The following is a 57671-nucleotide window of genomic DNA, read 5'->3' on the forward strand; positions in this document are numbered from 1 at the left end:
AAGTTTTCAAAGTTTCCTTATCAACTTCAACCACTTGCGCTTCGTTCGACTTGGCGTCTCACGTCAGCGGGAGGCGAATTCTACAGCGTTACAACCTGCTGTCAACTGCCTTTTTCACCGCTGTCGATTCAAGCATCTGAACCGAAGCATTCCTCGCTGCTTACTTCGTCCAACTCTTTGATTATCAAGGAGTTTTCCGTTTCGTCTGCGCCGGAAGTGGGGCGAATTATAAACAGATCCAGAGGGGCGTCAACACCTTTTTTAATGAAACTGTCATATCGGTCAAAAATAGCTTAAACGGCGAGCAGTTTGGCCAATTGCCCGCCGAAACCCCTAAAGACTAGGGAAGGCGAACTGCGACGCCTCGTGACTGGCGCGCTGTGGCCAGCGCTGGGTAATTGCCTTGCGACGTGTATAGAACCGAACGCCATCGGGACCGTAGGCATGCAGATCGCCAAACAGTGAATGCTTCCAACCACCAAAGCTGTGATAGGCCACAGGCACTGGCAGCGGAACGTTCACACCCACCATACCGACTTCAATCTCGTCACAGAACAAGCGCGCCGCTTCGCCGTCGCGGGTAAAGATGCACGTACCGTTGCCATATTCATGATCGTTTATCAGTTGCATGGCGTGTTCGAGACTCTCTACACGCACGATGCAAAGCACCGGACCGAATATCTCTTCTCTATAGATACGCATTTCAGGGGTCACATGGTCGAAAAGGCAGCCTCCCAAAAAGAAGCCTTCCTCATGCCCAGGTACCGTCAGGCCTCGACCGTCAACGACCAACTTCGCACCCGCCCCGACGCCGCCTTCTATATAGCTGCTGACTTTATCCCTATGCTGCCCGGTCACCAGAGGGCCCATATCAAGACCGTTTGACGTCCCGGCGCCGATTTTCAGCCCGTTGATTTGCGGCACCAACTTGGCGACCAACGCATCAGCCACCTGATCTCCCACGCACACGGCAACGGAAATTGCCATGCAGCGCTCGCCACATGAACCATAGGCCGCGCCCATAAGTGCGCTCACGGCGTTGTCCAGATCCGCATCGGGCATCAGCACCGCATGGTTCTTCGCCCCGCCCAATGCCTGTACTCGCTTGCCGCGCGCAGTGGCTTGCATGTAGATGTACTCGGCGACCGGCGTAGAGCCGACAAAACTCAGCGCTTTGACTTCAGGGGCTTCGATCAGAGCATCGACCGCGACCTTGTCGCCGTGCACGACATTCAGCACGCCCTTCGGCAATCCGGCTTCATGCAGCAACTCTGCAATTAAGAGTGTCGAGCTGGGATCTCGCTCGGAGGGTTTGAGGATGAAACAGTTGCCACACGCGATTGCCAACGGGTACATCCACAGGGGGACCATCGCGGGGAAGTTGAACGGGGTGATGCCGGCCACCACCCCCAGCGGTTGGAAGTCCGACCAGGCATCAATATTCGGTCCGACGTTGCGGCTGTATTCACCCTTTAGAATCTCAGGCGCCGCGCTGGCGTATTCGACATTCTCGATACCGCGCTTGAGCTCTCTCGCTGCATCTTCGAGGGTTTTGCCGTGCTCTTCGCTGATCAGTCGAGCGATAGCTGCCTCGTTCTGCTCCAACAGCTGCTTGAAACGGAACATGACCTGCGCCCGCTTGGCAGGCGGCGTATTGCGCCACGCGGGAAACGCGGCCTTGGCTGCGTCGATCGCCTGTTGAACGGTTTCGCGACTCGCCAGAGGTACCGTGCGAATGGCCTGGCCCGTTGACGGGTTGAAGACGTCGGCGGTGCGATCGTTATCCGTGACTAACTCGCCGTTAATCAGGTGGCAAATGGTGCTCATGCATAACTCCGGAGATATCAGCCCAAGCGCTTGCGAAGAAGCGCCGGGGAACGTGCAAAATGGGGTCAGTCGATTTGACTCAGGGCTTCGCCGACCGCATCAAACATACGGTCGAGGTCTTCATGCTTGCTGTTGAAAGTCGGCCCGAACTGGAGGGTGTCGCCGCCAAAACGCACATAGAAGCCTGCTTTCCACAGCCTCATGGCCGTCTCGAAAGGGCGCACGATGGCATCGCCGTCGCGCGGTGCAAGCTGGATTGCGCCTGCGAGGCCGTAGTTACGGATGTCGACGACGTTTTTGCTGCCCTTCAGACCATGCAAAGCGTTTTCGAAATGGGGCGCGGTTTCGGCCACTTGCTGCACCAGGCTCTCGCGCTGAATGATCTCCAGCGCTGCCAAGCCGGCGGCACAGGCAACCGGATGCGCTGAATAGGTGTAACCATGGGGGAATTCGACGGCGTACTCGGGCGTGGGCTGATTCATGAACGTCTGGTAAATCTCGGTGCTGGCAATCACGGCCCCCATCGGGATGGCACCGTTGGTGATCTGCTTGGCAATACACATCAGGTCCGGCGTCACCCCAAAGCTGTCGGCGCCGAACATCGATCCGGTACGGCCAAAGCCGGTAATGACCTCATCGAAGATCAGCAGAATATTATGTTGGTCACAGATCTCGCGAAGACGCTTGAGGTACCCCTGCGGCGGAACAATCACGCCGGCAGACCCCGCCATGGGTTCGACGATTACCGCTGCGATGTTCGACGCGTCGTGCAGTTCGATCAGCTTGAGCATTTCATCGGCCAGCGCGATACCGCCCTGCTCCGGCATGCCCCGGGAATAGGCGTTGCTGGCGAGTAGCGTGTGCGGCAGATGATCGACGTCCATCAATTGCCCGAACATCTTCCGATTGCCGTTAACGCCACCCAGACTGGTGCCCGCGATGTTGACGCCGTGGTAGCCGCGGGCCCGGCCGATCATCTTGGTTTTGGTCGCCTGGCCTTTCAGGCGCCAGTAAGCACGCACCATCTTGACCGCCGTATCAGCACACTCTGATCCGGAATCGGTATAGAAGACATGATTGAGCTTGCCAGGGGTCAGCTCCGTAATTTTTTCGGCCAGCTGAAAGGACAGTGGGTGTCCGAACTGGAATCCAGGCGAGTAGTCGAGCGTACCCAGCTGCCGCGATACCGCTTCCTGGATCTCCTTGCGCGTATGCCCTGCCCCGCAGGTCCAGAGCCCCGACAGGCCATCATAGATCTTGCGGCCCTTGTCGTCCGTCAGATAGCTGCCTTCGGCGGCGACGATCAACCGTGGGTCACGGTGAAAATTCCGGTTCGCCGTATAAGGCATCCAGTGGGCGTCAAGCTTGAGCTGGCTCGCCAGCGACATGTCGGACGATTCGGGCATATTCATTGGAAGTAACCTCACTGGGCGTGGGTGGCCTGACTCCTGACTGAAGGCGGGAAGGAGCAGTGCCGGTTGCAGCTAAACTGCCACGGGCATAAAGTCTGGAAAATCCCGCTTTTACGATCTTCAGTTGACCGGCCACTAAACTATGAGCACCCGCCGTAACGATCCTTTGGCGCAGGTCAGCGATTTCGATATCCGTCTGCTGCGCATCTTTCGCAGCGTCGTTGAGTCCGGTGGCTTTTCTGCGGCGGAAAGCGCGCTGGGTATTGGACGCTCCGCCATCAGCCAGCAAATGAGCGATCTGGAGCAACGCTTGGGATTACGCCTTTGCCAGCGCGGTCGTGCGGGGTTTTCGCTTACGGAGGAAGGCCGCGAGGTTTATCAGTCATCGCTGCAGTTATTAAGCGCACTCGAAAGCTTTCGCACGGAGGTGAACGGCCTGCATCGACATTTGCGCGGGGAGCTGAATATCGGGCTGACGGACAATCTGGTCACCCTCCCCCACATGCGGATCACCCACGCGCTGTCTCATTTGAAGGAGCGTGGCCCGGACGTGCACATCAATATCCGCATGATCGCGCCCAGCGAAGTGGAGCAAGGTGTTCTCGACGGCAGCTTGCACGTCGGCGTCGTGCCGCAGGCCAGCGCGTTGTCGGGACTGGAGTATCAGCCGCTGTATAGCGAACGATCACTGCTGTATTGCGCGGTGGGCCATCCCCTGTTTTACGCGGACGACACGCAGCTCGATGACGAGCGACTGTCAGCGCAGGAGACCATCGCGCCGACCTTTCGTTTGCCGACCGAAATCCAGGCGCACTATCAAGCACTCAAATGCACGGCAAGCGCGTCGGATCGCGAAGGCATGGCGTTCCTTATTCTAACGGGGCGTTACATTGGCTATTTGCCCGATCACTACGCCAGCCTATGGGTGCAAGAGGGTCGGCTTCGAGCACTCAAGCCCAGGGCGCGGTATTACGACCTGAGCCTTGTGACGGTCACACGCAAAGGACGCCGCCCCCATTTGGTGCTGGAGAGTTTTCTGGAGAGTCTGGCTGCCACACAATGACGCCAGACGGATGCTTCGCTACGCCTGCGTCGTTCAGCCAAGCGGTCCGAAGTTGTCTATCCCGTTGACGGGCAAGCAGATAAGCCGAAGTGCAACTCAGTTAATTGATCAGTTGGACAGGTTTTTGCAGGAAGGCTGGATGTCGAAGCCCACCACAACCCGAGAGCCCAGCATGCAGCCTGACGCGCCAGACAAAAACGACCTGATCTACGGCCTGAATGACCGACCGCGTGCGGTGCCCGCCACTCTGGCAGCTGTCCAGCATGTGCTCGCTGCTTTCGTGGGGATTATCACACCTCCATTGATCATCGGATCGGCGCTTGGGCTCGGCGCGTACTTGCCTTACCTGATCAGCATGGCGTTGATGGTGTCTGGAGTGGGGACGTTTATCCAAGCGCGTCGGCCGTTCGGTATCGGCGCCGGCATGATTTGCCTGCAAGGAACCAGCTTCGCCTTTCTCGGCGCGGTGCTGTCGGCAGGCTTCATGGTCAAGCAACGTGGTGGCAGTGCGGAGGACGTCATGGCCATGGTGTTCGGCGTGTGCTTTTTCGGCGCCGTCGTACAAATTGTGCTGAGCCGCTTCATCGGTCAGTTGCGACGGGTGATCACGCCATTGGTAACCGGCATCGTCATCACGCTCATTGGTGTCAGCTTGATCAAGGTCGGAGTGACTGACCTGGGGGGCGGCTTCAACGCCCCGGATTTCGGCGAGCCGGTCAACCTGGCGCTCGGCGTATTTGTATTGGTCGTGATCATCGTCCTCAGCCGTTCGAATGCACCGTGGTTGCGGCTGTCGGCCATTATCATCGGGCTGGCAGCCGGCAGCATCGCGGCCTGGTTCAGTGGAAAGCTCGTGCCTCAATCCGTTGCCGACGTGGCGCTGGTGAGCATTCCGGTTCCCTTTCGCTTCGGATTCAGCTTTGACTGGACAGCTTTCCTTCCGGTCGCGCTGATCTATCTGATCAGCAGCATCGAAACCGTCGGCGACCTTACCGCCAACTGCATGCTTTCACGTGAACCCATCAAAGGCCCTCGCTATATCGCCCGGCTGAAGGGCGGTGTGCTGGGGGATGGCGTCAGTTGCATGATCGCAGCGACATTCAGCGCATTCCCGAATACGACCTTCGCCCAGAATAACGGTGTGATTCAGCTCACCGGCGTGGCCAGTCGATACGTGGGTCTGTACATCGGGGCGATCCTGTTTCTACTCGGGCTGTTCCCGGTGATCGGTGCGATTCTTCAGCAGATTCCCAAGCCCGTTCTTGGAGGCGCGACCTTGGTGATGTTTGGCAGCGTCGCGGCCGCGGGCGTCCGGATTCTTGCCCAGGCGCCGCTGGACCGCCGCAGTATGCTGGTCATCGCTACGTCGTTCGGCGTAGGGCTGGGCATCGCCGCGCAACCCACCCTGCTGCACCATTTACCACAACTGGTGCAAAGCCTGTTCGACTCGGCAATTACCAGCGGCGGGTTGACGGCGATCGTGATGTGTCTGGTACTTCCGGAAGCAAAGGAAACGAGCGAGGCCAAAAAACACGCAGATGAATCCTTTGAGCTCTGATTTACGCGGGCAACGCTTGTCGGATACCCGCGGGTGCGCTATGTGTTCACCGCGTCGCACCCAATGATCTGTCTGGAACCGCCCATGCCCCTTGAAGTCCCTGCTCACAGACCCAGCGCCACCAAACCGGCCAGCCGTATTCGGCAGAAGAATGAAGAAGCGATCCTCAAGGCAGCCGAGGACGAGTTTGCCCGTCACGGTTTCAAAGGCACCAGCATGAACACGATCGCGCAACATGCCGGACTACCCAAAGCCAACCTGCATTACTACTTCACCAACAAGCTGGGCCTGTACATCGCGGTACTGAGTAACATCATCGAGCTGTGGGACAGCACCTTTAACAACCTGAGCGCAGACGACGACCCGGCGCATGCGCTGACGCAATACATCCGCGCGAAGATGGAGTTTTCACGTCGCCAGCCACAAGCCTCACGCATCTTTGCGATGGAGATCATCAGTGGCGGGGAATGCCTGAGCCAGTATTTCAGCCAAGACTACCGCGAATGGTTTCAAGGGCGTGCCGCCGTTTTCCAGGCGTGGATAGACGCCGGCAAGATGGACCCTGTTGATCCGGTGCACCTGATTTTTCTGCTGTGGGGCAGCACCCAGCATTACGCTGACTTCGCCACGCAAATTTGCCAGGTCACCGGTCGCTCGCGGCTAACCAGGCAAGACATAGAGGCCGCTGGGGATAACTTGATCCGCATCATCCTCAAAGGCTGCGGGCTCACGCCTGCTTTATAGTCGTCTCCCTGAACAATGACGCGCGGTATGGATCTCCAATGTCTTTTACGCTCACCGGCCCCTGCGAGTTTCGCGAAGAGATTCGCAAGAGCCGTTTCATTACGCTCGCCGCACCTATCGACACCGCAGCCGATGCACAAGCGTTCATCGAGCAACACGGTGACCTGGACGCTACGCACAATTGCTGGGCCTGGAAGCTGGGCGCGCAGTACCGCAGCAATGACGATGGCGAACCGGGTGGCACGGCCGGGCGGCCGATACTTGCGGCCATTGATGCTCAGGATTTTGACCGGGTGGTTGTGCTGGTCATCCGTTGGTATGGCGGCATTCAACTGGGAACCGGCGGACTGGCGAGGGCCTATGGGGGAGGCGCCAACAAGTGCTTGCAGCAGGCTGATCGAGTACCGCTGATCAATCGTGTGTCACTGCAATTCGATTGCAACTTCAGCGAACTGGTGCTGATTAAGCTGCGAGTGTGCGAGCTTAACGGTCTGGTTGAGGATGAGCGCTTTAACGCGAACGGTGTCACGCTTTCAATTGCCTTGGGGCCCGAGCAAATTGAAACCCTTCAGCGCCAGTTGTCCGGGATCAGCCGTGGAAGAATTGTCTTGCAGCCGGCGCCATGAGACAGACGCGCACCTTGCGCATATACCCAACGCAGCTGAGCCGCATCGTTCATCCACACCGGCGAGCGCAGTTGCCCACATCTACTGTGCATCTGCCTGTGGACAAGCTGAGCACACCCGGCCGCAGGCCTTGATCCATAAGGCGTTGCGGAAATTGATCAATTTTTAGCCAAACCGGCAATCTGTGAATAAAACCAGCGTGAAAACAGGATGTTAGGAGTGTTGATGCCAGCACGGCCCTCGTATTTGCGGGGCTATGCACGTAATACGTGCCCACCCCCGACAGCTGTGGAGCGATCTGTGGATAACGTGTGCAGGACTTCAGGAATTGAGTCTGCGTCGATTGCGTATCGACTGACACCAATATCGGAAACGTCCACTCACACCTGTCGTCACCCTCTGTCATCCTGTCCCGCTAAGTGATGCGCCTCGCATGAACGCGGTCAGCTAATAGACCAAATTCCCGCCGAGCCACGATGTCCATCGTGTAGGTGAATTTATTCGTTTGTCTGTACAGGAGTCATTTCAATGCCCACCCCTAAAACAGCGCTGATCATCGGCGCTTCACGCGGCCTTGGCCTCGGATTGGTGAAACGTCTGACGGAACTGGGCTGGGAAGTCACCGCCACGGTCCGCGATCCCCAGAAGGCAGACGAGCTGAAAGCACTGCCAAATGTGCAACTGCAGACGCTGGACATCGACGAGCAGTCTTCTCTTGAAGTGCTGACCCACAACCTTAAGGGTCAGGCCTACGATCTGTTGTTCGTGAACGCTGGCGTGATGGGACCGATGCATCCCAATCCCACCGACGCCACCGCCGGCGAATTGGGTCAGCTGTTTCTCACCAACGCGGTCGCGCCGATTCGCCTGGCAAAGCGCTTTGTCGATCAGCTCCGCCCCGAGACCGGCGTGATTGCGTTCATGAGTTCGGTACTGGGCAGCGTCACCATGCCGGACGCGCCGGAGATGGCGTTGTACAAAGCCAGCAAAGCCGCGCTGAACTCGATGACCAATACCTTTGTGACGCAATTGGGCGAGAGCAAGCCCACCGTGCTGTCGATGCACCCTGGCTGGGTTCGTACCGCGATGGGCGGAGAAGGCGCCGATATCGACGTTGAAACCAGCGTGCGCGGGATCGTCGAGCAGCTGGAGCGCTTCGCCGGTAAAGGGGGGCATCACTTCGTGAACTACAAGGGCGAGACCATTCCCTGGTAATTGCGAGGCAAGTCGCGGCGGGCTGGGCTGTCGCGACTTGCCCACTGCTGCTGCAGCACTTTAGAATCCGCCCTCGCCTCGCAGCGCGTTCGACGCTGCGGCGACCCTGGATCAGCAGACAGGGCAACACTGAGCTGGCGACCTGAACACACTTTCAGAGGAGCCGGCCAATGCCCGCGATCCGTACCTGGTTGAAAAATCCCCTCGCCGTTTTCACGGCCAATGATCTCGATGCTCGCGGCGGCCTTGTGATCGAAGGCGGCGTGATCGTTGAAATGCTCGCGGCGGGGCAAGTCCCTTCGCAGCCGTGTGACCACCTGTTCGATGCGCGCGAGCACGTTCTGCTGCCCGGCCTGATCAATACGCACCACCACTTCTATCAAACCCTGACCCGCGCCTGGGGCCCGGTGGTCAATCAACCATTATTCCCCTGGCTGAAAACCCTGTACCCGGTGTGGGCGCGGCTGACCCCGCAAAAACTCGCACTGGCCAGCAAGGTCGCGCTGACCGAGTTGCTGCTGTCAGGCTGCACCACCGCCGCGGACCATCATTATCTGTTTCCTCAGGGTCTGGAGGACGCCATTGATATCCAGGTGGAAAGTGTGCGCGAGCTGGGCATGCGCGCAATGCTGACGCGGGGGTCGATGACGCTGGGTGAGGCAGACGGCGGCCTGCCACCCCAGCAAACCGTCCAGCAAGGCCAAGTGATTCTGGATGACAGTGTGCGGTTGATCGAGACCTACCATGAGCGGGGTGATGGCGCGCAGATCCAGATCGCGCTGGCCCCGTGTTCACCATTTTCCGTAACGACCGAGATCATGGCCGAAAGCGCGGCCCTGGCCGAGCGGCACGACGTGCGTCTGCACACGCACCTGGCCGAAACCCTGGACGAAGAGGACTTCTGCCTTCAGCGCTTCGGTTTGCGGACGGTGGATTATCTGGACAGCGTCGGCTGGCTGGGACCTCGTACCTGGCTGGCCCACGGCATTCACTTCAACACCGAAGAGATCGCTCGCCTGGGTAAAGCGCGCATCGGAATTTGTCATTGCCCGAGCTCGAACATGCGTCTGGCCTCCGGTATCTGCCCCACGCTGGACCTGTTTGATGCTGGATCGCCGATTGGTTTGGGGGTGGACGGCTCGGCGTCAAACGACGCCTCCAACATGATGCTTGAAGCGAAACAGGCGCTGTACCTGCAGCGCTTGCGCTATGGGGCGGAGAAGATCACGCCGGAGCGGGTATTAGGCTGGGCCACCAAGGGCTCCGCGCAATTGCTGGGGCGTCACGACATCGGCGAGTTAGCCGTGGGCAAACAGGCTGATCTGGCGCTGTTCACGCTTGATGAGTTGCGCTTCTCCGGCAGCCACGATCCGCTCTCAGCGCTGTTGCTGTGCGGCGCGGACCGCGCAGATCGGGTGATGATCAACGGCCAATGGCGGGTGATTGGCGGTCAGGTTGAAGGTCTGGACCTGAAGCAGTTGATCGCAGACCACCGACAGGCAGCTGCGGAATTGATCAAGGGTTAACGCGTCGTTCAGCGATAACGGCTACGAGGAGTGAGACCTTCACTGCTCGTAGCCGGTGTAAAGACGAACCCCAGCTATAGACCCATCAGGGACAGCATGATGAACGTCGCAAACAGCACGAAATGCGTCATGCCTTCGATGGCGTTGGTTTCGCCATCGTTGAGGTTGATGGCGCACACCAGCAGGGTGACGAAGATCATCACTGTCTGCACTGGCGTCATCGCCATCTGAAACGCCTGGCCGCTGTAAAGGGCCATGCCCTCCATCACCGGCACAGTCAGGATGACCGTCGACAGCGAAGCACCCAGAGCGATGTTCACCACCGACTGCATGCGGTTTGCCAGCGCTGCGCGCAACGCGGTGAGAATCTCCGGCGCTGCCGAAATGGCTGCCACCAGAATCGCCGTCATGACAGGCGGCGCGCCGCTGCCTTCCAGGCCCAGATCGACGGCTTTCGACATGACCTCGGCCAACGCGCCAATCACCACCACGCCGAAGACCAGCGTGGCAATGGAACGCGTCAGGTTTACTTCCTCGTGCGCGTCTTCGGTCTGATCCTTGCGACGCTTCTTGTCAGGGTAGCTGTAGCTAAAGAAATAACTGTGCGGTCCGACCTGCATGCGCAGAAACAGGGCGTAAAGCAGGATCATTGCGCCAATGGTGAAGGCCGAATACAGCTTCCACTTCCCTTCGGGTATGAATTCCGGCACCACCATTGAGACCGCCATAGCGGTCAAAATCATCACGCTGTAGGAGCGCGCGGAGTTGTCGTTGTAGGACTGTTCACCGTGTTTGAGCCCGCCCATCAACGCGGCGAGACCCAGGATGCCGTTGATGTCGAGCATCACGGCGGAATAGATCGTGTCCCGAACCAGCGTGGGTGAGGGTTCGTTGCTCATCATGATCGCCAGAATCACGACCTCCACCAGCACCGCTGACAACGTCAGGATCATGGTGCCGTAAGGATCACCCACCTTTTCCGCCAGCAGCTCTGCATGATGAGCCACCCGCAACGAGGCGCAGATGATGAATCCCACCAGGGCGATGCCTGCGATCAGCGCGACGGTATGACCGTGGCTGAGCAACTGGTGCTCGTAGAAGTACGCGAAAAAGGTCGCAATCACTGCCAGTAGAAGAAACTTTTCCTGCTTGAGAATCGTGCCCATCGCTGCCTTTTAGCCCTTTGCGACCCTGGCCGCACATCCATGAAGTGAAGTTTGCTGAAGCGTTTGAGAGTGCTGTTGTAAACAAAGGTTTCAAGACAGGTTAGCAGCGGGTCGCGACACATCGTCGCGCCAACCGCCGAAATTCGCCTGAGGCCTGAGCTCACGTGCCGCCTCCACACCCCGGAAATACCCGCGACTGCTGGCCATCAACAGCAAAATCCATGGCAATGCGAGCGGGTAAGCGTTTGAACCGGCCGGTCAGGTTTTACCCAGCCTGCTCCCCTGAATCTGTAGAATGCCCGTCATTGCACCTTATGAGACGAGCCCATGTACGATTGGTTGAACGCCCTGCCCAAGGCAGAACTGCACCTGCATCTGGAGGGCTCGCTGGAGCCGGAACTGTTGTTCGCCCTGGCCGAGCGCAACAAGATCGCCCTGCCCTGGACGGACGTCGAAACCCTGCGAACGGCCTATGCCTTCAACAATCTGCAGGAGTTTCTCGACCTTTATTACCGCGGGGCCGACGTGCTGCGCACCGAGCAGGATTTCTACGACCTGACCTGGGCTTATCTGGAGCGCTGCAAGGCGCAGAACGTCATCCACACCGAGCCGTTCTTCGATCCGCAGACCCACACCGACCGCGGCATTCCCTTTGAAGTCGTGCTCAACGGTATCGCCGGGGCGTTGAAAGATGGCAAGGACAAGCTCGGTATCGGCAGCGGCCTGATTCTGAGTTTCCTGCGTCACTTGAGCGAAGACGAAGCGCAGAAGACCCTCGACATGGCCCTGCCATACCGTGACACCTTCGTGGCCGTCGGCCTGGACAGCTCGGAGATGGGCCATCCGCCGAGCAAGTTCAAGCGCGTGTTCGATCGCGCTCGCAGCGAGGGTTTCCTGACCGTTGCCCATGCGGGTGAAGAAGGTCCGCCGGAATACATCTGGGAAGCACTGGATTTGCTGAAAATTCAGCGCATCGATCATGGCGTGCGTGCAATCGAGGACGAGCGCCTGATGCAGCGCATCATCGACGAACAGATCCCGTTGACGGTCTGCCCGCTGTCCAACACCAAACTCTGCGTTTTCGACCACATGGCCCAGCACAACATTCTCGACATGCTCGAGCGCGGCGTGAAAGTGACCGTCAACTCCGATGACCCGGCGTACTTCGGTGGCTACGTCACCGAAAACTTCCATGCGCTGCATACCCACTTGGGCATGACCCAGGATCAGGCCAAGCGTCTTGCGCAAAACAGCCTAGACGCGCGTCTGATCAGGCACTGATCACTCACGCTGCTGATAAATGGCGTGTGGATATTCCGCTCCACACGCCGCGCCTCGCTCTCCACCCTCTTACGCCGCCGAAGCGATCTTGCTGATTTCCCGCTGACCATTGGAAGAGACCTGCAGCGTACTGGCTTCTTCTGTCGTCCGCAGCCAGCCCAGTTGCATGAACAGTTGCAAAAGTCCTGCCCCCAACGCGCCTCCCAGGTGGGGCCGGCTTTCATGGCAGTCGACACAGGCGCACACGGCTTCGCGCCGTCTGTGGGCCAGCGCGGGGATAAAAATGCCACGTTCGGCAAAACGGGAGATGCCAACGCTGGTGACTTCAAGCCGGTGCTCGGACTGTTCGATCCAGCCCGCACCCAACATTCGCACGTACAGCTCCGCGCCCATCTCGCCACCCAGATGATCCGCGCAGATACTGGCGCGGCACAACGGTAAGGGCGGCAATGGTTGGGCCATGCTGCGGCTGATCACATCAGCGCTCACCATTGACGCACTGACCAGCGCCTGCACGGCGGTGCGGACTTCCGGCGCCGCGAGCCTGAAGTAACGCTTTCGGGCGCGGACCTCATGCCTCAACAAGCCACCTGCAGCAAGGCGCGCCAGATGCGCTCCGGCAGAAGACGTCGACAGACCCACCAGCGAAGCCACCTCATCGGCCGCCCGCGATGCTCCGTCCATCAGCGCCCAGACGATCGCACTGCGTTTGGGGTCGGCGAGCAACGCAGCGATCTGGCTGATGCAAGGTACAATTTCCATGTCTTCACTCCCTGTTGAACATTGTCTAAGCGGACCGGCCCCATGCGCAGATCGACGCGTTCCTGTGCGCAGGATTACGGGCGTGTTCAGTCGAAAGCGCCAGGCCGTTGCGAGGTCATCATCATCGGTTTAAGGCGAATGCGGACCTTGATTTAAGTCATGCCATACGAACTCTGATCACCATAACTTGCAGGCCATACAGATATGGGCGCCCGAGCAATGCAGTTCAAAGTGAACATTAAATCGGATCCATGAAGGCGCTTAGTATAAGTCCTGGATTCGGTCGGAGGATCAGCGCTTCCACCGTTCAGCCTTGGTTTGTGGGCAGTATTGGAGAAGGTTCTGCACAATCCGTGCTGGCCATCCATTGCACAGCGGCGGCCAAATGGCCGCAACCCCAATGAGCGCGGGGGCATTACGCCGGGGCTAGAGGATCAGCCACTTGACGTCAGGGCAGTTGCCTACACTGATAACTCCTAAAACCTTCAATAAAATAATCTCTGGCTGGGACGTATCAGGCGGCAACTGTTTGCAGTAGAACACTCAAATAAAATCTGGATTTTATTTGCTGTAAGAAGTTTCCAGCTCATAAGTAGTTAGCAGCCATATATAAGCCGCTCTTTTTCAACAAGCTGAACACGCTTGTACAGGCGCACATTAAACCTACGCAAGATCGGCAACGCGTTACGTTGCCGACGTCGGTTTAGATCCTCACATCTGCGTGGGGAATCAGCGCATCTCGCTTCTGCTGGGCCCGGCGAGTGATCACCGAAAGCGTCACAGCCAATACACCGCACAGCGTAATGACGGTCGCCATCGGCACCGCCGTTCCGTCATGCAGTACGCCAACCAGTGCCGCCGCGCCCGCTGCGACACTGAACTGCAGGCAGCCCAACAACGCCGATGCGCTGCCCGCCCGTTTGCCCTGCCCGCTCATTGCGCACGCCGAAGCATTGGGGATGATGCAGCCGAGGCTGGCGATGTAGATGAACAGCGGAATCAGCAAAGGCCACAGCTTTTCGGTGTGCAGGGATGCAATGCTCAGCAGTACGACGGCGGCAGCGAGGTAAATCCAGACGGTCCGCGACAGCAGCCACGCCGGACCATAGCGGCCAACGAGGCGGGCGTTCACTTGAGCGATGAGGATGAAGCCTGCGGCATTGATACCGAACAACCAGCCGTAGTGTTCCGCAGGTACGCCGTAGAGCTTGATGAAAACGAAAGGTGAGCCTGCGATGTAGGAGAACATCCCGGCCATCGCAATTCCGCCAGTGAGCGCATGGCCCAGGAAGATCCGGTCACCCAGCAAATTCCAGTACGACCCTAGTGCGCCGGAGAGCGGCAGTCGCGGGTGCCCGGCCGGCATGCTTTCCGGCAGCCCTCTGAAGACAGCCACCGCTGTGAGTGCGCTGAACACCGTCAAGGTTAAAAAGATGGCCTGCCAGCCCACGACGTTGACCAACAGTCCACCCAGCATCGGGGCCAGAATCGGCGCCAGGCCCATGACCAGCATCAATTGCGAGAACACCTTGGCCGAGTCAACCGGCGAGCACTTGTCACTGACGATCGCCCGCGACAGCACCATGCCGGCACAACCGCCCAACGCCTGAACGAAGCGGGCCGCAATCAGCCACTCAAGCGAAGGCGCCAAGGCGCAAGCCAGTGATGCGAGGGTGAACAAGCCGACGCCAAACAGCAGCGGAATCCGGCGACCGAAACGATCGGCGATCGGGCCATAGGCAAGTTGGCCGATGCTCAGCCCGAGGAAATACGAGGCCAGCGTCAGCTGAACGTGTTTCTCGTCGGTGCCGAACGCCAGAGCGATAGCCGGGAAACCTGGCAGGTAAAAGTCGATGGCTAACGGGCCGAAGGCGCTGAGCGCGCCAAGGATCAGGATCGTTCTGAGGTTCATTAATCTTCCTAAACGGTTTTGCGCAGCGCGACAGTTTAACAACCTTGAATCTGCACGGCCCCCTCACAGGGCGATTACGCGCATTTTTTTCAGGGCCTCGCCTTCAGGCAAATACGCGGAACTTATCGCGCGTGACCGAGCATCGGTTAATGGATTTCCTACAGCGTTTTTACCAATAACTCACACAAGCGCTTCTAAACTTTTCTCAAGCAGTGAGGAATTCAAAATGAAAGCGCGTTGGGCTGTGCTGTGGTGCGTTGTACTCATCGCCGGATGTCAGTCTACTCACGACCAGTTGTTGGCCGAAGGTTACCCGCCGGCATTTGCTGATGGTTTTCAGGATGGCTGCGGAAGCGGCCGGCAGTCCATCGACGTTATAAAGGGGCAATTTAAAAAGGACGTCCCGCGTTACCTGCGTGACACCCTCTATGCCCAAGGCTGGTCAGACGGATTTCGCCAGTGCCAGGCACAACTGGCCAACCGCAATGTGCAGGATCAAGGCCGCGACAGCATCTGGAATGATCGCGACCGCGACTGGGAACACCGGCGGACCCAGGACGCCGCCAAAGCCTACCGTTCTCACTGAACTGCCTGACGTGGCGGGATGCGAGTGAAACTATCGAGGACCGGCAGTGGCCCAATGTGACTAAGCCATTAACTGGAGCCCCGTCATGAGTCGCGCCTTCGTCAACGAAGACAACGCCGCCGCGCAGGTTAGCCCGCCGATTGAACGGCAGATCAGCACCAACACCAATTACGTCACCCCGCGTGGTCTTGGCCAACTGCACGATCAGGTCGCGCGGCTTCAAGCGCAGTACAGCGAAGAGAACGCCCTGGGTGATGACGCTGACAAACAGCGCATGGCGGAAATCGAACGCGACCTGCGTTACTTCAACCAACGCCTGCAGAGCGCCCAGGTTGTCAGCACCACGGCCTCCCCCGACAGGGCTCAGATTGGCAGCTGGGTCGCCTTTGCCGACGAGGACAACGTTGAACAACGCGTGCAGCTGGTTGGCGAGGATCAGGCCGATGCCGGCAGTCAACTGATCAACTGGGCTTCACCGCTGGGCAAGGCATTGCTGGGTAGCCAGGTTGGGGACGAAGTGACGTGGAAGCGCCCGGTCGGTGACGTGGTGATCGAAGTCGTAGGAATCGAAGCCGGAGATTGAACACGCCAAGTGACAATTCGGCAGGCACAAAAAAACGGAGCTCGAAGGCTCCGTTTTTTTTGACACCAAACCCAATCAGGCCAGCTTTTTGTGACGCACGCGGTGCGGCTGAGCGGCTGCGTCGCCGAGACGCTTCTTGCGGTCGGCTTCGTACTCGGTGTAGTTGCCTTCGAAGAACACCGCTTGCGAATCGTCTTCGTACGCAAGGATGTGAGTCGCAACACGGTCAAGGAACCAACGATCGTGAGAGATCACAATGGCGGCGCCCGGGAAGTCCAGCAGGGCCTCTTCGAGGGAACGCAGTGTTTCTACGTCGAGGTCGTTTGACGGTTCGTCGAGCAGCAAGACGTTGCCACCCTCCTTCAACGTCAGCGCCAGGTGCAGACGGCCACGCTCACCGCCGGACAGATCCTTCACAAACTTCTGCTGGTCGCCGCCCTTGAAGTTGAAACGGCCGACATAGGTGCGCGAAGGGATTTCATAGTTGCCAATCTTGATTTGATCGGAGCCGTCGGAAATCTGCGCGAACACCGTCTTGCTGCCGTCCAGGTCATCGCGGCTCTGGTCAACGCAGGCCAGTTGTACGGTTTCGCCGACTTCAATGGAACCGGAGTCTGGTTGCTCCTTGCCCATCAGCATGCGGAACAGCGTCGACTTACCGGCACCGTTACCGCCGATTACACCAACAATGGCGCCTTTAGGCATGGAGAACGACAGGTTGTCGATCAGCACGCGATCGCCGTAGCCCTTGGTGACGTTTTTGAACTCAATGACCTTGTCGCCCAGACGCGGACCGGCCGGGATGTAGATCTCGTTGGTCTCGCTGCGCTTCTGGAATTCCTGCGACTGAAGCTCTTCGAAGCGCTGCAGACGGGCTTTGGATTTCGACTGACGGGCCTTGGCGCCTTTACGCACCCACTCGAGCTCTTCCTTCATGGCCTTTTCATGGGCCGACTGCTGCTTGGATTCGGCAGCCAGACGATCGGATTTGGCTTCAAGCCAGCCGGAATAGTTGCCTTCGTATGGAATGCCCGCGCCGCGGTCGAGTTCCAGAATCCAGCCTGCCACGTTGTCGAGGAAGTACCGGTCGTGCGTGATCGCAACCACGGTGCCCGGGAAATCGTGCAGGAAGTGCTCGAGCCAGGCGACAGAGTCGGCGTCCAGGTGGTTGGTCGGTTCGTCCAGCAGCAACATGTCGGGTGCCGACAGCAACAAGCGGCACAAGGCCACACGGCGCTTCTCACCACCGGACAGGTGTTCAACCTTGGCGTCCCAGGCCGGCAGACGCAGCGCATCGGCGGCAACTTCCAGCTGGCGCTCAAGATTGTGGCCATCGCTGGCTTGCAGGATCGACTCAAGCTTGGCCTGTTCGGCGGCCAGCTTGTCGAAATCCGCATCCGGCTCGGCATAGGCGGCATAGACTTCGTCCAGACGCGCTTGAGCGTCCTTGATCACGCTGACTGCTTCTTCAACCACTTCACGTACGGTTTTGGTCGGGTCGAGCTGCGGCTCCTGCGGCAGGTAGCCGATGTTCAGCTCAGGCATCGGGCGCGCTTCACCGTCAAACTCGGTGTCGACACCGGCCATGATTTTCAGCAGCGTGGATTTACCCGACCCGTTGAGGCCGAGGACGCCGATCTTGGCGCCGGGGAAAAACGAGAGTGAGATATTTTTCAGGATTTCCCGCTTCGGCGGAACAACTTTGCTCAGCCGATGCATGGTAAATACGTATTGAGCCATGGAATGAAAACCTGGAGTGGGACGGTGAATAAAGGCGCGCGCTTGGCGCTGCGTCGCGAAAAAATGCTTTTATCTTCGCGCTTCAACTTGCCCTGGCGCGATTTCAGGCCTTGAATTGATCAGAGCCGGACCGGCCTGGCAGGGACAACCTTCCGAGGACCGGTGATAAAGCTGGAGCAATGCTTGCAGTGTTATCGACCAGCAAGTGAGCCGTGCAGAAACCGGGCGCGTCGCGCGTGGCGCAAAGCTACCCGAATGCACGCAACAGGGCAAACCGTCCAGCCCATTAGCGCTGGCACTTAGCCACAGCTCGGTGGCATGCTAGCCGCCTTTTGCGCACCGGGCTTATAGTGCGTCACGCACATGCTGATTCAGTCCAGTAGTCAGGATCACAGTTTGTTCAAACCGACCCCCATCTCACCCCTGCGCCCGTCCGATAGCGCAACGACCGTGCCTTTAAGAGGCTCGCTCAGAGGTGCGCTCGCGGTGCTGGTCCTGATGATGTTGATGCTGCTTTTGTGGCAGATGATCGAGCAGTTCCAGCAGTCCCAGATTCGTCAGCACACGCGCAGCATTGATTACAGCGTGCAGTTGGCCGATCGGCTGAACCTGAACATGGCCCTGAACGCGCAAGTGGCCCTGAATGTGCTCGACGAAGCGCGCGACAACGTGCAATCCGCCGATGTTACAGCGGCCGCACTGGCCAGCCTGCGCCAATCCCTGCCGGCGCTGAAAAGCCTGGCCTGGCTCGATGGCAGCGGCAATGTCAGCGCCGACAGCGACGGCGAAGCCCGTGACGTCGGCTTTCTGACTCAGATCCACCCCGTTATCCAGGGCCATCCGTATTTTTATGCCAACGATCCGGGCGCCTCGACGTTCTATCTGTTCGTGCGCCAGCCAGGCACCGCCAATGATGGTTATTGGGCGCTGCGGCTTAAGCCCGACATTCTGAAATCCCTCACCCGTCAGAGCGATCTGGATTACCAGCCGGTGTGGCTACTGGAAGACATCGGCAACCACCGTCCCCTTTACAAAAACCTCCTCGATGCCAATCAGTCCGCGGACGGTCCGTTGCAGACCGTCCTGTTGCAACCGCTGGCCCACAGCGACTGGCAACTGCGTGGACTCTTCGATCCGCAGAAGGCGCGTCAGACGCTGCTCTTCCCGCTCATCGCCAAATGCCTGCTCGCCCTGCTCTGCTCTGTTATCCCGCTGTTTGCGTTGCGCAGCCTGCGCCGCCGCCAACTTCAGCTGCATGAAAGCCGTCGCCGCTACAAAGAGATTTTCGAAGGCACCGGCGTCGCGTTGTGCGTCCTGGACATGTCCGGCCTCCCGTCTTGCCTCAAGCCGCTTCAGATGAGCAGCGGCGAAGAACTGAAGGCGCGCCTGGCCGGTCACCCCGAGGAGATCGCCGGGCTGCTTCACCAACTGCGCATCACTGAGGTTAACGATGTCGCCGCTCAACTGTTGCGCGCCGAATCGGCACAGCATGTCTGGCAGCAACTGATCGAAGGTTGCCCCCGCGCCGGGGAGGGTATCGGCCTGCAAATATTGCAAGCCATCCTCGACGGTCAGCGCCAACTGGAGCTCGAAATGCGGATCACCGGCGCGCAAGGCGGCGATCAGTACCTGTGGCTGGTCATGCGTCTGCCGGAGCGATTTGAAGACTTCAGCGCCGTGATCCTCAGCATCAGCGATTTCACCAAACGCAAGCAGGCCGAGCTATCGCTGCAGGAGCGGGAGCGTTTTTGGTCAGATGTTGTGCGCACCGTTCCCGACCATTTGTATGTGCAGGATGTGGTCACCCGGCGAATGATTTACAGCAACCATCATCTCGGCCAGACGCTGGGTTACAGCCGCGCCGAGCTGGACGAGATGGGTGAATACTTCTGGGAGCGTCTGCTGCACCCGGACGATGTCAGCGCATACGAGCAATTACGCCGCGCGCATGACCAGCCGGGCAACAGCGAGACGGTCCAACGCCAGCTGCGGTTTCGCGACATACATGATGATTGGCGCCTGTTGGACATCCGCGAACAGGCGCTGGCCGCGGACAACGACGGCCAGGTCAGGCGCATCGTGGGCGTCGCCAAAGACATCACCGAGCAAGTGGGCGCCAGCCAGTCCCTGCGCGAGAGCGAACAGCGCTACCGCATGCTGGCGGAAAGCATCAGCGACGTGATTTTCTTCACCGATCGCCAGTTGAAGGCCAATTACATCAGCCCATCGGTCAATACGGTTTTGGGCCACAGCGCCGAGTGGATTCTGCAAAACGGCTGGAAGGGAATCATTGCCAACCCTCAGCAACTCAGCGGGTTCAACGCGCTGCTTCAGCGGATCGGTAAAGCGTTGAACAAACCCGAGGAGCTGGCGGATCTGCGCAGCGAAATCACCACCCGGCTTTTCCTGTTCGACTGCCTGCGCGCTGATGGCCGCAAGATTGCCGTGGAACTGCGCATGGTGCTGGTGTGGGATGAATCCGCGACGTTTAAAGGCGTTCTCGGCGTGGGACGTGATGTCAGTCAGCAGCGGCGCGCCGAAAAAGACCTGCGCATGGCGGCAACGGTATTTGAACACTCGACGTCGGCCATTCTGATCACTGACCCTGCGGGCTACATCGTGCAGGCGAACGACGCGTTCACTCGGGTCAGCGGGTACGCCGTGTCACAGGTACTGGATCAGTTGCCGATGATGCTGACGGTCGAGAATCAGCAGGACGCGCACTTGGGTTACATCCTCAAACAACTGAGCCAGCGTGGCAGTTGGGAGGGTGAGTTATGGCTTAAGCGGCGCGACGGCGAGCACTACCCGGCATGGGTCGGAATTACAGCGGTGCTCGATGATGAAGGCGACCTGGCCAGCTATGTGTGCTTCTTCAGCGACATCAGCGAGCGCAAGGCCAGCGAGCAGCGTATTCACCGGCTGGCTTATTACGACGCGCTGACCCACCTGCCCAACCGCACGCTGTTTCAGGACCGACTGCACAGCGCGCTGCTACACGCCGAGCGTCAACACGCCTGGGTCGTGTTGATGTTCCTTGACCTTGATCGCTTCAAGCCGATCAACGACTCGCTGGGCCACGCCGCTGGCGACCGAATGCTTCAGGAAATGGCGCTGCGTCTGCTCGGGTGCGTTGCCGAGGACGACACCGTTGCACGCATGGGTGGCGACGAGTTCACGCTGCTGCTGCAACCCGGTGCAACTCAACAGGCGGCGCTGAACCGGGCCATTCATGTAGCCGAACAGATTCTCGCCAGCCTGGTGAAGCCTTTCGTGCTGGAAGGACGCGAGTTTTTCGTCACAGCGAGTATCGGCATCGCGCTCAGCCCTCAGGACGGCAACGAACTGAGCCAGCTGATGAAAAACGCCGACACGGCGATGTATCACGCCAAAGAGCGCGGCAAGAACAACTTCCAGTTTTATCAAGCCGACATGAACGCCAGCGCCCTCGAACGTCTGGAGCTGGAGAGCGACCTGCGCCATGCCCTGGAGCAAGGCGAGTTCACGCTCTATTACCAGCCGCAGTTCAGTGGCGACGGCAAACGTCTGACCGGCGCCGAAGCGTTGCTGCGCTGGCGTCACCCGGGTCGTGGCCTGGTGCCGCCCGTGGAGTTCATCCCCGTGCTCGAAGAGCTTGGGCTGGTGGTCGAGGTCGGCGAATGGGTGCTCCAGGAGGCTTGCCGCCAGTTGCGCGAGTGGCACCTGACGAGGGTTCGTGTGCCCAAGGTGTCGGTCAACATTTCCGCTCGGCAGTTCTCGGACGGTCAGCTGGGCACGCGCATCGCCGCCATTCTTCAGGAGACCGGCCTGCCGCCCGCCTGCCTCGAACTGGAATTGACCGAAAGCATCCTGATGCGTGAAGTCAGCGAAGCGATGCAGATTCTGGCCGGGCTCAAGCGGCTGGGCCTGAGCATTGCGATCGATGACTTCGGTACCGGTTACTCGTCGCTCAATTACCTTAAGCAGTTCCCCATTGACGTGCTGAAGATAGACCGCACGTTTGTCGATGGTCTGCCGTCCGGGGAACAGGATGCGCAAATCGCCCGGGCGATCATCGCCATGGCTCACAGCCTGAATCTGGCGGTGATCGCCGAGGGCGTGGAAACCCACGAGCAGTTGGAGTTTTTGCGCGAGCACGGCTGTGACGAGGTCCAGGGCTACCTGTTCGGCCGCCCCATGCCGGCGACACGGTTCGAGGCGCAATTCAGCAACGACGCGCTGTTTATGCTGGACTGAAGAAGACACCAATCACCCGTGGTGAGCTGGATGCTGCGTCAGTCTGGATGAAACCCGCTTGTCCTGCACATGACCCGCTTTCATATGCCAGATAAAACCCGATGGGTTAGAATGCCCCCCTTTTCTACTGCCCGATCCCCGAGGACCGCCATGTTCAGCCGCAATTTGACCATCGCCAAGTACGACTCCGACCTGTACGCCGCCATGGAACAGGAAGCCAAGCGTCAGGAAGATCACATCGAGCTGATCGCCTCGGAGAACTACACCAGCCCTGCCGTCATGGAAGCCCAGGGCTCGGTCCTTACCAACAAATACGCTGAAGGCTATCCAGGCAAGCGTTACTACGGCGGCTGCGAATACGTTGACATCGTCGAGCAGCTGGCCATCGACCGCGCCAAGCAACTGTTTGGCGCCGATTACGCCAACGTCCAGCCACACGCAGGTTCCCAGGCCAACAGCGCGGTGTACCTGGCGTTGCTTAACGCTGGCGATACCATCCTGGGCATGAGCCTGGCCCACGGTGGTCACCTGACCCACGGCGCCAGCGTTTCTTCCTCGGGCAAACTGTACAACGCCGTTCAGTACGGCATCGACGGCAATGGCCTGATCGACTACGACGAAGTCGAGCGCCTGGCCGTTGAGCACAAGCCTAAGATGATCGTTGCCGGTTTCTCGGCCTACTCGCAGATCCTCGACTTCCCGCGTTTCCGCGCAATCGCTGACAAAGTGGGCGCTTACCTCTTCGTCGACATGGCTCACGTTGCCGGCCTCGTGGCTGCGGGCGTTTACCCGAACCCGGTTCCGTTCGCCGACGTCGTCACCACCACCACGCACAAAACCCTGCGCGGCCCACGCGGCGGCCTGATCCTGGCGCGCGCCAATGCCGAGATCGAGAAGAAGCTGAACTCCGCGGTTTTCCCGGGCGGTCAGGGCGGTCCTCTGGAACACGTCATCGCCGCCAAGGCGATCTGCTTCAAGGAAGCGCTGCAGCCTGAGTTCAAGACGTACCAGGAACAAGTGGTGAAAAACGCCAAGGCCATGGCCGGCGTGTTCATCGAGCGCGGCTTTGACGTCGTGTCCGGCGGTACCGAAAACCACCTGTTCCTGCTGTCGCTGATCAAGCAGGACATCTCCGGTAAAGATGCCGACGCAGCCTTGGGCAAAGCGTTCATCACCGTGAACAAAAACTCGGTACCGAACGATCCACGCTCCCCGTTCGTCACCTCCGGCCTGCGCTTCGGTACCCCGGCTGTGACCACTCGCGGCTTCAAGGAAGCAGAGTGCAAGGAGCTGGCCGGCTGGATCTGCGACATCCTGGCAGACCTGAACAACGAAGCGGTGATCAATGCCGTACGTGAGAAGGTCCAGGCCATCTGCGCCAAGCTGCCGGTTTACGGCGCTTGATAGCGGTTGCTTGATGTGAAAAGCCCGGCTTGTTAGCCGGGCTTTTTGTTGGGAGTTGCTATCCGGGCTGATGGTGGCCGAAGCCGAAGGGTTAAAGTCGTTGGAAAGTCAGGCTGGGAAATTCGATGCGCTAACGCGCGAGCACTGTCTACGGCCGCCCCATTTTCAGACGCAAGCAAATCAGGCCAAGTGCACCGAGAAGAACTAACGCTGAATAGAAGAAAAACTTGATCCAAAACCGAAAGTGCCGTGGGAGCTTCTGAAGTTTGTACGGGGGAATGACTTCCTGCTTTTTAAGTGCTCCCGGCATAATCAAAATCATGGTTATAAACGACTCGCGCATTCTTCGCCCCAGCCATGTGTCACCGTAATAGTCTGCATGCAGGCCGATCATTTCGACATCAGAAAGATAATCTTCAATGCGCTCCATGTATTTCAGGAAAAAGATATGAGACGACACTATATGAATTAAGGTTAAAACGAAATCCATAAACCCCAACCAGACAGCTACGTCGTAAGAGATCAGGGTGTCCATTCGTAGACCGTCTCGCCAAACGACTCACCGAGTATTTCGCCCAAGGCACCGCCCGCATAAGCGAAAGCCCCGCCAGCAATAATCCCGCAACCTAATGTAGCCAGCCCCAAAGTAGGCGCAGCAAACACTGCCACGCACACCGCCGATCCGGCTACTGCCCCTGCCTCCCCGCCGATAAAGCCGAACGCTACGCCCCCTACTAACTTTGATGCTTCAACATAATGAGCCCGTCGACATACTTCCTCTCGCCCGGTCGAGCAAGCTTCCTTAATCTCCAGCGCGGTTGATACGATATTCAACCCGATCCCAACCGCCGTCCCATGCTTCAACAACTTCGCCACCTTAGCGACTTTCGCAATTCGTGCGGCATACCCCTGTATCTCCCCGGTGCGCAGATAACTCTTGGTCGATAAACCCAGCATTTTTTTCAGTGGGCCCTTTTTATTCAAGCCAGTGCCCCATCGAGCAATGCCTTCCAGCTGCATATCAAGCCTGGCAAACAGCACACGCCGCTGGCCAATGAACTCCTGCCGGGCAATGGGCGTGCCGCGTGTCAGCGAAAGCTTGTACAGCCGCTCGATTTCTTCGAGGGTTTTCTGCGCGCCATTGAGGTGCTTGCTCCAACTGCCTGTAGCGGCGCCGATACCCAGCGACCCGTAACTGAGCATGCTCTGCATCAGGTCGTAGTTCTTGATCAGTTCGCTGCCCGAGCCACGAACCTGGCGATGGACGTTTCGCGCCAGTGCCATCAGCTCGGTTTCTTCTGCAGTGAGGCTGCCCATCGAACCGTCGCTGACAATCACCAACTGGCCCGGCATAACCACCACATTGCGAATGTGCGCATTCAGCACATCAAACTTTGCGCTACCGCCGACCCGAGCCTTGATCGTGAAGTAGGTTTGTATGCGGTCATTGATGAATACGTATGGCTTGGACATGAGGCTGCCCGTCCTTGCTTGAATTCAGGTCAGGCAAGCATAGGGACGTGGTTTGGGGTTTAGAAGTGTGGGGAGGGGGGGTGAAAGTACGATTCGGAACGGTCCTACGCAGGCGCAGTAGACGGTCTTACGGAACGTTCCGTAAAGGGTGCTGCTTGTTAACAGGAACACCCAAACGCAACGCTCAATCCGCTGAGACGCCGGCAAACCCCGCCCGGATTTTCTCCTCCGGCAGTTCATCGGCAATGAACACGATCACACTTTCGCGCTTTTCGCCTTCGGCCCACTCCACATCGAAATCGAATCCGTACAGCTTCAACACGCCCTGAAACACCAGTTTGCGATCTTCGCCGGCAATGTTCAGCACGCCTTTGTAGCGCAGCAGTTGCTTGCCGTGCTCTTCCAGCAGATCGTTCATGAAGGCGCTGAGCTTGTCGATATCCAGGGGTTGGTCAGTGCGCAGGACCAGACTGCTAATGCGGTCGATGGAGCGGCCTGCGGGTGCCGCCGGGCGCAGGGTCATCCCGCCGATGTCAGCGTTGAGGTTGAAGCCGCGTACATCCAGAAGTTCGGCGAGGTCGATCTTGCCGTGCTCGACCACACGGATCGGCGCGCGACGGTTGATGCGGGTCAAGCGCTCACTTAACGCTATGAAGGATGACTCATCCACCAGATCAGTCTTGCTCACCAGCAGACGATCTGCGAAGCCGATTTGCGCCTGGGCGATGGTTTGCTCCAGGTGCGTGTCGGCATGGGCCGCGTCCACCAGTGTGATGATACCGTCGAGAATGTAACGCTCGCGCAGCTCTTCGTCGATGAAGAAGGTCTGCGCCACCGGCGCGGGGTCTGCCAGGCCAGTGCACTCGATGACCAGGCGATCGAACGCAATCTCGCCACTGTCGAGGCGTTCGAGCAGCAGATACAGCGCCTTGGTCAGGTCGGTATGAATGGTGCAACAGACGCAGCCGTTGGACAGGGTCATGACCTGCACGGGCTCGTCGCCCAGCAACTGGGTGTCGACGCCGGCGTCGCTGAATTCGTTTTCGATTACCGCGATCTTCAAGCCGTGCTCTTCCTTGAGCAGATGACGCAGCAAGGTGGTTTTGCCGGCACCGAGAAAGCCGCTGAGGATCGTCACGGGAATAGGTGTGAACAAAAAAAGACCTCCATTCGCAGAAAAAAAAGGGAGTGGGCGTGCTGGTGATCCAGTGTGTCAGGTGCCGGAAAGGCGGCTGACATGCCGAACCACCAGCACGCTCACTCCTTGGGGCGCAGCCTCAGCGGACTAGCAGCACTTGGGCCCGCCCTTCCCGCCGTAACGCGCGTCCTGCCGTTCCCGGAAGAACGCTTCGTAGGACATCACCGGCTTGTCCGGGTGAGTCTTCTGCATATGCTCAACATAGTTGTCGTAGTCCGGCATACCCACCATGAGGCGAGCGGCCTGACCCAGATACTTACCCAGGCGACTCAGATCGTTGAACATACACAGCTCCTCGCGTTACCGCGCACTTAGTGGGTTTCCGGGAAGGCCTGGAAAGGCGATTCCTTGTCGGTACGCTCCTTCTTGACCCACGCCGCACGACCTACCTTCAGCGCATAAAACAGAATGCTCAGCACCACGAACAGGAACAGCGTGGTCAGGGTGGCGTTGGTGTAGGCGTTGAAGATCACGTGCTGCATCTGGTCCATGGTCTTGGCCGGGGCCAGTACCTGACCGGCATCTGCCGCCGCGCTGTATTTCTTCGCCAGGGCCAGGAAGCCCACCGCAGGGCTCGGGTCGAACAGCTTGATGAAGCCTGCCGTCACGGTGCAGATCAGCAGCCACGAGGCCGGCAGGATGGTGACCCAGACGTACTGCTGACGCTTCATCTTGATCAGCACAACCGTCGCCAGCATCAGCGCGATACCCGCCAGCATCTGGTTGGAGATGCCGAACAGTGGCCACAACGTGTTGATTCCACCCAGCGGATCGATTACGCCCTGATACAGCAGATACCCCCAGAGCGCGACGCAACCACCGGTGCCGATGGCGTTGGCGGTCCAGGACTCGGTACGCTTCAGCGCAGGCACGAAACTGCCGAGCAGGTCCTGCAGCATGAAGCGGCCCGCACGCGTGCCGGCATCGACGGCGGTGAGGATGAACAGCGCTTCAAACAGGATCGCGAAGTGGTACCAGAACGCCATTGTGTTCTGACCCGGGAACGCCTGATGCAGGATCTGCGCGATACCCACTGCAAGGGTTGGTGCACCGCCGGCACGGGCCAGCACGGTGTTCTCGCCGATGTCCTTCGCCACCGCGGTCAATTGATCCGGTGTGATGAGGAAGCCCCAACTGCTGACCATCTGCGCGACCGAGTTGACATCGGAGCCGACGATGGCTGCAGGGCTGTTCATTGCGAAGTACACGCCTGGCTCAATGACCGAAGCCGCGACCATGGCCATGATCGCCACGAACGATTCCATCAGCATGCCGCCGTAACCGATGTAACGGGCGTTGACTTCGTTATCCAGCAACTTCGGCGTGGTACCTGAAGAGATCAGGGCATGGAAGCCGGACACCGCGCCACAGGCGATGGTGATGAACAGGAATGGGAAGAGCGTGCCCTTCCACACGGGGCCGGTACCGTCGGTGAACTGTGTCAGCGCAGGCATTTTCAGTTCAGGCGCCAGGATCAGAATGCCGATGGCCAGCGCAATGATGGTGCCGATTTTCAGGAACGTGGACAGGTAGTCCCGAGGCGCCAGCACCAGCCAGACCGGCAGCATCGCCGCGACGAACCCGTAGCCGACCAGCATCCAGGTGATCTGCACGCCCGTGAACGTGAACAGCGGCGCCCACTCGGGACTCGCTGCCACCAGGCCACCGACCCAGATCGACAGCAGCAACAGCACGACGCCCACCACCGAGATTTCGCCGATGCGACCCGGGCGAATGAAGCGCATGTAGATGCCCATGAACATCGCGATCGGAATCGTCGCCATAACCGTGAACATGCCCCATGGGCTCTCGGCCAATGCCTTGACGACAATCAGCGCCAGCACCGCAAGGATGATGATCATGATCAGGAAACAGCCGAACAAAGCGATGGTGCCGGGAATGCGGCCCATCTCTTCGCGCACCATGTCGCCCAGCGAACGGCCGTTACGGCGCGTGGAAAGGAACAGGATCATGAAGTCCTGAACCGCACCCGCCAGCACGACACCGGCGATCAGCCACAGCGTGCCGGGCAGATAGCCCATCTGCGCGGCGAGCACCGGACCGACCAGCGGGCCTGCGCCGGCGATGGCAGCGAAGTGGTGACCGAACAGAATGTGTTTATTGGTGGGTACGTAGTCGAGCCCGTCGTTCTTGAGCACCGCGGGGGTGGCCCGGGTCGGGTCGAGTTGCATCACCTTGGTGGCGATAAACAGGCTGTAGTAGCGATAAGCGACCAGATAAATGGCCACTGCGGCGACCACAATCCAGAGTGCATTGATCGCCTCCCCGCGACGCAATGCAACCACTCCCAACGCCCAGGCTCCGAGGATTGCAACAATCAGCCAGGGCACGTGGCGCAGCAGACCATTATTGTTTTTCATTTTTTTTGTTTCCAACTGAGTGGACTTATTTTTATTCAGCAAGCGGAGTTTAGCGCCGCCGGAGCGAAAGGCTACCCCCACGATGGTCTAGCGCGATATTTGTCCTATAGTCAACGCAGCAGGCGCTCAAGGCATTGAAGGAGTAGTTGCGTAATGACCGAAAAACACGAAGACCGTCGTCGCTTCAAACGTATTGCGTTCGACGCGAAAACCGAGCTCAGCCAGGGCGACCGAACCTGGGCGGTGCAGTTGATCGACCTGTCGCTCAAGGGGCTGTTGATCGAGAAGCCTTCACCCTGGGAGGGCGACCCCACCGCACGTTTTATGGTCGACATCCAGTTGCAGGCGGGCATCGACGTTGTGATGGAAGTGCGGCTGACCCACGATGATCACAATCATCTGGGGTTCGTCTGCGACAACATCGAGCTCGACTCGGTGACGCATCTGCGTCGGCTGATCGAACTCAATATTGCCGATCACGACGAACTGGAGCGCGAACTGGGGGCGTTGATGGGGGGCTGAGTTGCCGGACAGGTGCCGGGCGAATGCCGGCACCTCAGGGATCAAATCAGCTTCTGCCGCACAGCTTCTTCCAGGGAGCTCTGCGCCAAATGCTGGATGATGGCTTCGGCCGACTGGTTGAAGGGAAGCGCGAACACCAGCAGCAGCTGCATCCAGGTTGTCACGGTCTCGCTTTTCTCGACCCGCCCCAGCACCTTGCCGTCACGGTCCTTGTAGACCGTCTCCATCACCAGCCGGTTATCCACAGTGGTTGGAATCAGGAATAACGTGATGCCGGTCAGGATGGCGCTGCCGGTGTTGCCGGTTTCTTCGTTGCGCACGCTCGCATACACGTAGACGTCCGAATCGACCTTATCAGTGGTCACGCGCTGAAACCGTCCTGACTGGTTAAAGTTGTCAAGCAGCACCTTTTCCCAAGCGGTCACGTTCGTTCCGCCCGCTCTCTGCTCGCCGTTGAACGTATGCAGTGCGGTGAAGCGTACGTACGCCGTGGGTTTGGTGGTTGTGTTCTTGCTTGCCAACGGCCAGCTCTCCACCGCCGGCAAATCATGTTGCGAGTAAGACACGCAGCCGCCAAGCGATACGCCGATGATCAACACCAGCGCTTTGATAATGGATTTCATTTTTTCCTGATTCCTTTCAATGGGCATTCAATTGGGTAACCGCGGCGTCGGTCAGCTTCGCTATCAAGTCACGCAATTGCCGACTGCCCAGACCTGGTGCGGCATAGTCAGCGTCGTACAAGCCAACGTTGTGAGGCTCGTCGACCTTCTCGATGGACTTGGCCAGCGTCTTGCCCGTACGGTCTTCAATGGTCAGCTCACCGGCAAGGTCGTAGGTGTCGACGTAAATCGGGCCGTTGACCCAGATGTAGATCGTCAGGGTCAGCAACGCACCCGGAAAGTAGGCAGGATGAGTCGACCGCTTGCCGTGCAGCGAGGTCAGGTTGAATTTCAGCATGACGTCCTGATCGCCAAGCCTGGCGGGGAATACCGAGAGGTCTTTGAAGTAGCCAGCACTTTCAATGTAGTGATTGATCTGCTCGGTCAATTGCCGGCTGACGTTCTTGCGCAGTTCGTCATTGATCTTTGGCACCGATACGACGACATCTGCCATCTGTGCGACGCGCGGGCTGGTGACCGTAGCAGCTTTGTCCGGCTCGCCGATGGGGCCATAGGTGTTGAACGAGAAACAACCGGTCAGCGACAACAGCGCGCCCAGCAAGAGCGCATGTGCAATCCGTTTCAAAACCAACATCCTTATTTCGGGCGAACAGCCGTACTCCGGCCCGAGAGGACCACAGCAGGGTTCAAAATTTTCAGGGAAACGTTGCCGCCGCCGCACACAGCAAGTGAGCACGCGTAAACGAGGCGGCGATATTAATGCGCCATCATTATGGCGTCAATTTCCGAAGTCGATCTTTTTGACGAGCCGAGAAGACGCGTCCTCCTGGCGTCACTCTTCGAACAGAGCATCAAGCGCCTGATCAAGGCGGGTCACGCCGATCACCGTCAGGCCTGGCGGCGACTCCTTCGGCGCGTTGCCCTTGGGCACGATGGCGCGCTTGAAGCCGTGCTTGGCGGCTTCCTTGAGTCGCTCCTGACCACTGGGCACGGGCCGCACTTCCCCTGACAGGCCCACTTCACCGAACACCAGCAAGTCACCGGGCAACGCACGGTTGCGCAGGCTGGACATGACGGCGGCCATCAACGCCAGGTCGGAGGCGGTTTCCAGCACCTTCACCCCGCCCACGACGTTGAGAAACACATCCTGGTCATGGGTGGGGATGCCGCCGTGTCGATGCAGCACAGCCAGCAGCATGGCGAGCCTGTTCTGATCCAGGCCCAAGGTCACGCGCCGCGGGTTGGAGAGATGGCTGTCATCGACCAGCGCCTGCACTTCGACCAGCATGGGCCGGGTGCCTTCCCATGTGGCCATGACCACGCTGCCTGCGACTTCTTCCTGCGCTCGTGTGAGAAAGATCGCCGACGGGTTCGAGACTTCCTTGAGGCCCTTGTCGGTCATGCCGAAGACGCCCAGTTCGTTAACCGCGCCGAAGCGGTTTTTGACTGCGCGCAGCAAGCGCAGGCGGCCATCGGATTCGCCTTCGAAATACAGAACCGTGTCGACCATGTGCTCCAGGACCCGCGGCCCGGCCAGCGCGCCCTCCTTGGTGACGTGGCCGACCAGGAAGATCGCGGTGCCGCTCTGTTTGGCGTAACGCACCAACAATGCGGCACTTTCGCGAACCTGCGAGACGCCGCCCGGTGCGGATTGCAACTGCTCGGTGAAGATGGTCTGGATCGAGTCGATCACCATGACCTTCGGCTGCTCGATGCGGGCCGTGGCAATGATGGTTTCGATGCAAGTCTCAGTCATGACCCGCAGCTTGTCTTGGGGCAAACCCAGACGACGGGCACGCATCGCGACCTGCTGCTGGGACTCTTCGCCCGTCACATAGAGCGCCGGCATGCGCTCGGCGATGGCGCAAAGGGTCTGCAACAGAATGGTCGACTTGCCGATGCCGGGGTCGCCGCCAATGAGCACCACCGAGCCATCCACCAGGCCGCCGCCGAGGACACGATCCAGCTCTGTCGAATTGGTGGAAAAACGCGGGATTTCTTCAACGCTGACTTCAGCCAGAGTCTTGATCTGTGCCTGTTGGCCGGTCCAGCCGGAACGACCGCTGGGCGGCGCCGCGGTGCTGTTGTCGATGACGGTTTCAACGAGGGTGTTCCAGGCGCCGCATTCGCTGCACTGGCCGGCCCACTTGGGAAACGTCGAGCCGCACTCGGTGCAGCCGTACATGCGTTTGGCCTTGGCCATGACACCCCCAATGTAAAAAGGGGGCAATCATACCCGATGCTCCTTGCCCCCGGGTGCAGCACCAGCTGGCATGCACGCTTTTGGCGGATTAGATAAAACTTAACGGGGCCTACCCGGTCGATTGCATGGATTAAGCGAGATGCAGCTAGCTGACTTACACTGCATCGACCACTCTCATCTGTAACAAAGGAATACATCCATGAGCGTACTAAGCGAGTTCAAAGCCTTTGCCGTAAAAGGAAACGTCGTCGACATGGCCGTCGGGATCATCATCGGCGCGGCATTCGGCAAGATCGTTTCGTCGTTCGTCGGCGATGTAATCATGCCGCCCCTCGGGTTGCTGATCGGCGGCGTTGACTTCAGTGACCTGGCAGTGGTGCTGCGCCCCGCCGAAGGAACTGTCCCTGCGGTGGTACTGGCCTATGGCAAGTTCATTCAGACGGTGATCGACTTCATTATCGTGGCGTTCGCCATCTTCATGGGCGTCAAGGCGATCAACCGCCTGAAACGCGAAGAGGCCAAGGCACCGACCCTGCCGCCAACGCCGAGCAAGGAAGAGCTGCTGCTGGGCGAGATCCGCGATCTGATGAAAGAGCAAAACAACCGGCAGGCCGCGCCGCTGCCAGTGACGCCTGACCGGTTCGTCTAAGGTCCGAGGCTGCGCGCATCCCGCGATTTCTCTGCGTACTGAACGCAAGCTTCGCGAGCAAGCGCGCTCCCACAGGACTTGGGCTGGCTCGGAGTTCTCGGGGTGCTGCTGGACGTGTGGGAGTGAGCTTGCTCACGAAGGCGGTATTCCAGCCGCTGAAAATAGAGCGGATGTGCCGGCTTACTTGCGAGCCTGCTCTTTCCCACTGGGTTTTGCCCCCAAGGCAGCCGGATCAACCTACCAATAATTCTCCACCGCGATCTGGCCGGGTTTGCGCGTCAGCGCCAGGCGCATGTCGCGGGTCTTGAGTATCGCGCGGGTGTCTTCGATCATTTGTGGATTTCCGCAGATCATTACCCGTGAGTACTCGGGTGTCAGCGCGACGCCGGCCGCCTTCTCCAGCTCACCGTTCTCGATCAATGTGGTAATTCGCCCGCTCAGCGCACCCGGGTGCGGCTCCCGCGTCACCGTGGCGATGAACCGGAACTTGTGGGCGTACTCGGCCAGGTATTCGCGCTGGGTCAGCTCGGCAATGAGTTGCTGGTAGGCCAGCTCCTGCGACTCACGGACGCTGTACACCAGAATAATGCGCTCGAATTTTTCCCAGACTTCGAAGTCCTGAAGGATCGACAGGAACGGCGCAACGCCGGTGCCTGTGGACAACATCCAGAGGTCGCGTCCGTCGGTGAAGCGATCCAGGGTCAGGTAACCCACGGCCTGTTTTTCCACCATCAGGGTGTCGCCCTGCCGAAGCCGGCTCAGTTCGCTGGTGAATTCGCCGTTGGGCACCACGATCGAGAAGAACTCGAGGAATTCATCAAAGGGTGAGGACACCACTGAGTAGGCCCGCCACACGGTAGTGCCGTCCGGCTTGGTCACGCCCAGTCGCGCGAACTGGCCCGCTGTGAAACGGAAGCCAGGATCGCGGGTGGTGCGAAAGGTAAAGAGACTCGGAGTCAGCGGCGTAACGTCCAGCAGCGTTTGCCGGGTGAATTTCTCTGCACTGGCAGTCATGAGGCGCTCCTGGCTCCTGTCTCAAAAAAGGGGTTATCAGTGTCCCGCAAACCCGCCGCGATAAACACCGGCGGTTTGTAGTGGTATCCGCATGGGGCCGGACGATTTTTAGAGTATTTGGCTATCGGGGTTATTGCGAACCGGCCCGTAACGGCAAAAGCCGCACATTTAACTCGCTGATTCTAAAGTGCTTCTGGATAACAGCCTCGGCTCGTCTGATACAACCCGGGCGCGCTGGCGAGGCAAGCCCCCTTTGCAGTCGTGAATGTTTCCTAGACTTCGATCAGGACGATCAAGACTGACCAGGGAGGCACATGATGGATATTCGGGAGCGGGTAGACGACCGCAGGGCGAGCGCAGAGGTTCTGATCTACAAGGGCCTTACCCTCCGCGAGGTGGAGGTGTTGAAGTGGTCCGCCGAGGGCAAAACGGCTGCCGAGGTGGCGATAATCCTTGATGTGAAACCGCGTACCGTCAACTTTCATATCAGCACGGCTATCCGCAAGATCGGCGCCTGCAACAAGATCTCGGCGGTGGTCCGGGCAACCAAAGACGGAGTGATCTAGCGGCGGGGCGACGCAAGGGCGAAAAGGCCGGTGCGCACGGGGAAAAAACACGTAAAATCGCCGGCTTCGCGAACCTGGACACGGCGATGCACGTTTAACGTCTGCCGACACGCCGATTCCGCCCTTAACGACTGGAACTGCTCCGCCCATGCCCCTGCTCACCACCCCGTTTGCCACGCTCGACCTGATCCGCCAGCCGGAGCAGTCGGAGGAGCCCTTGCAGGCATTCGATGCCGCCGACGAGTACTTGCTCAACCACGTGGCTGAACATGGGTTGACGCTGCAAACGCGGGTGCTGGTGCTCAATGACAGCTTCGGTGCGCTGGCCGCGAGCGTTGCCCCCCATGCGACAGTGGTCAGCAGCACAGACTCGTTTCTCGGCGCTCAAGCGCTGGAAAAGAACCTGGTCCGTAACGGATTGAGCTATGACGCGGTGCCGATGATCCCCGCCAGCGCGCCGTTGAACGGCCCCTTCGACTGGGTGCTGATTCGCGTGCCCAAGACCCTCGCCTTATTGGAAGAACAGCTGACTCGACTGCAGGGCCAATTGGCCCCGAACGCCAATGTCGTTGCTGCCGGAATGATCAAGCACCTGCCCCGCTCGGCCGGCGAGTTGATGGAAGAATACATCGGCCCCGTCCAGGCATCGCTCGCCGTGAAGAAGGCCCGACTGCTGTTCTGCACGCCGGAAGCCAAAACGGTCCAGCCCTCGCCCTACCCCACCCGTTACACACTGGACGAGCCAAAGATCGAGTTGATCAACCACGCCAATGTGTTCTGTCGTGACGGTCTGGACATCGGCACTCGGGCGTTTCTACCGTACCTCCCGAAAGGCCTTGGTTCAGCACGCGTCGCGGATCTGGGTTGCGGCAACGGCGTTCTGGCCATCGCCAGCGCACTGGACAACCCCGACGCGCACTACACGCTGGTGGACGAGTCATTCATGGCGGTCCAGTCGGCCCGGGAAAACTGGGCGCTGGCATTCGGTGAGCGCCCGGCAGTGATTCACGCAGGTGACGGGCTGGCGGCACAGGAACCTGATTCGCTGGACGTCGTTTTGTGCAATCCGCCGTTTCACCAGCAACAAGTGGTCGGCGATTTCCTCGCCTGGCGGATGTTCCAGCAGGCACGTTCGGCACTGGTCACCGGCGGCGCGCTGTACATCGTCGGCAACCGTCATCTGGGCTATCACAGCAAACTGGCGCGGCTGTTCCGAGGCGTCGAACAAGTGGCGGCGACGCCGAAGTTCGTGATTCTCAAGGCGCGTAAATAAACTCGCCTCCCTTGTTGTCCAACCGTCTGACATAAAAAAACCCGCCGAAGCGGGTTTTTTATCGAGCCAAAAACACTCAGTGCGACTTCATGCCCGCCGCTGTCATGAACATGCGCAGCAGCATGGCGACGACGAATAGGGCCAGTACGCTACCGGTCCAGATGACAACCAGCCAGCCGATGCGCTGCCACAGCGGTTTGCCCTGCGCCGGATCAACCTCGCGCTGGAACGGTCGAGGCGCCTGGTTTCGAGCGTCGTGCCGAACAGATTCTTTAACCGACATCGCTAAACCCTCTTCTCTCGCAGTCCGGCCCCGGCGACAGGCCGGGACCGCTACCTGCTAGTGATAGCCGTGTTCGTGGGTGACTTTGCCGCGAAACACGTAGTAGCTCCAGAACGTGTAACCCAGAATCAGCGGAATGATGAACAGCGTACCCACCAGCATGAAGCCCTGACTCTGGGGCGGGGATGCGGCGGCCCAGATCGACACTGACGGCGGGATGATGTTCGGCCACAAGCTGATGCCCAGCCCGCTGTAGCCGAGGAAAATCAGCACCAGCGTCAACAGGAACGGCGCGTAATTGGCATTGCGCGCCACCGCTTTGAACAGGCCGTACATGGTCACCATGACCAGCGCCGGCACCGGCATGAACCAGAACAGGTTAGGCAGGCTGAACCAGCGATCGGCGATGTCCTGGTGCGCCAGTGGTGTCCACAGACTGACAATCGCCATGACCACCAATGTCGCGAGGGCCAAGGGTCGGGCCAGATCATGCATGGCTTTCTGCAAGGGACCCTCGGTCTTCATGATCAGCCAGGTGCAGCCGAGCAAGGCGTACGCCACGATAAGCGCCAGACCGCAGAACACCGAGAACGGCGTCAGCCAGTCCAGCCCACCGCCGGCATAGGCACGGTTGACCACCGGAATGCCATCGATGTACGCGCCCAGAGCAACGCCCTGGAAGAACGTCGCCACCAGCGAACCGCCGATGAACGCCTTGTCCCACAGGTGCCGTTTGACGTCAGTGGCCTTGAAGCGGAACTCGAACGCCACACCGCGAAAGATCAGCCCGAACAGCATGAAGATCAGCGGCAGATACAAGGCTTCGAGTACGACCGAGTAGGCCAGCGGGAAGGCGCCGAACAAACCGGCCCCGCCCAGTACCAGCCAGGTTTCGTTGCCGTCCCAGACCGGCGCGACGGTGTTCATCATCACGTCGCGGTCGGTCTTGTCTTTCATGAACGGGAACAGTATGCCGATGCCCAGATCGAAGCCGTCCATGATGACGTACATCATGACGCCGAAGATGATGATCACGGCCCAGATCAGCGGAAGATCGATACCCATGGCTCAGTTCCCCTCAGTCAGGCTGTCTTTGCGGTTGTCCGTGCTGCTTTCATCGGCAGCAGAGAGAGGACGCGCCGGGGTGCGTTTCTGCCCTGGTCCGCCGTAGGTGGCGTTATCACCTTCGTGGGTTTTAGGCCCTTTGCGTACCAGACGCATCATGTAGCCGAAACCCGTGCCGAACAGCAGGAAATACACCACGACGAACAACACCAGGGTGATGCTCAACTGTTCAACGCTGTGCCGCGACGACGCATCTGCCGTTCGCATCAGCCCGTAAACCACCCATGGCTGTCGCCCGATCTCGGTGGTGAACCAGCCGGCCAACATTGCGATAAGTCCGGCCGGGCCCATGCACATCACCAGACGCAGGAACCAGCGATTGGTGAACAACCCGCCGCGCCAGCGCAGCCAGGCGCTCCACAGGCCGACGGCGATCATCAACAGGCCCAGCGCCACCATGACGCGGAACGACCAGAAAATGATCAGCGAATTAGGACGGTCTTCCGGCGGGAAGGACTTGAGCGCAGGGATCTGTTTGTCCAGGCTGTGGGTCAGGATCAGGCTGCCCAGATACGGAATCTCGACCGCGTACTTGGTGCGCTCTTCTTTCATGTCCGGGATGCCGAACAGGATCAGAGGGGTTGGCTCGTCCCCGACGTTTTCCCAGTGGCCTTCGATGGCCGCGATTTTGGCCGGTTGGTGCTCAAGGGTGTTTAAACCGTGGGCATCTCCGACCATGGCCTGAATCGGCGCAACGATCAGCGCCATCCACATGGCCATGGACAGCATTCTGCGAATCGCCGGGTTATCGCGACCGCGCAGCAGGTGCCAGGCGGCCGATGCGCCGACGAAGAATGCGGTTGCGACGAACGCGGCAATGGCCATGTGCGTCAGGCGGTAGGGGAAGGAAGGGTTGAAAATCACCGCAAACCAGTCCACCGGAATGATGCGGCCATCAACAATGTCGTAGCCCTGCGGCGTGTGCATCCAGCTGTTGGAGGCGAGAATCCAGAAGGTCGAAATCAGCGTGCCGACCGCGACCATGGACGTGGCGAAGAAGTGCAGCCCGCGACCAACGCGGTTCCAGCCAAACAGCATGACACCGAGGAAGCCTGCTTCGAGGAAGAACGCGGTCAGGACTTCATACGTCAGCAGCGGCCCGGTGACGGCGCCGGCGAAGTCGGAGAAGCGGCTCCAGTTGGTACCGAACTCGTAGGCCATGACCAAGCCCGACACCACGCCCATGCCGAAGTTGACGGCAAATATTTTCGACCAGAAGTGATAGAGGTCGCGATAGGTGTTGTCGTGGGTTTTCAGCCACAAGCCTTCGAGCACCGCGAGGAAGCTCGCCAGACCGATGGTGATGGCGGGGAAAAGAATGTGAAATGAAACGGTGAACGCAAACTGGATTCGGGCGAGATCGAGCGCCTCTAAGCCGAACATAGGTCTTCCTCTATCAGGTGGAACTGGCTTCAGACTCGGGGCCTGCAGCGACTGCCCCCACGGTGTATTGAGTACGAGGTCGAGCGTTTGTTCTCTTTGATTCGTGCTCAGGTCGGCGACCGGGGGAGGTGCGTCAGGCGGCCAGTTCGACCAATACAGGCCAAAGCATTGATCCAGGTCAGCTGACGTAGAAAGAGTAGTCCCATTTCGGCACTTGCTCTGCGTGGTCTTTTGTCGCGTGGCGAGTTGACTCACCTCTTGGGACGGTGCAGTCGCAGGGATGCAGAACAGCGCGCGCGGATGGGCAAAACCGCATTCAGAACGATCGCGCGGACAGTCCTACAACGCAGCGCGAATAAACCCCAGCAGCGCGGCGACCAAACGCTGGTAAAGCGCGTCGACTTCCGGTGCCTGACCTTTGGCCCTGAGACTGCCGTGCAGCAGACCCAGCCCCGGGTCGAATTCGGTGCGCACGCCGGACTCGTGCAACGCACGCTCGTAGCCAAGGCCGTCATCACGCAACGGGTCGAACTGTGCGACGGCGATGAACGCGGGTGCCAGGCCATGGAAATCCGCAGCCTTGAGGGGCCTCGCGTACGCCGACTGTTCGTCCGGCGCCATGTACAGCCGCCGGTAAAGCGTCAGTTCATCGGTGGAAAGAAGCGGTGCGTCAGCACAGTCACGGCGAGAGGGCAACTCGCTCGAGCCCCCCAGCTCAGGGTACATCAGCGCCTGCCCCACCGGCTGCCGCTCACCGGAGTCGCGCAGCGCCAGGCACACGGCTGCGGCTAGGTTGCCGCCGGCGCTGTCCCCGGCAATGGCAATCCGTCGCGGGTCGATGTCCAGACGTTGCGCCTGTACCTGCAAGGCGTGCCAGACCGCCAGACAATCTCCGAACCCCGCGGGAAATGGGTGCTCGGGCGCCAGCCGGTAATCTACGGCAATGACTACGGCGTTAAGATCGGCGGCCAACGCTGCGGTCAGAAAGTCATGGGAATCGAGGTCACCGACGACCCAGCCGCCGCCGTGGACGTACATCACACACGGCGCCGGATGTTCGAGGGACAGCCGCTGAGGCCGGTAACTGCGCACCGCCACGCCGCCGAGGGTGAAATCCTTGACCTCGAGATTGGCTGGACGGGTGGGCGTGAACGCTTCACTCATTCGCGAATACGCCCGGCGCTGCTCGTGGATATCGTCTGACGCGCTGGAAAAGCTCAGGGTCTTGGTTACGAACGCCGACATTTCCGGGGACAGCGGGTAAACCTTGGGCATTGGCTGCTCCAGCCCGAGCCCTCGGCCAGGCGTGCTTGGTTATTGATTGACTGCCACTTTCACGACGGCCGCTGCAGCCTTGCCATCGAAGGTCGTCACGCCATCCAGCCAGCGCTTCATGTCTTCAGGATGATCCTTGAGCCACTGGCGGGCAACGTCGTTTGGCGCCTTGCGGTCCATGATCGGCACCATCATCTGACTTTCCTGGGCGGCGGTGAATTTCAGGTTACTCATCAGCTTGCTGACGTTCGGGCAACGGGAAGCGTAGTCCGGCGCCGTCACTACTGACACGGTCGCCGCGCCTTCGCCCGGGCCGAACACATCTTCGCTGCCGGTCAGATAGGCAATTTTCATGTTGATGTTCATGGGGTGCGGGGTCCATCCAACGAACACAACCCATTCATTTCGTTTGATCGCCCGCTGGACGGCGGCGAGCATGCCGGCTTCTCCGGACTCGACCAACTGGAAACCGCCGAGGCCAAACTGGTTTTTCTCGATCATGCCTTTGATGTTGGCGTTGGCACCGGTGCCCGGCTCGATGCCGTAGATCTTGCCGCCGAGCTTGTCCTTGAATCTGGCTATGTCGGCGAAGGTTTTCAGGCCGCCCGATGCCACATAGTCTGGAACGGCCAGGGTCGCCTGAGCGTCGCTCATGCTCGGTACGTCGAGTACTTTGACCTGATTGGCGGCGACAAACGGCGCGATGTTCTTGTCCATTGCCGGCTTCCAGTAACCCAGAAACACGTCGAGCCGATCGTCACGCAAGCCGCCAAAGACGATCTGTTGAGCAGCGCTGGTCTGTTTGACCTTATACCCCAGATTTTGCAGCAGCACTTCGGCAACAGCGCTGGTGGCGACGACGTCCGTCCAGTTGACCACACCCATGCGTACGTTCTGGCATTTGGCGGGCTCCGCTGCCAATAGAGCGGTGCTACTCAGCATCAACACAGCGCAACTGATATGACGAATAAATGACTTCATGCGTGCTCCTCGGGTCGGCTCGTTATTTTTTCAGCTCTTTTCGGCAGTTTTTCAAGGCTTGAAGACCCACGGCAATTCGGTGGCTGCCGCGTTGATGCAAAGTACGCAGCAGGCCATGGCAACAAGCGCACCAGCGCGACCTGTGCTTGCACTGGGGCGACATTCAATGCGGGGGGATTGAGGAGCAGATGATGATCGTTCCCACGCTCCGCGTGGTCATGCTGTTGATGACGCTCTGCGTTATTGCGACGCAGAGCATCCGGGGAGACATTCCCACGCAGAGCGTGGGAACGATCAAAGTACGGCAGTAGTTAAAGCACTTTGTCCAGCGTGATAGGGAATTCCCGAACCCGCTTGCCCGTGGCGTGGTAGATCGCATTGGCAATGGCTGATGCCACGCCGACGATACCAATCTCGCCCACGCCCTTGGACCCCAGATCATTGACGATGCTGTCGTGCTCTTCCACGAACAACACGTCGATCTCGCCGATGTCCGCATTCACCGGGATGTGGTATTCGGCCAGGCTGTGGTTCATAAAGCGCCCCAGGCCGTGGTCGGTGAACGTCTCTTCCTGTAACGCCTGACCAATGCCCCAGACCACACCGCCGAGTATCTGGCTGCGCGCGGTTTTCGGATTCACGATGCGGCCCGCCGCGACGGCGTCCACCACGCGATTGACGCGAATGGTGCCCAAGTCCTCGTCCACCAGCACCTCGACGAACACCGCCGAGTGAGTCGCCGTCGAATAGCCATCGCGCTTCTCATCAGGCGCGGCATCGATCTGCACCTCCAGGGTCTCGTGGGACGACTCGCGAACGATGTCTGCGTAAGCAAAACGCTGATCATCGATGTGGAGATAACCGTCGCCGTAACCAACATCGGCCATATCCACCACGGCGTACTGCGGATGCGCCATGCGCACGGCATCCAGCAGTTTGGCGCGCAACGCACGGCAGGCCTGCTGCACCGCGGTGCCCACGGACGACACCGTAAACGACCCGCCCTGCAGCGGCGCCGTCGGCAATGACGAGTCGCCCAGCAAGAAGGTGACATCATCCGGGCTTACGCCCGCCGCTTCGGCGGCGATCTGCGTCATGACCGTGTAAGTGCCGGTGCCGATGTCCGTGGTGGCGCTGCTGACGGTAATCTTGCCGCTGCTGTCGATGCTGGCCTTGGCGCTGGCTGGCATTTGCATGGCCTCCCAGACACCGCCCGCCATCCCCCAACCCACCAGCTGACGGCCTCGACGCATGCTGCGCGGCTCGGGATTGCGCTTGCTCCAGCCAAAGCGCTCGGCGCCTTGTTGATAGCAGGCCAGCAGCTCCTTGCTCGAGTACGGCTTGCCCTCGTTGCCGTTGCTCTCGGCAAAGTTGACCACTCGCAATTGCACGGGATCGATGCCGGCAGCGATCGCCAGTTCGTCCATCGCGCATTCAAGCCCGACCATGCCGGACGCCGCGCCAGGTGCGCGCATGTCCAGCGGCGTGCACACGTCCAGCGGCGCCAGCTCGTAGCTCAACTGCACGTTGTCGCACTGATAGAGCATGCCGCTCCATTCAACGACGTGCTCGGTGAAGTCTTCAAAGCGTGAGGTCTGCCCGATGACGTCGTGGGCGATGGCCACCAGCTTGCCGTCTTTCGCAGCACCCAGGCGCATGTGCTGCAAGGTGTGCGGACGGTAGCCGAAGGTGAACATCTGCTGGCGGGTCAGCGTCAGGCGCACCGAACGCTTGAGTTTCAGCGCGGCCATCACGGCCAGAGGCAGCTGGTACTGCGGGCGCAGCCCGGAGCCGAACGCGCCGCCTACAAACGCAGCAAGGACCCGAATCTTTTCTTTTTCCAGACCAAACACGTTGTGCAGGTAGTTCTGGCAGTTCTGCGTGCCCTGGGTTTTGTCGTGGATCTCCAGGCTGCCGTCCGCCTGATAAAACACCGTGGACGCGTGCGGCTCCATCGGGTTGTGGTGCTCGTTGGGCGTGCTGTAGTGGGTGTCGACCGTCACCGCGGCCTGGGCGAATGCGCCCGAAAAATCCCCGCGTGGCTTCGGCGTTTCGGCCGGTGCGGTGTGGGCGTCACTCTGGCCAACACTGAGGTCGGTCTGGTGGGCCTGGGTTTCGTACTCGATGCGCACCAGCGAGCCGGCATGCCGCGCCAGCTCAAGGTTGTCCGCCACAACCAGCGCCAGCGGCTGGCCGCTGTAGAGCACGCGGTCGTTGTAGAACGGGCGAAACGGGGAGCCTTCGGCGGCGTCGGCGTCCTGATAGTCTTCGTCGTAACTGGCAATGTGCGGGCGGTTGGTGTGGTCGATGACCGCCACCACGCCAGGCACGGCCAGTGCCTGCGAGGCATCGATACGCACGACGCGGCCCGACGCAATGGCGCTGGAGACCACGCTGCCATGCAGCAGGCCGAGCTCCGGGTACTCACCGGCGTAGCGGGCCTGACCGGTAACTTTCAAGCGCCCGTCGACGCGGTCCATGGGTTGGCCCAGCGCGCAGGCCGCTCCCGAATCGGGTAGGTTCGCGTTCATTAAACAGTTCCTCCCAAGGTGGCGTCGCTCAGGGCGCGAACGATCGCGCGGCGGGCCAGCTTGATCTTGAAAGCGTTGTGCGCCAGCGGCTCGGCATTGCGCAGCATGGCATCGGCAGCGGCGACAAAGTTTTCCCGCGAGACGGGCTGACCTTTGAGCGACTGCTCGACGGCTGTATCACGCCAGGGTTTGTGGGCGACGCCACCGAGGGCGATGCGCACATCACGGATGACGTCGCCATCGAGCTCGACGGCTGCCGCCACCGAAACGAGCGCAAAGGCGTAGGACGCGCGGTCACGAATTTTCAAATAATGACTGTGCTGCTGGAAACGCGGCGCGGGCAATTCAACGGCCGTGATCAGTTCATCATCGGCCAACTGGTTGTCGCGCTGCGGCGCATCGCCCGGCAGGCGGTGGAAGTCAGCGAATTCGATGACCCGGGCACCGGCGCGACCTTGAACGTGAACGCGAGCTTCAAGCGCTGCCAGCGCCACGCACATGTCCGAGGGGTGCGTGGCGACGCAAGCATCGCTGGCGCCGAGGATCGCGTGAATGCGGTTCAGGCCGTCTTTCGCCGGGCAGCCAGTGCCCGGTTCGCGCTTGTTGCACGGCACGCTCGAATCGTAAAAGTAGTAGCAGCGGGTGCGCTGCAACAAGTTGCCACCGGTGCTCGCCATATTGCGCAACTGCGGCGAAGCGCCGGCCAGAATGGATTGAGACAGCAGCGGATAATCGCGTTCGATCAACGGGTGCCACGCCAGATCAGCGTTGCTCACCAGCGCGCCGATCATCACGCCGCCGCTGTCAGTGGCGCGGACTTCCTTCATCGGCAGGCCGGTGATGTCGATCAGGTGCTCGGGACGGGCAACGTTTTCTTTCATCAAGTCCAGCAGGTTGGTACCGCCCGCGATGAACCGGCTGGCAGGGCCTGCGAGGTTGACCGCCTCGGTGATGTCCGAAGGCTTGCTGTAGCTGAAGGGATTCATTGGCCGCGCCCTCCTTGATCCGGGGCGGGACTCATCGATGGCAGGACTTCCACCACCGCCGCGCGAATGTTGTTATAGGCGCCGCAGCGGCACAGGTTGCCGCTCATCAGCTCTTTCACGTCATCATCGGTGCTGGCGCGGCCTTCGTTGGCCAGGCCCACCGCCGAGCAGATTTGTCCCGGCGTGCAGTAGCCGCACTGAAAGGCATCGTGTTTGATAAACGCCTGCTGCATCGGGTGCAGCGTGTCGCCGTCGGCGAGCCCTTCGATCGTGGTCAGCTCGGCGCCGTCACACATGATCGCCAGGGTCAGACACGCATTGATGCGTTTGCCGTTGCGCAGCACGGTGCATGCACCGCATTGGCCGTGGTCGCAGCCCTTTTTGGTGCCGACCAGATCCAGCTGCTCTCGCAGCAGATCCAGCAGTGTGGTCCAGGGCTGTACGTCCACTTGTCGGGTCTGGCCGTTCAGCGTCAGAGCGATGGAATGCTCTGCGAAGTCCGGTTGATGGGTTGCACTCATGGGAAGCCTCACGGTAGGTACACGATCAGCGCAGTGATCTGCGTCTTAAGGGGTACGACTTGTCGGGTTCCGGAAACGTTCAGGGTTTGTGACGGGCGTTTTGACGCAGCGCTTTGGGCGACAAGGGGCAAGGTCAATCAGGACATTTGCAATCCGACGACAACCGCAAGGTCCCATCGCCGGAAGCTGCTGGTATGATGCGCGGCTTTTTGCAACTGGCAGAATTTGTGCAAGCCGTTTCGGTGAGCTGTGCTTTGCTGTTTCAGTCGACTACATAAATGACGCGAGGCGTCACCGGGGAGCCTTAAATGCTGGAGCGGTTGTTTCAACTCAGGGCACACAACACCAATGTGCGCACCGAAATTCTGGCCGGGGTCACGACCTTTCTGGCCATGGCCTACATCCTGTTCGTGAACCCGAGCATTCTTGGCGAAACCGGCATGGACAAGGGCGCGATCTTCGTTGCCACGTGTCTGGCCGCCGCCATCGGTTCCACCGTGATGGGCCTGATCGCCAACTACCCGATCGCCCTGGCGCCAGGCATGGGCCTGAATGCCTTCTTTACTTACACCGTCGTGCTGCACATGGGCCACACCTGGCAAGTGGCGCTGGGCGCGGTGTTTATTTCGGCGGTGATGTTCTTCCTGCTGTCGATCTTCCGGATCCGCGAATGGATCATCAACAGCATTCCGTTGCCTCTGCGCTCGGCAATCGCTGCCGGTATCGGCCTGTTTCTGGCGCTGATTGCCCTGCACAACGCCGGCATCGTGGTCAGCAACCCGGCCACAATGGTCGGCCTGGGCGACCTGGCAAAACCGGCGCCGATCCTTGCAGCCCTGGGCTTTGCGCTGATCGTCGGCCTTGAGGCGTTGAAGGTGCGCGGCGCTGTGCTGATCGGCATTCTGGCGGTGACCATCGTCTCCATTGCGCTGGGCTTCTCGCCATTTGGCGGCGTGATCTCGATGCCGCCTTCGCTGGCACCGACGTTCCTGCAGCTGGACATCCCGGGCGCACTGAACATCGGTCTGGTCAGCGTGATTTTCTCTTTCCTGTTTGTCGACCTGTTCGATAACTCGGGCACCTTGATCGGCGTCGCCAAGCGCGCGGGCCTGATGGGCAACGACGGGCACATGCCAAAAATGGGCCGTGCGCTGATCGCCGACAGCACCGCGGCAATGGCGGGTTCCCTGTTGGGGACGTCGACCACCACCAGTTACATCGAATCGGCTGCGGGCGTTAGCGCCGGTGGACGGACGGGCCTGACGGCCATCGTGGTGGCTGTGTTGTTCCTGCTGGCGCTGTTCTTCGCCCCGTTGGCAGGCAGTGTTCCGGCGTTCGCCACCGCGCCTGCCCTGCTGTTCGTCGCGGTATTGATGACCTCCGGGCTCGCTGAAATCAACTGGGACGACATCACTGAAGCGGCGCCTGTGGTGATCACCGCGCTGGCGATGCCGTTCACTTACTCCATCGCCAACGGCATCGCTTTTGGCTTCATTTCCTGGACCGTGATCAAGCTGCTGTCGGGCCGGGGCCGCGAGCTGAATCCGGCACTGGTCGTGCTGTCGATTCTGTTCGTGATCAAGCTGGGCTTTTATCCATGAGTTCTACGTTCGACCCTGCCACCTACGCCGCACAGCTTGAGGAGAAGGCCACGCGCTTGCGCGAGTTGCTGGCACCCTTCGAGGCGCCCGAGCCTCAAGTCTTCGATTCGCCGCGCGAGCACTACCGGCTGCGGGCCGAGTTCCGCCTGTGGCGCGACGACGGCAAGCGTCATTACGCGATGTTCGCGCCGGGGGACAAGCACACGCCGATCCTGATCAACGATTTCCCCATCGCCAGCCAGCAGATCAACGCGCTGATGCCGGTGCTGCGGGATCGTTGGGAAGCCAGCAAGACGCTCAATCACAAGCTGTTCCAAGTGGATTTCCTGACCACGCTGGCCGGTGACGGCATGATCACCCTGTGCTATCACCGCCCGCTGGATGACGCCTGGCAGGCGGAAGCCGAGCAATTGGCCGCTGACCTTGACGTCAGCGTGATTGGCCGCTCGAAAGGCCAGCGTCTGGTGATCGGTCGCGACTACGTGACCGAGGCGCTGGAGGTCGCTGGCCGGACCTTCACCTATCGACAGCCTGAAGGCGCGTTCACGCAGCCCAATGGCACGGTGAACCAGAAGATGTTGAGCTGGGCATACGACGCGCTGGGCGATCGCGACGATGATTTGCTTGAGCTGTATTGCGGCAACGGCAACTTCACGCTGCCTTTGGCGACGCGTGTGCGCAAAGTGCTGGCCACCGAAATCAGCAAGACGTCAGTCAATGCGGCGCTGAGTAACCTGGCGGACAACGGGGTGGATAACGTGTCGCTGGTGCGTCTGTCGGCGGAAGAGCTGACCGAAGCACTGAACGAGGTGCGTCCGTTCCGTCGTCTGGCGGGTGTCGACCTGAAAAGCTACGACTTCGGCAGCGTCTTCGTTGACCCACCGCGGGCCGGCATGGACCCCGACACCTGCGAGCTGACGCGACGCTTCGAGCGGATTCTGTACATCTCGTGCAACCCGGAAACCCTGGCCGCGAACATCGCACAACTGCACGACACCCACCGGGTCGAGCGCTGCGCGCTGTTTGATCAGTTCCCGTATACGCACCATATGGAATCCGGGGTGCTATTGGTTCGCCGCTGAAGGCGATTCCGGCCAGTTCTTCGCATCAATCCCTCTGTAGGGGCCAGCCCGCTGGTGAACGGTTTTTTGTAGGAGCCGGCTTGCTGGCGAACACAGGGCGTCTATCGACTTGACTGTGTCTGACGCTCCGCGTTCGCCAGCAAGCCGGCTCCTACAGAGCAGTGTTTCAGTGGGACCGGCTTTAGCCGGGAAGAGGCCATCAGTCTTTTCCATAAGGCTGCCCTGCGCGCCATCCATGCGCAGGCAGCATATCCCGCACCACCCATCATTAAATTCCTGACAGCAAGCGGCGAACTTCGCCAGACCGGTGTATAACTCTTGGCCGTCTTTTGCTTCGATGGATGCCTGCCTTGAGCTCCGAATCGCCCGCTCCGACCTCTGAATCCTCCGCCAAAAGCGCCCTGCGCCTGCCCGGCTTTTTCGCCTTTCTCACCGCACGTCTCGCGGCGGTGTTCGCCATGCAGATTCAGGCGGTGGTGGTTGCCTGGCAGGTCTATGACATGACCCGCAGCCCGATCTCGCTGGCCTACGTCGGTCTGGCGCAGTTCATTCCCATGCTGCTGCTGTTGATGCCGGCGGGCGACCTGATCGACCGCTACGACCGCAAGATGATCCTGACCATCAGTTGGTCGGTTCAGGCGGTCTGCAGCCTGATGCTGATGCTGTTTTCGGTCACGCACCATCAGGACACGCGCCTGATTTACGCCACCCTGGCGTTGTTCGGCTGCGCCCGCGCCTTTACCGGGCCGGCGTTGCAGAGCCTGCTGCCGCAAGTCGTCCCGCGTGAAAAGCTCGCCTCGGCCATTGCCACCAACAGCATGATCATGCGCATCGCGACCATCGCCGGGCCTCTGGTCGGTGGCGGGTTATATGCGGCTGGCGGCGGCGGTTTGACCTATTCAGTGTGCATGGCCAGCTTCATCGCCGGCGTGCTGTTGCTCATCCGCGTGCCGGTGCTCTATGCCGGCAAAAAGCAGATTCTCGAATCCACTGCGTGGAAGCGCTTTACTGCAGGCATCGCCTTCATACGTTCGCGCCCCATCATCCTGGGCACTATCTCGCTGGATCTATTCGCGGTGCTGCTGGGCGGCGTGGTGGCGCTGCTGCCCATTTACGCCCACGAGGTTCTGCATCTCGGGCCACAAGGCCTGGGCGCGCTGCGCAGTGCAATGAGTTTAGGGGAGGTCAGCACCGGTCTGTACCTGAGCTTCCGGCCTTTTGACCGACACGTCGGTCTGGTCATGTTCATCGCCGTCGCGGTGTTCGGCGTTGCAAACCTGGTGTTCGCCCTGTCGACGCTGTTCTGGCTGTCGCTGTTGGCCTTGATGATCGCGGGTGCGGCGGACATGGTCAGCGTCTACATCCGTTCGACACTGGTGCAGTTTTCCACGCCGGACGACATGCGCGGCCGCGTCAATGCGGTGAATATGCTGTTCATCGGTTCGTCCAACGAACTGGGCGAGTTCCGCGCGGGCAGCAGCGCAGCGCTCTGGGGTGCCGTGCCCGCCGCGATCATCGGCGGCCTGTGCACACTGGGCGTTGTGGGTGCCTGGATGGTGGGTTTCAAGGCTCTGCGTCAGGTCAACCACTTCGCCGACGCCTCACCGGCCGAGACCACCGAGAAGCAGACGACGCGGGTTTGATGTAAGCCCTCATCAGTATTTGCCGTTGGCGCGTACCCTCTGCGCGCCATGCGAATGCGGGCACTTCCCCACCCCTTTTGCACGATTACTGTGACGAATATCGCCCGCTACGGAATGTTCCGTAGGACGGCCTATAGCTTCAGCGTAGGACCGATCCGAATCGTACTTTCGACCCCCCTCTTCGCGCTTCAAAGCCTTTAATGCGCTCCCTATCCTTGCTGGATCTGAACTCAGCAAGGACGAAACACATGGCGTTTGACGGATTCATCAAGCTGGACGGTATCGAAGGCGAGTCGCTGGACGAGCGACACAAGGGCTGGATGGAAATCGTCGCCTACGACTTCGGCGTCAGCCAAAGCACCTCTGCCACCGCGAGCTCAAATGGCGGCGCGGGCTCGGGTCGGGCCAGCCTCAGCGACTTCACCTTCAGCAAACGCCTGGACAAATCCAGCGCTGCGTTGTTCGAAGCCAGTTGCGCGGGCACCCACATCAAAGACCTGACCTTATGCCTCTATCGGGCTGGCGGGGAGAAGCTCAAGTATTACGAAGTGCGCCTCGAAGAAGTCATCATTTCTGATTTCAGCCAAAGCGGTGAAAGCGGCGAGCCGCTGGAACACGTGCAAATCAACTTCGGCCGCGTTCGCCTCCTGTACACCCAGCAGAAACGCAGCGATGGCGCGGCGGCCGGTAACGTCACCGGCGGCTGGGACCTCATCGCCAACAAGCGCTTTAGCTGAGGACAGCGAATGTCCAAGCCCTACGCGTTTATCAATGACCGCATACAAACCTATTTCACACTCAAGGCACGGGTGGGCGGGGGTGCGAAGTTCGATGTGCTTAACGCGCACATCCGAAACGTTGTGGTGATGCCTGGCCAAGTGGTGATTGTCAGCGACGGTTCGACCGGCATTCTGACGGCGGAAGAGATGGAGCTGATGAACCTGGCGCGCAACGTCCATCGCCAAGTGAAAGGTGCAGGCGGCCAGCTCATCGAGAACTATGACCTGCTGCAGAACATACTCAGTTATGGATCGCTGGGTATTGGCGCTGCCACCGGGAGTTGGGGCAAGCACCTTGAGGGGGTGAAGCAAACTCTGGGGGACATTGAGCGGCTTTACAAACTGTCGCTGGCGCGCGGAACACCCATTGCCCGGCAGGAGTTCATCAATCAGCGACGAGCGCTGTTCGCCACACTTGATAAGCAACTGGAAGGAATTGCCCGCTGGGGTACCGGGCTACGGAAAAAGGGCCCGCTTAAGAAGATGCTGGGGTTGTCGACCAAGAGTTATCTGCACACAGGTGAGATCCAGGGGTATGCGGAGCGGGTTGGGAGGATTGCCAAGGTGGCAAAGTTGTTGAAGCATGGGACAGCGATTGGGATCGGGCTGAACTTAGCATCTACCGCGCTTGAGATTAAGGAAGCCTGCTCGACCGGAAGGGAAGATATTTGCACGCGAGCGAAATTCGTCGAAGGCGTGAAACTGGTGGGCAATGTCAGCGGCGGCTCCTTAGGCGGAACGCTAGGTAGCACAGCGGCGGCTACTGCATGCTTCGCGATATTGGGTCCAACAAGCGGCCCGGTGGCACTTGCCTGTTTGATCGTGGGCGCAGTTGCTGGAGGGTATGGAGGTGGGTTGGCAGGTGAGAAAAGCGGAGAGCTCATAGGAACCAAACTTTATGAATGGAGCCCGCACACTAATGGTGATTGAGAAAGTCTGGTGGGTGATGGCGGTGTTTGGAAGCATATTCGTCAATCTCATCATGATGATTTACTTCCAGCTCAATAAGTTAACCGTCATGGAGGAACTGCTATCAGACGTAAAATTAGTCCAGTGGAACAGAAGCGTGTGGGGCGGGGGCCTCATTGGCAGGCAGATGAGGCTGAACGGGTTAGCGATGATTATCGTCATGCATAAGCTTATGTACAGCCGGGGTGAGATACCCCTCGACGCAGACAAGCGGTTGTCTTCGGCGCTCAGATTTCAACTTCAGGCGCTCTACCTTTTCTCGTACACAAACGGCGCGGCTTTAGCTTGGGTTTATTTCTCCCTAGATTGAACGAACCTGACAGTATTCTTCGAGACTTTTCGATTACCACTAGTGATGATGTCTGGAACTGCCTTACCAATGCACCAATTAGTTGGCCCATTGTTAATGGCAAAGGCAATGTCCTTTTGGATGATCGCGACCGTCTTGGCGATGACGTTTTTTTTTGCTACAGAAAGATAGAAGTAATTGAAAGCTATCTAAATGGCTGCAAATGCATATGTGATGCTCGGAGCATATGGGGTGACGGCATTATCGGAAGACAGATGCGCATGAACATGGTGTCTGTCGTCCTCACTTTTCCGCATTTGATGTACCGTCGTGGAGATATTTCAAAAGACGCAAACTTAAGAGTGCCACCACATTTAAGGGCCTGGATACTCTGGCTCTATATCAATCTAAATACAGTATTTGCATGCATGATCGGGCTTTATGCCTTTATCACAGCACAGTGAGAGAAGTGACAGAAATGACCGAAAAATATCTCTATGAACGGACGCCGTGATGGACAACATCCCAACTGGATTACCCTCACTCATCATACTATTGGTCACCGCCACCCACATTGTGGGCTCCCATATATTCTTCTACATATACCTGGAAAAGATTGAAGACCACCTATGTGACATCGAGATGCTTTCATTTAATAGAGCGGTCTGCGGAGACAGTCTTTTTGGACGAAGGATGAGGGAAACTTTCGTAATGCTGGTCGCAGTCGCACCTGAAATCTTCTGGAGGCAGGAACGTATCCCCAGGCAAAAGCTCCTCAAATTACCTCCCCGACTGCTGTGGGGAGTGCGGATAATTTATGGCTCGATGATTCTTATCGGCGTGAGCAGCGGACTGCTCTATTATTTTCGCGCGCCTCATTAACGCACTCAAACAGCGCTGCCTTGGCATGGGCTATTTCTCCGCAGGTTGAAAAACACAAATAAGGTTCCAAGCCGCCAACCCCCACCAAACAGCTCTGAAGGTGAGCAATACCTCTGAAGAACCGATTCGCGAACTATTCCCCCTCCCCTCCTCTCTTAGTCCAGCAGACCAGACGTCGTACGCCCGCCGTCTACACTTCCCACACGACCAAAAGAGGATTCCCCCATGCTATGGAAAAAAGGACGTCGCAGTGACAACGTCGTGGACGCACGCAGCAATTCCGGGGGTGGCGGTGGCGGCGGGATGCGCATTGGCGGCAAGGGCCTGGGACTTGGCGGGATCGTGATCATCGTCGCGATCGGCCTGCTGACCGGGCAAGACCCGATGCGGATCCTGGGTGAGATCACCGGCCAGATGGGTTCGGAGCAAACCACCGCGGTCAATCCGCAAACGCGCCAGGCGCCGCCTGCCAATGACGAGCAAGCCGACTTCGTGCGCGCGATTCTCGGGGACACCGAGGACACGTGGCAGCAGGTGTTCCAGCAGATGGGCAGCCAGTACAAAGCCCCGACCCTGATCCTGTTCAGCGGCAGGGTGCAGTCGGCGTGTGGCTCGGCGTCTTCGGCAAGCGGTCCGTTCTATTGCCCGGCCGACCAGCGCGTGTACCTGGACATGGAATTTTTCCGTGAAATGAGCCAACGGTTCAAGGCGGCGGGCGATTTTGCTCAGGCGTACGTGATTGCCCACGAAGTTGGCCATCATGTGCAGACCTTGTTGGGGGTTTCGGCTAAAGTTGACGCCGCCCGCCAACGCGGCATGAAAATGGAAGGCGACAACGGTTTGCTGGTGCGTCAGGAGCTGCAAGCTGACTGCTTTGCGGGCGTTTGGGCCAACAACGCACAAAAGCGTTTGAACTGGCTGGAGCCGGGTGATATTGAAGAGGCGCTGAACGCCGCCAATGCCATTGGCGACGACCGCTTGCAGCAACAGGGTCAGGGCCGGGTCGTGCCAGACTCGTTTACCCACGGCACATCTGCCCAGCGGGTCCGCTGGTTCAAGACAGGTTTTGCCCAGGGACAAATCAACCAGTGCGATACGTTCGCCGCAAAGAGCCTCTGATCACATGATGAAACCGCTTTCGATCCTGTTGTTGGGCACCCTGATGAGCATCAATGCTCATGCGGCGGATCAGGCGGTTAAATCCATCAGCCCCGACCGGCTGCAAATCAACGGGACGACCCAGGCTACGCTCGGCCTGAGTCAGAGCTGGGTACGTCCCAGCCCGCAAGTACAGCGGGTGGTGATTGTGTTTCACGGTCGGTTGCGCAACGCCCAGACCTACCTGCGTAGCGTCGAGCGCGCCGCCAATCAGTCCAGGCAGCGCTCGAAAACGCTGTTGATCGCACCACAGTTTCTCGACGAGAAAGACATCGCCGCACACCGTCTGCCCGACGCCGTGCTGCGCTGGCACACCAACGACTGGATGGCGGGCGAGAAATCGCTGGGGCCCAAGCCGATCAGCTCATTTGTCGTGATCGATCACATCCTCAAGCGCTTGAGTGACAGCAAGCTGTTCCCCAATCTCAAAGAGATCGTGATCGCGGGTCATTCCGGCGGTGCTCAGGTGGTGCAACGCTACGCAATGATCGGCGGTAAAGAAGATGCGTTGCTGAAGAAGGAAGGCATCAAGTTGCGGTACGTGATCGCCAATCCATCCTCGTACGCATATTTCGACGCCACCCGGCCACTGCCGGTTGATGCGGCAAGTTGCCCGACGTTCGACACCTGGAAATACGGCATGAACAAGCTGCCCGCATATGCTGGCAAGGAAACACCCGCCGAGCTTGAGGCTGCTTACGTCAAGCGCGACATCACCTACCTGCTGGGCGAACTGGACACCGATCCGGAGCACCCGGCGCTGGACAAGGATTGCGGCGCTGAAGCCCAGGGGCCGCAGCGTCTTGCGCGAGGCCACAACTATTTCGATTACCTGAGCAAGCGTCATCCGGAAGGCTTGAATCAGCGCCTGGTGGAAGTCAAAAACGTCGGACACAACGGCGATGCGATTTTCACCTCACCAGAAGGGCAAACGGCGCTGTTCAAGGCGAACTGAGAAAGGTGGGCGCATCAGTGGTACTGGCTTTAGCCGGGAAGAGGCCGGTGTGTACACCATCAAATTTTTGGTGAATTCCCGGACGCCTTCCCGGCTGAAGCCGGTCCCACTATTTAAATGCGATCCGACAGTAGGACCGGCTTTAGCCAGGAAGAGGCCGGTGCTTATACCATCAAATTTGTGGTGAATTCCCGGACGCCTTCCCGGCTGAAGCCGGTCCCGCTATTTAAACGCGATCCGACAGGAGGACCGGCTTTAGCCGGGAAGAAGCCGGTGTGTACCCCCTCAAATTTGTGGCGAATTCCCGGACGCCTTCCCGGCTGAAGCCGGTCCCACTATTCAGAAGCGATCCGACAGTAGGACCGGCTTTAGCCGGGAAGAAGCCGGTGTGTACGCCGTCAAATTTATGGTGAATTCCCGGACGCTTTCCCGGCTGAAGCCGGTCCCACTATTTAAATGCGATCCGACTTAAACGCGATCCGACAGTAGGACCGGCTTTAGCCAGGAAGAAGCCGGTATGTACGCCATCAAATTTGTGGTTAATTCCCGGACGCCTTCCCGGCTGAAGCCGGTCCCACCATTTAAAAGCGATCCGACAGTAGGACTGGCTTTAGCCGGGAAGAAGCCGGTGTGTACACCATCAAAATTGTGGCGAATTGCAAGACGCCTTCCCGGCTGAAGCCGGTCCCACTATTTAACGCGATCCGACAGTAGGACCGGCTTTAGCCGGGAAGAGGCCGGTGTGTACACCATCAAATTTGTGGCGAATTCCCGAACGCCTTCCCGGCTGAAGCCGGTCCCACTATTTAACGCGATCCGACAGTAGGACCAGCTTTAGCCGGGAAGAGGCGGGTGTGTACACCATCAAATTTGTGGTGAATTCCCGGACGCCTTCCCGGCTGAGGCCGGTCCCACTATTTAAAAGCGATCCGACAGTAGGACCGGCTTTAGCCGGGAAGAGGCCGATGTGTATACCATCAAATTTGTGGTGAATTCCCGGACGCTTTCCCGGCTGAAGCCGGTCCCGCTATTTAAGCGCGGTCCCACCAAGCCGGGCCTACGATTCAATTCCAGCGCAATCAGCTCTTGGCGCCAATCATTGCCTTTAACGCCACGCAGTCGGCCGCGTGCCAGTCGGTCAACGCCGGCCACGGGTTGTCGGGCAGGTTGACCAGTACGGTCCGAGTGCCTGCCGCTCGACCGCAGGCCAGGTCAAATTGGTAGTCGCCGACCATTACCATTTCCGAGGGCTGCACGTTCCACGCCTCGGCGAGCTTGAGCAGGCCACCCGGATCCGGCTTTGGCGCGGCTTCGTCACGCCCCAGCACGTCGTCTTTGGCAAAGCAGTCGGCAATGCCAATGGCTTCCAGCGTAACGTGGGCAAGCTCTCTGGCATTGCGCGTCAGGATGCCCAGACGATAACCCCGCCCTGCCAGCTCCCTGACCAATTCAACAGCCCCCGTCGCCGGTCTGGACGCAACGGCCAGCGCGCGCTCGTGGTCCAGCAGCCAGGCATGTTTGGCCGCAGCAACGTCAGCCGGCAGCGCAGCAAGGTGACCGAGAATGTCATCCTCCTGGGGGATATCCAGTGCGCGCTTGATCGCCGGGAAGTCATGCACCGCAAGCGTCAACGTGCCGTCCATGTCAAACACCCAGTGGCGCAGCCGAGCGAGGCTCATGACCAGTCCTTGCGGTGGCGAATCAGCCCTTCCTGGCTAACCGAAGCCACGAGCTTGCCATCGCGGTTGAACACGCTGCCACGGGAGAACCCCCGGGCGTTGCCAGCCCATGGGCTGTCCATGGCGTAAAGCAGCCAGTCGTCCGCACGCAGTTCGCCGTGGAACCACAGCGAGTGATCAAGACTGGCGATCTGCATGTCTTTTTGCCAGACCGTCTTGCCGTGAGGCAGCAGCGACGTGGTCAGCAGATTGAAATCCGAGGCGTAGGCGAGCATGTAGCGGTGCAAGGCGGGGATGTCCGGCAGCGTGCCGTCGGCGCGAAACCAGATGTACTTGACCGGGTCAGCGGGCGCCGGGTTGTAGGGATCGGACTGGGTGACCGGCCGGAACTCGATCGGCTTGGGGCACAGCAGTTTGTCCTTCATGTGCTCCGGAATCAGGTGCTCGCGCTGATGCATCAGCTCAAGCTCGGACGGCAGGTTTTCCGGGCCGACCACCTGCGGCATCTGCGTCTGGTGCTCAAAGCCTTCCTCGTCGTACTGAAACGAGGCGCTGCAGGTGAAAATCGGATGGCCCTTCTGGATGGCCGTCACGCGACGCGTGCTGAAGCTGCCGCCGTCGCGCACCCGGTCGACCTGATACACCACCGGCAGGTGCGCGTCACCCGGTCGCAGGAAATAGCCATGCAGCGAATGCACGTGCCGCGCGTCTTCGACCGTCTTGCTCGCCGCCGAAAGCGATTGCCCCAGCACCTGACCGCCGAACAGCTGGCGAAAACCAAGGTCCTGGCTGCGTCCACGAAAAAGGTTTTCTTCGATCGGCTCCAGGCTTAACAGCGACACCAGATCATCCAGCACGTGGCTCATTCAGGGTTCCTCACACGGTCGTCTCGCCAACCGCCATCACATCATTCAGGCCATGCGCGCCGAAGGTCGGCGCCTATGGAAGTTGGGCGAAATGATACAGAGGTTTGTAGCCCGATTCCTGTGGCTGTTCACAGCGTCGCCAGCCAGCCGTTCCGGTTGATGCGATACAGCACGTGGGGCCGCAGCGGATGACCGTCGGGTAATGTGGGATGGTCGAAATTATCCATCGGATCGTTGCGCATGCCGATGGCCTGCATGACCTTTTGGGAGGGCAGATTGTTGACCGCCGCAAACGCCACGATTTCCTCAAGGTCCAGATGCTCGAAACCGCAGCCGAGGACCGTCCACGCGGCCTCGCTGGCATAACCCAGGCCCCAATGCTCACGGGCCAGGCGCCAGCCGATCTCCACCGCAGGGGTAAACGCTGCTTCAAAGCCCACCACGCCCAAGCCGGTGAAGCCGATGAATTCCCCGGTGTCATTGCGCTCGAGAGCCCAGAACCCATATCCGTATTCGGCAAAATGCCCGCGCACGCGACCAATCAGCTTGGCGCTTTCCAGACGGCTCAAGGGCTGCGGAAAGTAACGCATCACCTGTGGATCGGCGCACATCTGCGCGAAGGTCGGCAAATCATCATCTCGCCATTGACGCATCAACAAGCGCGCGCTGTTGAGCTCAAGAATCGGCTCCATCGATCGTCTCCGTTTTGCCTCGACTTTCAAATTGCCCGCCGGCTGACCCCGTCCCCCGCTCAGGCAAATCGCTGTGCGGTGATCGTCAGAACTGGCAAGATTCCCCTTCGTACCAGACGCGTGCCTACCATGCCCCTGCCCCTCATTTACCACGAAGACTACAGCCCGGACTTTCCGCCCGACCACCGCTTCCCGATGGACAAGTTCCGGCTTCTGCGCGACCACCTTATCGACACCGGGTTGACAACAGATGCTCAATTGTTTCGCCCACAGGTTTGCCCGACGGATATCCTCGCGCTGGCCCATGATCCCGGTTACATCGGCCGCTACATGGACGGCGCGCTGTCGCGCGAGGATCAGCGCCGCCTCGGCCTTCCCTGGAGCGAGGATCTGGCCCGACGTACGGTACGGGCTGTAGGTGGCTCGCTGCTGACGGCAGAACTCGCCC

General features: G+C 59.5%; 50 protein-coding genes (1 of these 50 running past the window's edge). 24 read left to right on the forward strand and 26 right to left on the reverse strand.

From position 1 onward, the window contains the following. Positions 1-333: 333 nt before the first annotated feature. Together VF672_RS14455 and VF672_RS14460 are read right to left on the reverse strand one after the other, a co-directional pair. Positions 334-1827, reverse strand: coding sequence for a CoA-acylating methylmalonate-semialdehyde dehydrogenase (locus VF672_RS14455; RefSeq protein WP_331105259.1), 1494 nt, complete (start codon positions 1825-1827; stop codon positions 334-336). A 65-nt stretch (positions 1828-1892) separates the two neighbouring features. Further along, complete coding sequence (locus VF672_RS14460) at positions 1893-3239, reverse strand: aspartate aminotransferase family protein (protein WP_331105260.1); 1347 nt, start codon at positions 3237-3239, stop codon at positions 1893-1895. A 142-nt stretch (positions 3240-3381) separates the two neighbouring features. Here VF672_RS14460 and VF672_RS14465 point away from each other — a divergent pair, with 142 nt between their 5' ends. The 6 genes from VF672_RS14465 to VF672_RS14490 all read left to right on the forward strand — a co-directional run bounded on the left by VF672_RS14465 (position 3382) and on the right by VF672_RS14490 (position 9971). Beyond that, on the forward strand, positions 3382-4302 hold the full coding sequence (locus VF672_RS14465; protein WP_331105261.1) for a LysR family transcriptional regulator: 921 nt from the start codon (positions 3382-3384) through the stop codon (positions 4300-4302). A 172-nt stretch (positions 4303-4474) separates the two neighbouring features. Further along, complete coding sequence (locus VF672_RS14470) at positions 4475-5860, forward strand: nucleobase:cation symporter-2 family protein (protein ID WP_331105333.1); 1386 nt, start codon at positions 4475-4477, stop codon at positions 5858-5860. Between the two features lie 84 nt (positions 5861-5944). Beyond that, positions 5945-6604, forward strand: coding sequence for a TetR/AcrR family transcriptional regulator (locus tag VF672_RS14475; protein WP_331105262.1), 660 nt, complete (start codon positions 5945-5947; stop codon positions 6602-6604). A gap of 38 nt (positions 6605-6642) precedes the next feature. Continuing rightward, positions 6643-7230, forward strand: a complete 588-nt coding sequence (locus VF672_RS14480; protein WP_331105263.1) for a YigZ family protein — start codon at positions 6643-6645, stop codon at positions 7228-7230. A gap of 528 nt (positions 7231-7758) precedes the next feature. Further along, positions 7759-8445, forward strand: coding sequence for an SDR family oxidoreductase (locus VF672_RS14485; protein WP_331105264.1), 687 nt, complete (start codon positions 7759-7761; stop codon positions 8443-8445). A 170-nt stretch (positions 8446-8615) separates the two neighbouring features. Then, positions 8616-9971 (forward strand): 8-oxoguanine deaminase, encoded by a 1356-nt coding sequence (locus VF672_RS14490; RefSeq protein ID WP_331105265.1) that lies wholly within the window; start codon positions 8616-8618, stop codon positions 9969-9971. 74 nt (positions 9972-10045) lie between these two features. Here the strand turns inward: VF672_RS14490 and VF672_RS14495 are convergent, their stop codons facing one another. After that, positions 10046-11137 (reverse strand): calcium:proton antiporter, encoded by a 1092-nt coding sequence (locus VF672_RS14495; protein WP_331105266.1) that lies wholly within the window; start codon positions 11135-11137, stop codon positions 10046-10048. Positions 11138-11464: 327 nt separating this feature from the next. Between VF672_RS14495 and VF672_RS14500 the strand changes: the two genes are divergently transcribed. Beyond that, positions 11465-12418, forward strand: a complete 954-nt coding sequence (locus VF672_RS14500; RefSeq protein WP_331105267.1) for an adenosine deaminase — start codon at positions 11465-11467, stop codon at positions 12416-12418. Positions 12419-12487: 69 nt separating this feature from the next. Here the strand turns inward: VF672_RS14500 and VF672_RS14505 are convergent, their stop codons facing one another. Together VF672_RS14505 and VF672_RS14510 are read right to left on the reverse strand one after the other, a co-directional pair. Next, complete coding sequence (locus VF672_RS14505) at positions 12488-13180, reverse strand: winged helix-turn-helix domain-containing protein (RefSeq protein ID WP_331105268.1); 693 nt, start codon at positions 13178-13180, stop codon at positions 12488-12490. A gap of 703 nt (positions 13181-13883) precedes the next feature. After that, complete coding sequence (locus tag VF672_RS14510; RefSeq protein ID WP_331105269.1) at positions 13884-15092, reverse strand: Bcr/CflA family multidrug efflux MFS transporter; 1209 nt, start codon at positions 15090-15092, stop codon at positions 13884-13886. A 226-nt stretch (positions 15093-15318) separates the two neighbouring features. On the opposite strand from VF672_RS14510, the gene VF672_RS14515 reads away from it, so the two are divergent. Together VF672_RS14515 and VF672_RS14520 are read left to right on the forward strand one after the other, a co-directional pair. Next, positions 15319-15678: a hypothetical protein gene (locus tag VF672_RS14515; protein WP_331105270.1), complete on the forward strand. Its 360-nt coding sequence runs from the start codon at positions 15319-15321 to the stop codon at positions 15676-15678. 85 nt (positions 15679-15763) lie between these two features. Beyond that, positions 15764-16261, forward strand: a complete 498-nt coding sequence (locus tag VF672_RS14520; RefSeq protein ID WP_331105271.1) for a GreA/GreB family elongation factor — start codon at positions 15764-15766, stop codon at positions 16259-16261. A gap of 75 nt (positions 16262-16336) precedes the next feature. Here the strand turns inward: VF672_RS14520 and ettA are convergent, their stop codons facing one another. After that, positions 16337-18001 carry an energy-dependent translational throttle protein EttA gene (gene ettA, locus VF672_RS14525; RefSeq protein ID WP_065987538.1) on the reverse strand — a complete coding sequence of 555 codons (1665 nt, stop codon included), beginning with the start codon at positions 17999-18001 and terminating at the stop codon, positions 16337-16339. A gap of 414 nt (positions 18002-18415) precedes the next feature. Between ettA and VF672_RS14530 the strand changes: the two genes are divergently transcribed. Continuing rightward, positions 18416-22237 carry a sensor domain-containing protein gene (locus VF672_RS14530; RefSeq protein WP_414705611.1) on the forward strand — a complete coding sequence of 1274 codons (3822 nt, stop codon included), beginning with the start codon at positions 18416-18418 and terminating at the stop codon, positions 22235-22237. 150 nt (positions 22238-22387) lie between these two features. Further along, the gene (gene glyA, locus VF672_RS14535) at positions 22388-23641 is read left to right on the forward strand and encodes a serine hydroxymethyltransferase (protein WP_192132879.1); all 1254 of its coding nucleotides are present in this window, start codon (positions 22388-22390) and stop codon (positions 23639-23641) included. A 148-nt stretch (positions 23642-23789) separates the two neighbouring features. On the opposite strand, the gene VF672_RS14540 is transcribed toward glyA, so the two are convergent. From VF672_RS14540 to VF672_RS14560, 5 genes are all read right to left on the reverse strand, one after another. Further along, the gene (locus tag VF672_RS14540) at positions 23790-24176 is read right to left on the reverse strand and encodes a hypothetical protein (RefSeq protein WP_331105272.1); all 387 of its coding nucleotides are present in this window, start codon (positions 24174-24176) and stop codon (positions 23790-23792) included. Continuing rightward, on the reverse strand, positions 24164-25114 hold the full coding sequence (locus VF672_RS14545) for a hypothetical protein (RefSeq protein WP_331105273.1): 951 nt from the start codon (positions 25112-25114) through the stop codon (positions 24164-24166). The genes VF672_RS14540 and VF672_RS14545 overlap by 13 nt, the downstream gene beginning before the upstream one ends. A gap of 184 nt (positions 25115-25298) precedes the next feature. Further along, the gene (gene yjiA, locus VF672_RS14550) at positions 25299-26270 is read right to left on the reverse strand and encodes a GTPase (RefSeq protein ID WP_331105274.1); all 972 of its coding nucleotides are present in this window, start codon (positions 26268-26270) and stop codon (positions 25299-25301) included. A 129-nt stretch (positions 26271-26399) separates the two neighbouring features. Continuing rightward, positions 26400-26597, reverse strand: coding sequence for a YbdD/YjiX family protein (locus VF672_RS14555; protein WP_065987541.1), 198 nt, complete (start codon positions 26595-26597; stop codon positions 26400-26402). Positions 26598-26623: 26 nt separating this feature from the next. Then, positions 26624-28693 (reverse strand): carbon starvation CstA family protein, encoded by a 2070-nt coding sequence (locus tag VF672_RS14560; RefSeq protein WP_331105275.1) that lies wholly within the window; start codon positions 28691-28693, stop codon positions 26624-26626. A 153-nt stretch (positions 28694-28846) separates the two neighbouring features. On the opposite strand from VF672_RS14560, the gene VF672_RS14565 reads away from it, so the two are divergent. Continuing rightward, positions 28847-29215: a PilZ domain-containing protein gene (locus VF672_RS14565; RefSeq protein WP_331105276.1), complete on the forward strand. Its 369-nt coding sequence runs from the start codon at positions 28847-28849 to the stop codon at positions 29213-29215. A gap of 41 nt (positions 29216-29256) precedes the next feature. On the opposite strand, the gene VF672_RS14570 is transcribed toward VF672_RS14565, so the two are convergent. The 3 genes from VF672_RS14570 to radA all read right to left on the reverse strand — a co-directional run bounded on the left by VF672_RS14570 (position 29257) and on the right by radA (position 32041). Continuing rightward, positions 29257-29838, reverse strand: coding sequence for a hypothetical protein (locus VF672_RS14570; RefSeq protein ID WP_331105277.1), 582 nt, complete (start codon positions 29836-29838; stop codon positions 29257-29259). 16 nt (positions 29839-29854) lie between these two features. Next, positions 29855-30463 (reverse strand): hypothetical protein, encoded by a 609-nt coding sequence (locus VF672_RS14575; RefSeq protein ID WP_331105278.1) that lies wholly within the window; start codon positions 30461-30463, stop codon positions 29855-29857. Between the two features lie 207 nt (positions 30464-30670). After that, positions 30671-32041, reverse strand: a complete 1371-nt coding sequence (gene radA, locus VF672_RS14580) for a DNA repair protein RadA (protein WP_331105335.1) — start codon at positions 32039-32041, stop codon at positions 30671-30673. Positions 32042-32240: 199 nt separating this feature from the next. Here radA and mscL point away from each other — a divergent pair, with 199 nt between their 5' ends. Beyond that, on the forward strand, positions 32241-32690 hold the full coding sequence (gene mscL / locus VF672_RS14585) for a large-conductance mechanosensitive channel protein MscL (RefSeq protein ID WP_331105279.1): 450 nt from the start codon (positions 32241-32243) through the stop codon (positions 32688-32690). Between the two features lie 237 nt (positions 32691-32927). Here mscL and VF672_RS14590 read toward each other — a convergent pair whose 3' ends face one another. Next, positions 32928-33704, reverse strand: a complete 777-nt coding sequence (locus VF672_RS14590) for a ferredoxin--NADP reductase (RefSeq protein WP_331105280.1) — start codon at positions 33702-33704, stop codon at positions 32928-32930. 314 nt (positions 33705-34018) lie between these two features. Between VF672_RS14590 and VF672_RS14595 the strand changes: the two genes are divergently transcribed. Continuing rightward, positions 34019-34270: a LuxR C-terminal-related transcriptional regulator gene (locus VF672_RS14595; protein ID WP_331105281.1), complete on the forward strand. Its 252-nt coding sequence runs from the start codon at positions 34019-34021 to the stop codon at positions 34268-34270. Positions 34271-34418: 148 nt separating this feature from the next. After that, the gene (locus VF672_RS14600) at positions 34419-35543 is read left to right on the forward strand and encodes a class I SAM-dependent methyltransferase (protein WP_331105282.1); all 1125 of its coding nucleotides are present in this window, start codon (positions 34419-34421) and stop codon (positions 35541-35543) included. A 76-nt stretch (positions 35544-35619) separates the two neighbouring features. On the opposite strand, the gene VF672_RS14605 is transcribed toward VF672_RS14600, so the two are convergent. The 8 genes from VF672_RS14605 to VF672_RS14640 form a co-directional block, all read right to left on the reverse strand. Then, on the reverse strand, positions 35620-35826 hold the full coding sequence (locus VF672_RS14605) for a DUF2474 domain-containing protein (protein ID WP_331105283.1): 207 nt from the start codon (positions 35824-35826) through the stop codon (positions 35620-35622). Positions 35827-35883: 57 nt separating this feature from the next. After that, positions 35884-36891, reverse strand: coding sequence for a cytochrome d ubiquinol oxidase subunit II (gene cydB / locus VF672_RS14610; RefSeq protein ID WP_331105284.1), 1008 nt, complete (start codon positions 36889-36891; stop codon positions 35884-35886). 3 nt (positions 36892-36894) lie between these two features. After that, positions 36895-38334, reverse strand: a complete 1440-nt coding sequence (locus VF672_RS14615; protein ID WP_331105285.1) for a cytochrome ubiquinol oxidase subunit I — start codon at positions 38332-38334, stop codon at positions 36895-36897. 339 nt (positions 38335-38673) lie between these two features. Further along, positions 38674-39609 carry an alpha/beta hydrolase gene (locus tag VF672_RS14620; protein ID WP_331105286.1) on the reverse strand — a complete coding sequence of 312 codons (936 nt, stop codon included), beginning with the start codon at positions 39607-39609 and terminating at the stop codon, positions 38674-38676. A gap of 39 nt (positions 39610-39648) precedes the next feature. Then, positions 39649-40590: a choline ABC transporter substrate-binding protein gene (gene choX, locus VF672_RS14625; RefSeq protein WP_331105287.1), complete on the reverse strand. Its 942-nt coding sequence runs from the start codon at positions 40588-40590 to the stop codon at positions 39649-39651. Between the two features lie 311 nt (positions 40591-40901). Next, complete coding sequence (locus VF672_RS14630) at positions 40902-43121, reverse strand: xanthine dehydrogenase family protein molybdopterin-binding subunit (RefSeq protein ID WP_331105288.1); 2220 nt, start codon at positions 43119-43121, stop codon at positions 40902-40904. Continuing rightward, positions 43121-44107 carry a xanthine dehydrogenase family protein subunit M gene (locus VF672_RS14635; protein WP_331105289.1) on the reverse strand — a complete coding sequence of 329 codons (987 nt, stop codon included), beginning with the start codon at positions 44105-44107 and terminating at the stop codon, positions 43121-43123. The genes VF672_RS14630 and VF672_RS14635 overlap by 1 nt, the downstream gene beginning before the upstream one ends. After that, complete coding sequence (locus tag VF672_RS14640; RefSeq protein ID WP_331105290.1) at positions 44104-44628, reverse strand: (2Fe-2S)-binding protein; 525 nt, start codon at positions 44626-44628, stop codon at positions 44104-44106. The genes VF672_RS14635 and VF672_RS14640 overlap by 4 nt, the downstream gene beginning before the upstream one ends. Before the next feature lie 308 nt (positions 44629-44936). Between VF672_RS14640 and VF672_RS14645 the strand changes: the two genes are divergently transcribed. The 8 genes from VF672_RS14645 to VF672_RS14680 all read left to right on the forward strand — a co-directional run bounded on the left by VF672_RS14645 (position 44937) and on the right by VF672_RS14680 (position 53986). Further along, entirely contained in the window at positions 44937-46229 is a 1293-nt protein-coding gene (locus VF672_RS14645; RefSeq protein ID WP_331105291.1) for an NCS2 family permease, read from the forward strand. Then, entirely contained in the window at positions 46226-47311 is a 1086-nt protein-coding gene (gene trmA / locus VF672_RS14650) for a tRNA (uridine(54)-C5)-methyltransferase TrmA (protein WP_331105292.1), read from the forward strand. Before VF672_RS14645 ends, trmA begins: the two co-directional genes overlap by 4 nt. Positions 47312-47652: 341 nt before the next feature. After that, positions 47653-48954, forward strand: coding sequence for an MFS transporter (locus VF672_RS14655; protein ID WP_331105293.1), 1302 nt, complete (start codon positions 47653-47655; stop codon positions 48952-48954). Positions 48955-49202: 248 nt separating this feature from the next. Beyond that, positions 49203-49691 carry a type VI secretion system tube protein Hcp gene (locus tag VF672_RS14660; protein ID WP_331105294.1) on the forward strand — a complete coding sequence of 163 codons (489 nt, stop codon included), beginning with the start codon at positions 49203-49205 and terminating at the stop codon, positions 49689-49691. 9 nt (positions 49692-49700) lie between these two features. After that, positions 49701-50663 carry a hypothetical protein gene (locus VF672_RS14665; protein WP_331105295.1) on the forward strand — a complete coding sequence of 321 codons (963 nt, stop codon included), beginning with the start codon at positions 49701-49703 and terminating at the stop codon, positions 50661-50663. Further along, entirely contained in the window at positions 50653-51012 is a 360-nt protein-coding gene (locus VF672_RS14670; protein ID WP_331105296.1) for a hypothetical protein, read from the forward strand. Before VF672_RS14665 ends, VF672_RS14670 begins: the two co-directional genes overlap by 11 nt. A gap of 1086 nt (positions 51013-52098) precedes the next feature. Continuing rightward, on the forward strand, positions 52099-52992 hold the full coding sequence (ypfJ, locus tag VF672_RS14675) for a KPN_02809 family neutral zinc metallopeptidase (RefSeq protein WP_331105297.1): 894 nt from the start codon (positions 52099-52101) through the stop codon (positions 52990-52992). Between the two features lie 4 nt (positions 52993-52996). Then, positions 52997-53986 (forward strand): alpha/beta hydrolase, encoded by a 990-nt coding sequence (locus tag VF672_RS14680; RefSeq protein ID WP_331105298.1) that lies wholly within the window; start codon positions 52997-52999, stop codon positions 53984-53986. Positions 53987-55065: 1079 nt separating this feature from the next. On the opposite strand, the gene VF672_RS14685 is transcribed toward VF672_RS14680, so the two are convergent. The 3 genes from VF672_RS14685 to VF672_RS14695 form a co-directional block, all read right to left on the reverse strand. Then, positions 55066-55665, reverse strand: a complete 600-nt coding sequence (locus tag VF672_RS14685) for an HAD family hydrolase (RefSeq protein WP_331105299.1) — start codon at positions 55663-55665, stop codon at positions 55066-55068. Beyond that, positions 55662-56531 (reverse strand): acyl-CoA thioesterase II, encoded by an 870-nt coding sequence (gene tesB / locus VF672_RS14690; protein WP_331105300.1) that lies wholly within the window; start codon positions 56529-56531, stop codon positions 55662-55664. Before tesB ends, VF672_RS14685 begins: the two co-directional genes overlap by 4 nt. 128 nt (positions 56532-56659) lie before the next feature. Further along, positions 56660-57223 (reverse strand): GNAT family N-acetyltransferase, encoded by a 564-nt coding sequence (locus VF672_RS14695; RefSeq protein ID WP_331105301.1) that lies wholly within the window; start codon positions 57221-57223, stop codon positions 56660-56662. 129 nt (positions 57224-57352) lie between these two features. Between VF672_RS14695 and VF672_RS14700 the strand changes: the two genes are divergently transcribed. Further along, positions 57353-57671: the 5' end (the start) of a histone deacetylase gene (locus tag VF672_RS14700; protein ID WP_331105302.1), read on the forward strand. The gene runs 599 nt beyond the window's last position; only the first 319 of its 918 coding nucleotides appear in the window; its start codon is at positions 57353-57355; its stop codon lies beyond the right edge, outside the window.

This window comes from Pseudomonas sp. (genome assembly GCF_036387035.1).
GTDB lineage: Bacteria > Pseudomonadota > Gammaproteobacteria > Pseudomonadales > Pseudomonadaceae > Aquipseudomonas.

What these genes read in the sequence shown, in the direction of transcription:
- cydB (WP_331105284.1), bottom strand. Translation starts at nt 36,891, where the DNA reads ATGGGTATCGATCTTCCGCTGATCTGGGCCGTGATCATCATCTTCGGC.
- VF672_RS14540 (WP_331105272.1), bottom strand. Translation starts at nt 24,176, where the DNA reads ATGGACACCCTGATCTCTTACGACGTAGCTGTCTGGTTGGGGTTTATG.
- ypfJ (WP_331105297.1), top strand. Translation starts at nt 52,099, where the DNA reads ATGCTATGGAAAAAAGGACGTCGCAGTGACAACGTCGTGGACGCACGC.
- VF672_RS14455 (WP_331105259.1), bottom strand. Translation starts at nt 1,827, where the DNA reads ATGAGCACCATTTGCCACCTGATTAACGGCGAGTTAGTCACGGATAAC.
- VF672_RS14630 (WP_331105288.1), bottom strand. Translation starts at nt 43,121, where the DNA reads ATGAACGCGAACCTACCCGATTCGGGAGCGGCCTGCGCGCTGGGCCAA.
- VF672_RS14685 (WP_331105299.1), bottom strand. Translation starts at nt 55,665, where the DNA reads ATGAGCCTCGCTCGGCTGCGCCACTGGGTGTTTGACATGGACGGCACG.
- VF672_RS14635 (WP_331105289.1), bottom strand. Translation starts at nt 44,107, where the DNA reads ATGAATCCCTTCAGCTACAGCAAGCCTTCGGACATCACCGAGGCGGTC.
- VF672_RS14485 (WP_331105264.1), top strand. Translation starts at nt 7,759, where the DNA reads ATGCCCACCCCTAAAACAGCGCTGATCATCGGCGCTTCACGCGGCCTT.
- VF672_RS14590 (WP_331105280.1), bottom strand. Translation starts at nt 33,704, where the DNA reads ATGACTGCCAGTGCAGAGAAATTCACCCGGCAAACGCTGCTGGACGTT.
- VF672_RS14560 (WP_331105275.1), bottom strand. Translation starts at nt 28,693, where the DNA reads ATGAAAAACAATAATGGTCTGCTGCGCCACGTGCCCTGGCTGATTGTT.
- VF672_RS14640 (WP_331105290.1), bottom strand. Translation starts at nt 44,628, where the DNA reads ATGAGTGCAACCCATCAACCGGACTTCGCAGAGCATTCCATCGCTCTG.
- VF672_RS14695 (WP_331105301.1), bottom strand. Translation starts at nt 57,223, where the DNA reads ATGGAGCCGATTCTTGAGCTCAACAGCGCGCGCTTGTTGATGCGTCAA.
- VF672_RS14600 (WP_331105282.1), top strand. Translation starts at nt 34,419, where the DNA reads ATGCCCCTGCTCACCACCCCGTTTGCCACGCTCGACCTGATCCGCCAG.
- VF672_RS14655 (WP_331105293.1), top strand. Translation starts at nt 47,653, where the DNA reads ATGCCTGCCTTGAGCTCCGAATCGCCCGCTCCGACCTCTGAATCCTCC.
- VF672_RS14620 (WP_331105286.1), bottom strand. Translation starts at nt 39,609, where the DNA reads ATGCCCAAGGTTTACCCGCTGTCCCCGGAAATGTCGGCGTTCGTAACC.
- glyA (WP_192132879.1), top strand. Translation starts at nt 22,388, where the DNA reads ATGTTCAGCCGCAATTTGACCATCGCCAAGTACGACTCCGACCTGTAC.
- VF672_RS14605 (WP_331105283.1), bottom strand. Translation starts at nt 35,826, where the DNA reads ATGTCGGTTAAAGAATCTGTTCGGCACGACGCTCGAAACCAGGCGCCT.
- mscL (WP_331105279.1), top strand. Translation starts at nt 32,241, where the DNA reads ATGAGCGTACTAAGCGAGTTCAAAGCCTTTGCCGTAAAAGGAAACGTC.
- VF672_RS14565 (WP_331105276.1), top strand. Translation starts at nt 28,847, where the DNA reads ATGACCGAAAAACACGAAGACCGTCGTCGCTTCAAACGTATTGCGTTC.
- VF672_RS14490 (WP_331105265.1), top strand. Translation starts at nt 8,616, where the DNA reads ATGCCCGCGATCCGTACCTGGTTGAAAAATCCCCTCGCCGTTTTCACG.
- VF672_RS14570 (WP_331105277.1), bottom strand. Translation starts at nt 29,838, where the DNA reads ATGAAATCCATTATCAAAGCGCTGGTGTTGATCATCGGCGTATCGCTT.
- tesB (WP_331105300.1), bottom strand. Translation starts at nt 56,531, where the DNA reads ATGAGCCACGTGCTGGATGATCTGGTGTCGCTGTTAAGCCTGGAGCCG.
- VF672_RS14595 (WP_331105281.1), top strand. Translation starts at nt 34,019, where the DNA reads ATGATGGATATTCGGGAGCGGGTAGACGACCGCAGGGCGAGCGCAGAG.
- VF672_RS14510 (WP_331105269.1), bottom strand. Translation starts at nt 15,092, where the DNA reads ATGAACCTCAGAACGATCCTGATCCTTGGCGCGCTCAGCGCCTTCGGC.
- VF672_RS14670 (WP_331105296.1), top strand. Translation starts at nt 50,653, where the DNA reads ATGGTGATTGAGAAAGTCTGGTGGGTGATGGCGGTGTTTGGAAGCATA.
- VF672_RS14480 (WP_331105263.1), top strand. Translation starts at nt 6,643, where the DNA reads ATGTCTTTTACGCTCACCGGCCCCTGCGAGTTTCGCGAAGAGATTCGC.
- VF672_RS14495 (WP_331105266.1), bottom strand. Translation starts at nt 11,137, where the DNA reads ATGGGCACGATTCTCAAGCAGGAAAAGTTTCTTCTACTGGCAGTGATT.
- VF672_RS14555 (WP_065987541.1), bottom strand. Translation starts at nt 26,597, where the DNA reads ATGTTCAACGATCTGAGTCGCCTGGGTAAGTATCTGGGTCAGGCCGCT.
- VF672_RS14545 (WP_331105273.1), bottom strand. Translation starts at nt 25,114, where the DNA reads ATGTCCAAGCCATACGTATTCATCAATGACCGCATACAAACCTACTTC.
- VF672_RS14505 (WP_331105268.1), bottom strand. Translation starts at nt 13,180, where the DNA reads ATGGAAATTGTACCTTGCATCAGCCAGATCGCTGCGTTGCTCGCCGAC.
- VF672_RS14680 (WP_331105298.1), top strand. Translation starts at nt 52,997, where the DNA reads ATGATGAAACCGCTTTCGATCCTGTTGTTGGGCACCCTGATGAGCATC.
- choX (WP_331105287.1), bottom strand. Translation starts at nt 40,590, where the DNA reads ATGAAGTCATTTATTCGTCATATCAGTTGCGCTGTGTTGATGCTGAGT.
- VF672_RS14615 (WP_331105285.1), bottom strand. Translation starts at nt 38,334, where the DNA reads ATGTTCGGCTTAGAGGCGCTCGATCTCGCCCGAATCCAGTTTGCGTTC.
- VF672_RS14470 (WP_331105333.1), top strand. Translation starts at nt 4,475, where the DNA reads ATGCAGCCTGACGCGCCAGACAAAAACGACCTGATCTACGGCCTGAAT.
- radA (WP_331105335.1), bottom strand. Translation starts at nt 32,041, where the DNA reads ATGGCCAAGGCCAAACGCATGTACGGCTGCACCGAGTGCGGCTCGACG.
- VF672_RS14475 (WP_331105262.1), top strand. Translation starts at nt 5,945, where the DNA reads ATGCCCCTTGAAGTCCCTGCTCACAGACCCAGCGCCACCAAACCGGCC.
- VF672_RS14515 (WP_331105270.1), top strand. Translation starts at nt 15,319, where the DNA reads ATGAAAGCGCGTTGGGCTGTGCTGTGGTGCGTTGTACTCATCGCCGGA.
- ettA (WP_065987538.1), bottom strand. Translation starts at nt 18,001, where the DNA reads ATGGCTCAATACGTATTTACCATGCATCGGCTGAGCAAAGTTGTTCCG.
- trmA (WP_331105292.1), top strand. Translation starts at nt 46,226, where the DNA reads ATGAGTTCTACGTTCGACCCTGCCACCTACGCCGCACAGCTTGAGGAG.
- VF672_RS14500 (WP_331105267.1), top strand. Translation starts at nt 11,465, where the DNA reads ATGTACGATTGGTTGAACGCCCTGCCCAAGGCAGAACTGCACCTGCAT.
- VF672_RS14520 (WP_331105271.1), top strand. Translation starts at nt 15,764, where the DNA reads ATGAGTCGCGCCTTCGTCAACGAAGACAACGCCGCCGCGCAGGTTAGC.
- VF672_RS14645 (WP_331105291.1), top strand. Translation starts at nt 44,937, where the DNA reads ATGCTGGAGCGGTTGTTTCAACTCAGGGCACACAACACCAATGTGCGC.
- VF672_RS14465 (WP_331105261.1), top strand. Translation starts at nt 3,382, where the DNA reads ATGAGCACCCGCCGTAACGATCCTTTGGCGCAGGTCAGCGATTTCGAT.
- VF672_RS14660 (WP_331105294.1), top strand. Translation starts at nt 49,203, where the DNA reads ATGGCGTTTGACGGATTCATCAAGCTGGACGGTATCGAAGGCGAGTCG.
- VF672_RS14460 (WP_331105260.1), bottom strand. Translation starts at nt 3,239, where the DNA reads ATGAATATGCCCGAATCGTCCGACATGTCGCTGGCGAGCCAGCTCAAG.
- VF672_RS14665 (WP_331105295.1), top strand. Translation starts at nt 49,701, where the DNA reads ATGTCCAAGCCCTACGCGTTTATCAATGACCGCATACAAACCTATTTC.